Annotated in this window: 53 protein-coding genes (2 of these 53 cut by a window edge); 26 read left to right on the plus strand and 27 right to left on the minus strand. The window is 64.2% G+C overall.

Features of this window, described 5'->3' with window-relative positions:
- The 7 genes in view from CR152_RS28230 to CR152_RS28260 are tightly spaced (at most 20 nt apart) and all read right to left on the minus strand, a layout consistent with a single transcriptional unit that may run on beyond the window.
- Positions 1-313 carry the beginning of a secretin GspD/PilQ domain-containing protein gene (locus CR152_RS28230; protein WP_099880552.1) on the minus strand. It extends 1,559 nt beyond the left edge of the window, so 313 of the gene's 1,872 nt are visible here — the first part of the coding sequence; the start codon lies at positions 311-313; its stop codon lies beyond the left edge, outside the window.
- Positions 310-783, minus strand: coding sequence for a hypothetical protein (locus CR152_RS28235; protein WP_099880554.1), 474 nt, complete (start codon positions 781-783; stop codon positions 310-312). The genes CR152_RS28230 and CR152_RS28235 overlap by 4 nt, the downstream gene beginning before the upstream one ends.
- Entirely contained in the window at positions 783-1,328 is a 546-nt protein-coding gene (locus CR152_RS28240) for a GspMb/PilO family protein (RefSeq protein ID WP_099880556.1), read from the minus strand. The genes CR152_RS28235 and CR152_RS28240 overlap by 1 nt, the downstream gene beginning before the upstream one ends.
- On the minus strand, positions 1,325-1,894 hold the full coding sequence (locus CR152_RS28245; protein WP_099880558.1) for a PilN family protein: 570 nt from the start codon (positions 1,892-1,894) through the stop codon (positions 1,325-1,327). Before CR152_RS28245 ends, CR152_RS28240 begins: the two co-directional genes overlap by 4 nt.
- Positions 1,891-2,547, minus strand: coding sequence for a hypothetical protein (locus tag CR152_RS28250; RefSeq protein WP_099880560.1), 657 nt, complete (start codon positions 2,545-2,547; stop codon positions 1,891-1,893). Before CR152_RS28250 ends, CR152_RS28245 begins: the two co-directional genes overlap by 4 nt.
- The gene (locus tag CR152_RS28255; RefSeq protein WP_370663834.1) at positions 2,528-4,180 is read right to left on the minus strand and encodes a GspE/PulE family protein; all 1,653 of its coding nucleotides are present in this window, start codon (positions 4,178-4,180) and stop codon (positions 2,528-2,530) included. The genes CR152_RS28250 and CR152_RS28255 overlap by 20 nt, the downstream gene beginning before the upstream one ends.
- Before the next feature lie 20 nt (positions 4,181-4,200).
- On the minus strand, positions 4,201-5,382 hold the full coding sequence (locus tag CR152_RS28260; RefSeq protein ID WP_099882869.1) for a type II secretion system F family protein: 1,182 nt from the start codon (positions 5,380-5,382) through the stop codon (positions 4,201-4,203).
- A 391-nt stretch (positions 5,383-5,773) separates the two neighbouring features.
- On the opposite strand from CR152_RS28260, the gene CR152_RS28265 reads away from it, so the two are divergent.
- From CR152_RS28265 to CR152_RS28275, 3 genes are read left to right on the plus strand one after another with little or no spacing between them, the layout of a single operon-like run.
- The gene (locus CR152_RS28265; protein ID WP_099880564.1) at positions 5,774-6,100 is read left to right on the plus strand and encodes an ArsR/SmtB family transcription factor; all 327 of its coding nucleotides are present in this window, start codon (positions 5,774-5,776) and stop codon (positions 6,098-6,100) included.
- Positions 6,097-6,507, plus strand: a complete 411-nt coding sequence (locus CR152_RS28270) for an SRPBCC family protein (RefSeq protein WP_099880566.1) — start codon at positions 6,097-6,099, stop codon at positions 6,505-6,507. The genes CR152_RS28265 and CR152_RS28270 overlap by 4 nt, the downstream gene beginning before the upstream one ends.
- Positions 6,508-6,537: 30 nt before the next feature.
- Complete coding sequence (locus CR152_RS28275) at positions 6,538-7,137, plus strand: YdeI/OmpD-associated family protein (protein WP_099880568.1); 600 nt, start codon at positions 6,538-6,540, stop codon at positions 7,135-7,137.
- On the opposite strand, the gene CR152_RS33385 is transcribed toward CR152_RS28275, so the two are convergent.
- From CR152_RS33385 to alr, 6 genes are all read right to left on the minus strand, one after another.
- Positions 7,041-8,300, minus strand: a complete 1,260-nt coding sequence (locus tag CR152_RS33385) for a hypothetical protein (protein WP_157778794.1) — start codon at positions 8,298-8,300, stop codon at positions 7,041-7,043. The two genes, CR152_RS28275 and CR152_RS33385, sit on opposite strands and share 97 nt — an antisense overlap.
- A 561-nt stretch (positions 8,301-8,861) precedes the next feature.
- Positions 8,862-10,232 carry a glutamine synthetase family protein gene (locus tag CR152_RS28285; RefSeq protein ID WP_099880571.1) on the minus strand — a complete coding sequence of 457 codons (1,371 nt, stop codon included), beginning with the start codon at positions 10,230-10,232 and terminating at the stop codon, positions 8,862-8,864.
- 11 nt (positions 10,233-10,243) lie between these two features.
- A complete protein-coding gene (gene fliD / locus CR152_RS28290) occupies positions 10,244-11,611 on the minus strand; it encodes a flagellar filament capping protein FliD (protein ID WP_099880574.1) in 1,368 nt (455 codons plus the stop codon).
- A gap of 133 nt (positions 11,612-11,744) precedes the next feature.
- A complete protein-coding gene (locus CR152_RS28295) occupies positions 11,745-12,065 on the minus strand; it encodes a PilZ domain-containing protein (RefSeq protein WP_267876253.1) in 321 nt (106 codons plus the stop codon).
- A 60-nt stretch (positions 12,066-12,125) separates the two neighbouring features.
- Positions 12,126-13,502 carry a DNA repair protein RadA gene (radA, locus tag CR152_RS28300; RefSeq protein ID WP_099880577.1) on the minus strand — a complete coding sequence of 459 codons (1,377 nt, stop codon included), beginning with the start codon at positions 13,500-13,502 and terminating at the stop codon, positions 12,126-12,128.
- Entirely contained in the window at positions 13,495-14,601 is a 1,107-nt protein-coding gene (gene alr / locus CR152_RS28305; protein ID WP_099880579.1) for an alanine racemase, read from the minus strand. Before alr ends, radA begins: the two co-directional genes overlap by 8 nt.
- 127 nt (positions 14,602-14,728) lie before the next feature.
- On the opposite strand from alr, the gene lplT reads away from it, so the two are divergent.
- Complete coding sequence (gene lplT, locus CR152_RS28310) at positions 14,729-15,991, plus strand: lysophospholipid transporter LplT (RefSeq protein ID WP_099880581.1); 1,263 nt, start codon at positions 14,729-14,731, stop codon at positions 15,989-15,991.
- On the opposite strand, the gene CR152_RS28315 is transcribed toward lplT, so the two are convergent.
- The 4 genes from CR152_RS28315 to tsaB are packed head-to-tail and all read right to left on the minus strand — an operon-like array spanning position 15,992 to position 19,017.
- Positions 15,992-16,951: a DUF1853 family protein gene (locus tag CR152_RS28315; protein ID WP_099880582.1), complete on the minus strand. Its 960-nt coding sequence runs from the start codon at positions 16,949-16,951 to the stop codon at positions 15,992-15,994.
- A complete protein-coding gene (locus tag CR152_RS28320) occupies positions 16,935-17,837 on the minus strand; it encodes a uracil-DNA glycosylase (protein ID WP_099880584.1) in 903 nt (300 codons plus the stop codon). The genes CR152_RS28315 and CR152_RS28320 overlap by 17 nt, the downstream gene beginning before the upstream one ends.
- Entirely contained in the window at positions 17,834-18,304 is a 471-nt protein-coding gene (rimI, locus tag CR152_RS28325; RefSeq protein WP_099880586.1) for a ribosomal protein S18-alanine N-acetyltransferase, read from the minus strand. The genes CR152_RS28320 and rimI overlap by 4 nt, the downstream gene beginning before the upstream one ends.
- A complete protein-coding gene (tsaB, locus tag CR152_RS28330) occupies positions 18,301-19,017 on the minus strand; it encodes a tRNA (adenosine(37)-N6)-threonylcarbamoyltransferase complex dimerization subunit type 1 TsaB (RefSeq protein WP_099880589.1) in 717 nt (238 codons plus the stop codon). The genes rimI and tsaB overlap by 4 nt, the downstream gene beginning before the upstream one ends.
- A gap of 78 nt (positions 19,018-19,095) precedes the next feature.
- Between tsaB and CR152_RS28335 the strand changes: the two genes are divergently transcribed.
- The 10 genes from CR152_RS28335 to CR152_RS28380 all read left to right on the plus strand — a co-directional run bounded on the left by CR152_RS28335 (position 19,096) and on the right by CR152_RS28380 (position 28,472).
- On the plus strand, positions 19,096-19,518 hold the full coding sequence (locus CR152_RS28335) for a thioredoxin family protein (RefSeq protein ID WP_099882871.1): 423 nt from the start codon (positions 19,096-19,098) through the stop codon (positions 19,516-19,518).
- Between the two features lie 103 nt (positions 19,519-19,621).
- Positions 19,622-19,963 carry a hypothetical protein gene (locus tag CR152_RS28340; RefSeq protein ID WP_157778796.1) on the plus strand — a complete coding sequence of 114 codons (342 nt, stop codon included), beginning with the start codon at positions 19,622-19,624 and terminating at the stop codon, positions 19,961-19,963.
- A gap of 255 nt (positions 19,964-20,218) precedes the next feature.
- Entirely contained in the window at positions 20,219-20,995 is a 777-nt protein-coding gene (locus tag CR152_RS28345; protein ID WP_099880594.1) for a hypothetical protein, read from the plus strand.
- Positions 20,996-21,025: 30 nt separating this feature from the next.
- Positions 21,026-22,090 carry a tetratricopeptide repeat protein gene (locus CR152_RS28350; protein ID WP_099880596.1) on the plus strand — a complete coding sequence of 355 codons (1,065 nt, stop codon included), beginning with the start codon at positions 21,026-21,028 and terminating at the stop codon, positions 22,088-22,090.
- A 40-nt stretch (positions 22,091-22,130) separates the two neighbouring features.
- Complete coding sequence (locus CR152_RS28355) at positions 22,131-23,285, plus strand: tetratricopeptide repeat protein (RefSeq protein ID WP_099880598.1); 1,155 nt, start codon at positions 22,131-22,133, stop codon at positions 23,283-23,285.
- A 168-nt stretch (positions 23,286-23,453) separates the two neighbouring features.
- A complete protein-coding gene (locus CR152_RS28360) occupies positions 23,454-24,515 on the plus strand; it encodes a magnesium transporter CorA family protein (RefSeq protein ID WP_099880600.1) in 1,062 nt (353 codons plus the stop codon).
- A gap of 26 nt (positions 24,516-24,541) precedes the next feature.
- Complete coding sequence (locus tag CR152_RS28365) at positions 24,542-25,399, plus strand: DUF2059 domain-containing protein (protein ID WP_157778797.1); 858 nt, start codon at positions 24,542-24,544, stop codon at positions 25,397-25,399.
- A gap of 79 nt (positions 25,400-25,478) precedes the next feature.
- The gene (locus CR152_RS28370) at positions 25,479-26,426 is read left to right on the plus strand and encodes a DUF2059 domain-containing protein (RefSeq protein ID WP_099880603.1); all 948 of its coding nucleotides are present in this window, start codon (positions 25,479-25,481) and stop codon (positions 26,424-26,426) included.
- A gap of 85 nt (positions 26,427-26,511) precedes the next feature.
- Entirely contained in the window at positions 26,512-27,480 is a 969-nt protein-coding gene (locus CR152_RS28375; RefSeq protein WP_099880605.1) for a DUF2059 domain-containing protein, read from the plus strand.
- An 11-nt stretch (positions 27,481-27,491) separates the two neighbouring features.
- Complete coding sequence (locus CR152_RS28380; protein ID WP_099880607.1) at positions 27,492-28,472, plus strand: DUF2059 domain-containing protein; 981 nt, start codon at positions 27,492-27,494, stop codon at positions 28,470-28,472.
- A gap of 24 nt (positions 28,473-28,496) precedes the next feature.
- Here the strand turns inward: CR152_RS28380 and CR152_RS28385 are convergent, their stop codons facing one another.
- Both CR152_RS28385 and CR152_RS28390 read right to left on the minus strand, forming a co-directional pair.
- On the minus strand, positions 28,497-30,779 hold the full coding sequence (locus CR152_RS28385) for a xanthine dehydrogenase family protein molybdopterin-binding subunit (protein WP_099880609.1): 2,283 nt from the start codon (positions 30,777-30,779) through the stop codon (positions 28,497-28,499).
- A 68-nt stretch (positions 30,780-30,847) separates the two neighbouring features.
- On the minus strand, positions 30,848-33,976 hold the full coding sequence (locus CR152_RS28390; protein ID WP_099880611.1) for a bifunctional diguanylate cyclase/phosphodiesterase: 3,129 nt from the start codon (positions 33,974-33,976) through the stop codon (positions 30,848-30,850).
- A 333-nt stretch (positions 33,977-34,309) separates the two neighbouring features.
- Here CR152_RS28390 and CR152_RS28395 point away from each other — a divergent pair, with 333 nt between their 5' ends.
- Positions 34,310-34,816 carry a DUF1993 domain-containing protein gene (locus tag CR152_RS28395; RefSeq protein ID WP_099880618.1) on the plus strand — a complete coding sequence of 169 codons (507 nt, stop codon included), beginning with the start codon at positions 34,310-34,312 and terminating at the stop codon, positions 34,814-34,816.
- A 72-nt stretch (positions 34,817-34,888) separates the two neighbouring features.
- On the opposite strand, the gene CR152_RS28400 is transcribed toward CR152_RS28395, so the two are convergent.
- The 4 genes from CR152_RS28400 to CR152_RS28415 all read right to left on the minus strand — a co-directional run bounded on the left by CR152_RS28400 (position 34,889) and on the right by CR152_RS28415 (position 37,379).
- Positions 34,889-36,043 carry a sensor histidine kinase gene (locus tag CR152_RS28400; protein WP_099880620.1) on the minus strand — a complete coding sequence of 385 codons (1,155 nt, stop codon included), beginning with the start codon at positions 36,041-36,043 and terminating at the stop codon, positions 34,889-34,891.
- Positions 36,044-36,415, minus strand: coding sequence for a response regulator (locus CR152_RS28405; RefSeq protein ID WP_157778798.1), 372 nt, complete (start codon positions 36,413-36,415; stop codon positions 36,044-36,046).
- Positions 36,416-36,616: 201 nt separating this feature from the next.
- Positions 36,617-36,802, minus strand: coding sequence for a DUF1289 domain-containing protein (locus tag CR152_RS28410; protein ID WP_229413671.1), 186 nt, complete (start codon positions 36,800-36,802; stop codon positions 36,617-36,619).
- 7 nt (positions 36,803-36,809) lie between these two features.
- The gene (locus CR152_RS28415; RefSeq protein ID WP_099880624.1) at positions 36,810-37,379 is read right to left on the minus strand and encodes a DUF1415 domain-containing protein; all 570 of its coding nucleotides are present in this window, start codon (positions 37,377-37,379) and stop codon (positions 36,810-36,812) included.
- A gap of 483 nt (positions 37,380-37,862) precedes the next feature.
- Here CR152_RS28415 and CR152_RS28420 point away from each other — a divergent pair, with 483 nt between their 5' ends.
- The 6 genes from CR152_RS28420 to CR152_RS28445 all read left to right on the plus strand — a co-directional run bounded on the left by CR152_RS28420 (position 37,863) and on the right by CR152_RS28445 (position 48,493).
- The gene (locus tag CR152_RS28420) at positions 37,863-39,230 is read left to right on the plus strand and encodes a transglycosylase SLT domain-containing protein (protein ID WP_099880626.1); all 1,368 of its coding nucleotides are present in this window, start codon (positions 37,863-37,865) and stop codon (positions 39,228-39,230) included.
- Positions 39,231-39,646: 416 nt separating this feature from the next.
- The gene (locus CR152_RS28425) at positions 39,647-41,053 is read left to right on the plus strand and encodes a DEAD/DEAH box helicase (RefSeq protein ID WP_099880628.1); all 1,407 of its coding nucleotides are present in this window, start codon (positions 39,647-39,649) and stop codon (positions 41,051-41,053) included.
- A 448-nt stretch (positions 41,054-41,501) separates the two neighbouring features.
- The gene (locus tag CR152_RS34460) at positions 41,502-44,846 is read left to right on the plus strand and encodes a PAS domain S-box protein (RefSeq protein WP_099880630.1); all 3,345 of its coding nucleotides are present in this window, start codon (positions 41,502-41,504) and stop codon (positions 44,844-44,846) included.
- A 12-nt stretch (positions 44,847-44,858) separates the two neighbouring features.
- A complete protein-coding gene (locus CR152_RS28435) occupies positions 44,859-45,236 on the plus strand; it encodes a response regulator (RefSeq protein WP_099880631.1) in 378 nt (125 codons plus the stop codon).
- Positions 45,233-47,743, plus strand: a complete 2,511-nt coding sequence (locus CR152_RS28440) for an EAL domain-containing protein (RefSeq protein ID WP_099880632.1) — start codon at positions 45,233-45,235, stop codon at positions 47,741-47,743. The genes CR152_RS28435 and CR152_RS28440 overlap by 4 nt, the downstream gene beginning before the upstream one ends.
- Before the next feature lie 201 nt (positions 47,744-47,944).
- Positions 47,945-48,493, plus strand: coding sequence for a DUF2867 domain-containing protein (locus CR152_RS28445; RefSeq protein ID WP_099880633.1), 549 nt, complete (start codon positions 47,945-47,947; stop codon positions 48,491-48,493).
- Here the strand turns inward: CR152_RS28445 and senA are convergent.
- Positions 48,487-49,683, minus strand: a complete 1,197-nt coding sequence (senA, locus tag CR152_RS28450; protein ID WP_208640214.1) for a selenoneine synthase SenA — start codon at positions 49,681-49,683, stop codon at positions 48,487-48,489. The genes CR152_RS28445 and senA overlap by 7 nt on opposite strands.
- Positions 49,684-49,719: 36 nt before the next feature.
- On the opposite strand from senA, the gene senB reads away from it, so the two are divergent.
- A complete protein-coding gene (senB, locus tag CR152_RS28455) occupies positions 49,720-50,682 on the plus strand; it encodes a selenoneine biosynthesis selenosugar synthase SenB (RefSeq protein ID WP_099880635.1) in 963 nt (320 codons plus the stop codon).
- 29 nt (positions 50,683-50,711) lie between these two features.
- On the plus strand, positions 50,712-51,770 hold the full coding sequence (selD, locus tag CR152_RS28460; RefSeq protein ID WP_099880637.1) for a selenide, water dikinase SelD: 1,059 nt from the start codon (positions 50,712-50,714) through the stop codon (positions 51,768-51,770).
- 37 nt (positions 51,771-51,807) lie between these two features.
- Here the strand turns inward: selD and CR152_RS28465 are convergent, their stop codons facing one another.
- On the minus strand, positions 51,808-52,515 hold the full coding sequence (locus CR152_RS28465) for a PEP-CTERM sorting domain-containing protein (RefSeq protein ID WP_229413673.1): 708 nt from the start codon (positions 52,513-52,515) through the stop codon (positions 51,808-51,810).
- 46 nt (positions 52,516-52,561) lie between these two features.
- Here CR152_RS28465 and CR152_RS33390 point away from each other — a divergent pair, with 46 nt between their 5' ends.
- The 3 genes from CR152_RS33390 (at position 52,562) to leuA (ending at position 55,275) form a co-directional block, all read left to right on the plus strand.
- Positions 52,562-52,753, plus strand: coding sequence for a hypothetical protein (locus CR152_RS33390; protein WP_157778799.1), 192 nt, complete (start codon positions 52,562-52,564; stop codon positions 52,751-52,753).
- Between the two features lie 89 nt (positions 52,754-52,842).
- Complete coding sequence (locus CR152_RS28470) at positions 52,843-53,205, plus strand: DUF1428 domain-containing protein (RefSeq protein WP_208640215.1); 363 nt, start codon at positions 52,843-52,845, stop codon at positions 53,203-53,205.
- A gap of 384 nt (positions 53,206-53,589) precedes the next feature.
- Positions 53,590-55,275 (plus strand): 2-isopropylmalate synthase, encoded by a 1,686-nt coding sequence (leuA, locus tag CR152_RS28475; protein ID WP_099880640.1) that lies wholly within the window; start codon positions 53,590-53,592, stop codon positions 55,273-55,275.
- Between the two features lie 70 nt (positions 55,276-55,345).
- On the opposite strand, the gene CR152_RS28480 is transcribed toward leuA, so the two are convergent.
- Positions 55,346-56,578, minus strand: a complete 1,233-nt coding sequence (locus CR152_RS28480; RefSeq protein ID WP_099880641.1) for an ATP-binding protein — start codon at positions 56,576-56,578, stop codon at positions 55,346-55,348.
- Positions 56,578-57,000 carry the end of a tetratricopeptide repeat protein gene (locus tag CR152_RS28485; protein WP_099880642.1) on the minus strand. 471 nt of this gene lie beyond the right edge of the window, so only the last 423 of its 894 coding nucleotides appear in the window; the start codon falls outside the window, past its right edge; it ends in the stop codon at positions 56,578-56,580. The genes CR152_RS28480 and CR152_RS28485 overlap by 1 nt, the downstream gene beginning before the upstream one ends.

Raw genomic sequence — 57,000 nt, forward strand, 5'->3', positions numbered from 1 at the left:
CCACCGCGCCCAGGACGGCGGCGCGGCGGTATCCCTCCTGCGCCGCATCCCACGATCCGCGTGCCACATCCTGCGCCGCCTGCGCCAGCACCTGGTTGGTCAGCTGGATGCGGGTATTGGCCAGCAGGACGCGCGCCTCGATGTGCCCGGGGGCTGCGGCCAGCACCTGCTCCAGCCGCGACATGCCCTCTTCCAGCTTGCCGGCATCGAGCAAGGCGCGCACTTCCGGCGGCATGGGCTGCGGTCCGGCCGCGCACGCGGCCAGGCCGGCCAGGCTGCATACCAATGCCACATTGCGTGCGATTTTTCTCATTCTTCTGTCCCGAAACTGATCCGGTGTTCCTTGCCGGTTTGTTGATCCTGAATGTTCACCGATTCCTGGCGCAAGGCCAGCACGCGATAACGTTTTTCGAATACGGTGCCGGCGCGCGCCAGCAGCACGGCGTCGTTGCGCAGCAAGTAGGCTTCGCGCACGCCGTCTTCCACCTTGAAACCGAGCAGCACGAACGGCGCCACCGGCTTCTCGCTGGCGTCCGCCGCATCGGCCGCCGCGCCCTGCGCCGCAGGCTCCGCGGGGCCGCCCGCAAACAGGTCGGGCACAGGATCGGCCGGATCGGCGATGACGTTCGGCGCGCCCACTGGCATCACCACGGCCAGCGCCGTTTGCGGGCGGCGCGGACGTTCGCTCACACCGACCACCTCGGGTTCGGGCACTCTGTCGAACAGCATCAGCAAGCCGACGCCCAGCATCACCACCAGCATGATCTTCAGGCGGGTTGACATCAGGACGCCCTTTGCGCCGGTGCTTGCGCCGTGAACCAGACCGAAAAGAGCAGGCGCGCCTCGATTCCGGCGCCGACAGGGGCGCGGTGGATGCCCAGTTCGTCGAGCGACAGGCCGGGAATGGCCTGGGCCGCGCGCAGGAAGCGGCGCACCTGCGGATAGGTGCCGGTGGCCGGCATCTGCACCTGCCAGCGGCCGACGCGGCCCGTTTCCTGGCGCCGGTAGTCGGCCTGCGCGATCGTCAGTCCGTGTTCGGCGGCCAGGGCGAACAGGCGCTGCACCGCTGCATCGGCACGCGCCGCCGGTGGCAGTGCACTGTGCGGCGCGCCATGCGGAGCGCTGGCCTGGGCCGCCTGGGTGCGCGTGCTCAGTTGTTCGCTCGCCTGCATTGACAGGGCCTCGCGCAAGGCCGCCTCCTGCGACGGCAGCCACCAGCCCCACGCCAGCAGTGCGCCCAGCAGCAAGACTGCGCCGGGCAGCATCCACAGGCCGTGGCGCACCGCCAGTACCTCAAGGCGCCAGCGCAACGCGTTCAATTGCATCATGGCGCGCTCCGCGGTTCCGCGTCGGGCAGGCGGTATGGCGCCGCCAGCTGCGCTTCGTAGTGGAAGTTAATGCCGCCTTCAGCCGCTGCTTCGTGCCGCATCAGGCTCAGACGGGTAAATACCGGGCTGCCCTGGAGCGAGCGCAGGTAATCCTGAAGCCCCGCGACGTCGGCCATGTTGGCCTGGACCTTCACGACACCGCGCGCCAGATCCGGCTCGAACGATTGCAGGCGCGCCTGCGGCACGCGTTCGAATGCGCGGAAAATCTCTTCCCATGGCTGCGCGCGCTGCAGCATGGATTGGCGCAGCAGCTGCGCTTCCTCGGCCAGCGGCTGCACGCGGCTGCGTTCGGAGCGCGCGCGCTGCTCGCTGGCTTCCACGCGCGCGGCCTGCGCCACCCTCGCCTGCTCCAGGTCGCGCCGCACCTGCAGCACGCGTTCGATGGTCAGAAAACCAAGGACGCCCGCCAGCAGCGTGAAGGCGATGCCCAGCTGGGTGCCGCGCATGCGCCAGTCCCAGCGCCACATGCCGCGCTGGTCGGCAAAGTCGATCATCATCGGCTTCATGCGGCCGCCTCCAGGTGCGTCCAGCCGGCAGGCATGGCGGGACCGGACCAGAAGCACGCAGCCGGCAAGGCGACGCCGAGGCGCGCCAGTTCCAGCGCCAGCAAACCGTCGACGTCCTGGCCCGGCTGCTGGCGCACCAGTTGCAGCCGCGCCTTGTGCCAGATCAGCAGATTGACCACGCCATCGGCCGCGGCGCACCACACGCCGTCGGCGGGCAACACCGCGCAGTGGCGATTCCAGTCCTGCAGCAGCGCCGGCAGCACCCGCGCCAGCGAAAAGCCGGCCAGCGCCTGGCGCAGGCTGCGCGGAATCGCACAGGCGAGCATCGGCGCGTCGGCCTGCCAGTCGGCCTGCAGGAGCCAGTCGGCCGGCGTCTGGCCGTACAGAGTCTCGAAGCGGGCGTCGAGCAGCAGGCGGCAGTCGCGCAGGCCGGAAATGCCGGCCGGCGGTTCCAGCAAAAAGGTACGGCTCCAGCAATCGGCCACGCGCACCGACAGGCGCGCGCGCGCCGGCAGCAGTTGCGCCAGTTCGGCTTTCATCGCGGTCCAGTCGCCCCCATGCGCCTTGAGCGTGGTGCGTTGCGCGCCGCGCCGCAGCGCGATGGTGTGGGCGCCGATGTCGACGCCGATGTTTTCAGCCTGCCAGCGTGACACGTTTTACCTCTTCCAATGTGGTTTCGCCGCTCGCGACCAGCGCCAGTGCATCGTCGAACAGGCTGCGCATGCCGCCGGCGCGGGCCAGTTCCTTGATCTGGCGCAGCGGCCGCCGTTCGATCACCAGTTCGGCCAGCGCATCGTCGAGAATCAGAATTTCAGCCACGGCGCGCCTTCCCTTGTAGCCGGTACCGCGGCACTCGCCGCAGCCAACGCCGCGCCGGAAGTTGTAGTGCGAGACAGCCGCGCGGGTCAGGCCGCTGCGCAGCAGTTCCTCGGCATCCGGCGTGTACGGGGCGCTGCACTGGCGGCACGACAGGCGCACCAGGCGCTGTGCGATCACGCCGTTGAGGGCCGACACGAACGAGTACGGGTCGATCCCCATGTGCGCAAAGCGGCCGAACACGTCGAACACGTTGTTGGCGTGGACGGTGGAGAGCACCAGGTGGCCGGTGAGCGCCGACTGCACGGCGATTTCGCCGGTTTCCTTGTCGCGGATCTCGCCGACCATGATGATGTCCGGGTCGTGCCGCAGGATCGAGCGCAGCCCGCGCGCGAACGACAGCCCTTTCTTGTCGTTCACGGGAATCTGCAAAATACCGGGCAGCTGGTACTCGACCGGGTCTTCGATGGTGATGATTTTTTCGTGGCCGCTGTTGATTTCGGTGATCGCGCCGTACAGTGTCGTGGTCTTGCCCGAGCCGGTCGGCCCGGTCACCAGCACCATGCCATACGGTTCCGATACCAGGCGCCGCATGGTGGCCAGGTGGTCGGCTGCGAAGCCGGACGAATCGAGCGTCAGCGTGCCGTGCGCACTGATCATCGACTGCTTGTCGAGAATGCGGATGACGGCATCTTCGCCATGCACGCTCGGCATGATCGAGACGCGCAGGTCGATTTCGCGGCCCTGCGCCTCGACCCGGAAGCTGCCGTCCTGCGGCACGCGGCGTTCGGCGATATCGAGTTCGGCCAGCACCTTGATGCGCGAGATGGCTTGCTCCGCGAGCGCGCTGCCGGCTACCTGCGCGGCCTGATCGAGCACGCCGTCGATGCGGTATTTGGTCAGCATGCCGCCCGGCGTGCTCTCGAAGTGGATGTCCGATACGCCGGATTTGAGCGCGTCGTACAGTGTGGAGTTGACCAGCTTGACGGCAGGGCTGCCGGCGTCGCCCAGCGAGGCGTAGCTCAGGCTCTCCATCAGGCGCGCGGAATCGCCCTCGCCCGCCTCGCCGGTGACCAGCGAGTCGATCGAGCGCACCGATTCCTCCTGCTTGGACAGATAGGCATGCAGGTCGGCCGGCAGCGCCAGGCGCCAGCGCACCGGCGCGCCGGCCAGCGTTTCGGCCCACACTTGCAGATCCTGCGCGTACGGGTCGCACAGCACCGCGCACAGGCCGTGGGCGTCACGCAGCAGCACGCACTGGCGCTGCTGCGCGCGCGCCAGCGGCAAGCGGTCAAAAGCCGGCGTGCAGGCCAGCATGCCTGCCATGTCGATGGCGGGCAGGCGAAACACATCGGCCGCTTGCGCCAGCAGCAGGCGCGGTTCGGACTGGGTCAGCGCTTCGAGTTCGGCGAAGAAGGCACGGCCCGACTGGCGCGCGTTGTGCTGCGCCGTGCGCAGGGACTCCATCATGGGCGCCATCTCCATAGGGTTCATTGCAGGGTACCTGCCAGGTCGAAGATCGGCATGTACAGCAGCACCACGATGGCGCCGATGACGACGCCAATCGCCGCCATCAGCACCGGCTCGAAGGTCTTGCTGAATTTCTCGATCCACAGCGTGGTCTCGGCGTCGTAAAACAGCGCGGCGCGCGTGAGCATCAGCCCCAGTTGGCCGGAGCGCTCGCCCACCCGCAGCATGCGCAGCGCGATCGGCGTGGTCAGGCCGTTCTGTTCGAGCGACTCGGAAAAGCTGCCACCCTGCGCGATGGCGTGGCGCGCCGCCGCCAGCGCCGCGCGCCGTCCCGGCGATATGGCGCCGCTGACCATGTCCAGCGCCGACACCACGGCGATGCCGCCTTCGAGCAGCATGCCGAGGGTAAGGTACAGGCGCGCCAGTTCCAGGATGTGCATGCGCTGCCTGACGCCCGGCAGTCGGGTGAACAGCTGCATCAGCTGGCCCGAGCGGTGCATGCGGCGCAGCCAGAAGAACAGCGCCGCACCCATGCCGGCCATTGCCAGCATGATCGCCATGCCATGGCCGGCGACGGCGGCACCCCATTTGATCAGCCACTGCGACAGCATCGGCAGTTCGCGCCCGCTGCCCTGGTAGACGGCGGAGAACTTGGGCACCACGTACCCGAGCAGGAACATGCTGACGGCACTGCCGACGCTGAGCAGGATCACCGGATAGATCGAGGCGCTGACCAGGCGGTTACGCACGCCATCGACGCGCACCTGGTATTCGATGTAGCGGGTCAGCGCCTGCGGCAGGTCGCTGGTGCGCTCGGCCGCCTTGACGATGCCGCCGAACAGCGGCGGGAACGATGCCGGTTCGGCCGCAATCGCCACCGAAAAACGCAGGCCGTCGCGCATGCGCGCCAGCAAGCGGGCCAGCAGCGCGCCGGTATCGGTGTGGGATTCTTTTTCGCTGAGCGCTTCCAGGCTTTCGACCAGGCCCAGCCCCGCTTCAAGCAGTGCGAGCAGCTCCTGGGTGAACAGCACGAGGGAAAAGGTTTTGCCGCGGCGCTGGACGCTCACCGCCACTGGCCGCACTTCGAGGACGGTCAGGCGCCGTTCGACGGCGGCGCGCGACGCCGCGGTGGCATCGCTGGCATCGAGTTCCAGCATCTGGACCCGGTTGTCGGGCCCTACAGCACGAATCGCGAAGCGCACGGGCGGATCAGCGCGTGACGCCGGCGACAAGGCCGCGCAACTGCCGGCGTGGAATTGAATTCATGCTGCCCCTGCTCTCAAAAATTCCCGTTCGAACAAGCGGTGGTTTGCCACTCGGCGAAGGTGCTCGCCCACTTGCACATCATCGGTCATACCAGTTAGTTTTCGGCCTGACCAATTCGCATTCTACTACTGTTAATGTCATTTGGATATGTGACTTTAAAGACACGACTTTCGCAGTTCTTCATTGCAAAATCGTCTATATTCGTGCCAGATGAACACTGCCAGAAGGTGAGGCGTCACAGCGTTGCAACGCGGCGCAGATGCGCTTGACTGATTCATAACCGGCTGGCTATAATTAAACCTATAACCAACCAGTTATGGGTTTCACATGCAAAACGACGTTAGTGATGTGCTGTTCAGGACGCTTGCGGATCCGACCCGCAGAGCCCTCTTCGAGAGGCTGTGCCGCGACGGCGAGCTGACCGTGGGTGCACTGACGGAGCAGGCCGGCATATCGCAGCCGGCCGTGTCGAAGCACCTCAAGAATCTGAAAGAAGCGGGCCTGGTCCGCGACCGGCACGAAGGGCGGCAAACGCACTTCAGTGCACAGCCGCGGGCACTTGCTCCCCTGCTGGACTGGACGGCCCAGATGAACGCTTTCTGGGAAAGCCGCTTCGACTCCCTGGAAGACCTCTTGAAAAGGATGGACCAATGAACGACGCCTCGCTTCACACCCGCACCGTTGTCGTTGAACGCGACTTCCCGCATCCCGCCGAGAAGATCTGGCGCGCGCTCACCCAGCCGCACCTGATCGAAGCCTGGCTGATGAAAAGCGATTTCGCACCCGTGCCCGGTCACCGCTTCAGTTTTAACGCGGACTGGGGTTCGGTGGCGTGCGAAGTCGTGGTGATCGAACCAAACAGTTCCCTGTCGTACACCTGGTCCGCCATGGGACTGGAGAGCGTGGTGACCTGGACGCTTTGCCCCACGAGCACCGGAACGCACCTGCGGATGGAACAGACCGGTTTTCGTCCGGAGCAGGAACAGGCCTACCGCGGTGCGCAATATGGCTGGCCGAAGTTCATGGCGGAGCTGGAGAATGTACTGTCCAGGGAAAATTGATTAACCGGAGAGACGAGGAGGAATTCGGCGATGAATCAAGTGACCAGCACCAATCCCAAGGTCGACGCAATGCTGCAACGCACGACGAGCTGGGGCGACGAGTTCGCGCTATTGCGATCGATCGCGCTTAACTGCGGCCTGACGGAAGAATTGAAGTGGGGCCAGCCCTGCTACTCGGACGACGGCAAGAACATCGTCCTCATTCATGGCTTCAAGGAGTACTGTGCCGTTTTGTTCTTCAAGGGCGCCTTGCTCAAGGATCCCAAGGGCATCCTGGTCATGCAAACCGAGAACGTGCAGTCCGCGCGTCAGGTCAGGTTCACCAGTCTTGCGCAGATCAAGCGGCAGCGCGCGGCCTTGAACGCCTACCTGTTGGAGGCAATCGAGGTGGAACGCGCGGGCCTGAAAGTCGCCTTCAGGGAGACGGCCGAGTTTGCATTGCCGGAAGAGTTCCAGGCCAGACTGGCACAGCTGCCCGCGCTCAGGAGTGCCTTCGAAGCGTTGACACCCGGCCGCCAGCGCGCCTACCTGCTTCATTTTGCCGGCGCCAAGCAGTCGACAACCCGAGCGTCAAGAGTGGAAAACTGCATACCCCTCATTCTGGATGGCATTGGACTCAACGACCGGTAAGCGACACGCTCGCCACGGCCGGTATTCCAATAATGGCCATGACGAACGCCGATTACGCTTGTGAGGCATTTATTTCGCCCGCCAACCGCCGGCCAGGGAGCTGGCGGCAGAGTCCCGCGAAGGCGCCGGGACGGTTGGCCCGCAGCCCGTTGCGGCGGCGCCCGGCCTTGCGGGTCTCCCACTGGCCAGGCAGCGGCGCTGTAGCGGAAAGTTCGATTCTGTCCGTCAGCGACCGTTGCAGTTGCTCCGCCATCGATAGCCAGCGTGCCGCCGGACGTGTTCACGGTCGTGGTCACTCCCGCAGTGGACTTGATGTCGTGCGTCTGCCCGTCGGACGGCGCAGCCGGCAAGGTCATCGTCTTGCCAGTCACCGTCACCGTGGTGAAGCGGTCGGCGGGTAGCAGCGACCAGTCGACGTCGTAGCTCGCCGAGGGTGCATGCGCTTCGCCAAACGTCGTGAACGTCGCGTTCTCGAATGCCACCGGGGCGTCCACGACTGTCGCGTCAGCACCAACGCCGATCGTCACGGTCTTTCCGGAGATAGCGGTGATCTGCTTGATCCCGGAGACCCCGGCGATGGTGATGTATTGCCCGACAGCCAGGTCGGCCGAATTGCTGACGACCAGCTGGTCGCTCGCGCTCGCGATGCTCCCCTTCGTCGCGCCACCGTTGAGCGTGCCTTGAGTACCCGGCGTCAGGCACAGGGAGCCAAGCGTGCCTCCGGCAACCGGCCGGCTCTGCCACACCACATCTCCGCGCTGGTATGTAAGCGCGGAGCCCGCATACTCGACACTGGGCGGCGTCGGCGCCGCAATGAAAGACACTTGCGCCTCGCCACCCGCATCCCCGCCGAGAAACACGCCATGAAGGAACCACGGCGCAGCCTGGCGCCAATGGCAATGGGTGGTGGGATAGCGGATGACTTGTCGATTGGGCGACGAGTTCTTGAGTGTCCAGTACTTGGTGGCCTGGTCGTACTGAAGGATGGAATAGTCCGTGTGCGGCGCGTCCGGGGTTGCCCATTCGAACGCGATCATGGCCGCATCCGATGTTCCCAGAAGGGACTGAATGCGGACAGGCGAGCGGGTATTGTTGTACACGAGCGGAGTCCGCGACGCGACGCCGTTCTCCAGCACGAAACAGGTGCTGTCCGAATGAATCATGGAGGCACCAAGCGTCCCCCCGATGACGTTGCACTGCCCCTTCAGGATGCTCTCGCGACCGGGTGCGGCGCCCTCGCTGTAACCGCCATCTTGCCGTTGGGCCGCGAAATCGGATCATGGCATGTGGCCAGTGAGTCCTGGTCCATCGACATCAAACAAGCGCCTATCCAGTCGAATTGTGGCGCTCAGGCAAATCCGGGCAGGAGAATCGGTTTTACCGCTGCCATGGTCCGTTCATGGACGGGGGCGGTTGCCCGGAACTGTGTGCAGACGTTCGCTGTCGGAAGCCAACAATGCAGGCGGCGATAACGCTCCTGGCCTCGGCGTGGTGGACGTACGAGCGCTGATGAACCGCCCTGTGCAGGGCGTCGCAAACCACCTTGGCCGGCATGCTCGGTGCCATCGGCCAGCCCACCGCCTTGCGCCAGAACACATCGCTTACCACCGCCAGATACAGCCAGCCGGGGTCGGTCCGGACGTTGGCGATGGCGCAAACGTGGCCTTGGTTGGCGCTGCCGAATGAACTGGCGGGCCCATACCTTGGGGACGATCGGCAGATTCCTACACGTGCAACAGCAAGTGCTCGCGTTCCCAGGGACTGATCACCGTCATGAATTCGAGGTGCTCCTGGTCCTTGATGGCCGCGTACACGTCGACGAAGCGCTCGCCGAGCACTGCGCGCAGCTTGTCCTCGGCGCGCAGCAGGTGCAGCGCTTGCGGCAAACCCCGCGGCAACTCGAAGTCGAGCGCGTGCGCGCTGCCGACGGTCATCGGACTCGGCTCGGCCTCCTCGATCATGCCGAGGTAGCCGCACGCCAGCGTGACGGCAAACGCCAGGTAAGGATTGGCATCGGCGCCGATCACCCGGTTTTCCACCTTGCGCTCCTGCGGGGTCGACTCCGGCACCCGGAAGCCGACCGTGCGGTTATCCAGCCCCCATTGCACATTGATGGGCGCGGTGGTGTGGCGCACGATGCGCCGGTAGGAATTGACGTAGGGAGCGGCAAGCGCCATCGCCGCCGGCATGTAGCGCTGCAGCCCGCCGATGTAGTGATAAAAGGCGGGCGACGGCGCCCCTTCCGGCGTGCTGAACAGATTCAGGCCGGTGCGGCTGTCGGTCACGCCCTGGTGCAGGTGCATCGCCGAGCCCGGTTCGTCGGCCAGCGGCTTGGCCATGAAGGTGGCATACATATTGTGCTTGAGCGCCGCCTCGCGCAGGGTGCGCTTGAAGAAAAACACATTGTCGGCCATGGTCAAGGGCTCGCATGAGAGCAGGTCGATGCCGAACTGGCCGGCGCCGATCTCGTGGATCAGGGTGTCGACATCGAGCTGCATGCGGTCGCAGAAATCGTAGATATCCTCGAACAGCGGGTCGAATTCGTTAACGGCATCGATGCTGTAGATCTGGCGGCTGGTTTCAGCCCGTCCGCTGCGGCCGATCGGCGAACGCAGCGGCAGATCCGGGTCGTTGTTGCGCGCGGTCAGGTAAAACTCCAGCTCCGGCCCCACGCTGGGCGACCAGCCCTTGTCCGCATACAGCTTGAGCACGCGCCGCAACACGCTGCGCGGCGCGAAATCGACCAGGCTGCCGTCGGAAAAGTAACAGTCGTGGATGACCTGGGCGGTAGGGTCAAGCGCCCACGGCACCACGGTGATGGTGGACGGATCGGGCCGCAGCACCATGTCGCGGTCGGTCTGGGAGATGGCGCGGAAGTACGCTACGTCGTTGGCCGGATAATTGCCGGTGACGGTCATGCCGAGCACGGCTTCGGGCATGCGCATGCCGCGTTCATTGGTAAATTTGGTACGCGGAAGGATCTTGCCGCGCGCAACGCCGGTCAGGTCCGGCACCAGGCACTCGATTTCGGTGACCTGCCGCTGATTGAGCCACAGGTCCATATCGCTAAAAGTAAAGTTCTTGCGAACTACCATTCCACATCTCCTCAAGCCATGAAATCGAACAGCGACTTGGCGCCCCCTCCCGGCAGGCCAGGCAAGCCGCTGTTGGCGCCGCCACCCTGGCTGATGTCGGTGTAACGCGCGACCAGGTTGGTCGCCTGCGCCGCCAGTGCGTTGGTCAGGGTGGTTTTTTGGCTCGCCAGGTTGGCGATGCCGCGGTCGATGGTCAGTTTTTCCTTGCTGATGCTGCTGCCGGCGCCGAGCAACTGGGCAAGTTGCGCGTCAAGCTTGTCGGCAATGCCGTTGCCGCCATCGGTGAATAACTTGCTGACCGCGCCGGGATCGGCCAGCACCGCCGCTTCCAGCGCCTTGGCGTCGACCTTGAGCGACCCGTTTTTATCGAGCGTGATGCCGGCTTTTTCCAGCGCGGCGCTGTTGCTGCGCATCATGCTGGTCAATTGGTCCTGCGCCTGGCGCAATGCCGGGTCGGATTTGAGGCCGCCCTGCTGCAGGGTTTGCAAAGTCGACGACACCTTGTTGAAGCCATCGATGAAATTGCCGATGTTCTTGGTGATCGCGCCATTTTCCTGCGCCACGACCACCTTGGAGCTGCCCTTGCCGGTCAGCGCCAGCGCCGTGCCGCCGATCTGGCCGGTGATGACGTTGCTGGAGCTGGTGACCCGCTTGCCGTCGATGTTGAGCACGGCATCCTGGGCGCTACTACCCGCCGTCAGGTTTTTAAGACCTGCCGGGTTGTATGCGAGCAGTTTTTCGACGGCCGCATCGCCGCCGGCGCTGATGCGCATACTGCCGGCCGCGCCTTCCGGCCCGGTGAGCTTGAGCGCGTAGCCGGCGCTGCTTTTGACGATGGTGGCGTCGATGCCCGCCGCCTTGAAGGCGTCGGCCATGCCCTGCAGGGTATTGTTGCCGCTGTCGATCGTGATCGAACGAACGCTGCCGTTGGGCGTGAACGCGTTGCCGGACTCGCTGCCGAATTCGACCTTGATGGCGGTCGCGGCGCCGCTGCCGATCACCGTGTCTTTTTCTTTTTGCGGGCGCGCCAGCAAGGTTTGCGACTGGGCCAGCTGCTGCACGTCGATGGCGTAGCTGCCTGTCTTGGCGCCGGTCATGGTCAGCGCGGTCAGCACATTGGGGCTGGAGGACGTGGCGCCCGTCTGCAGGCCGGCGCCGGACAGCGACTGGGCGAGCGACTGGAAGCTGGCCAGGGCGCTTTGCAGCTGGCCGAGGCCGGACAGGCGGGTCTGATTGCGCGTGAGCTGGCCGGTCAGTTTCTGGATGCTGGGGTTTTGCGCCAGCAAGGTCTTGCTGACGCGGCCGTACATCTCGGCGGAGGTGGCATTGCCCGCATTAAGCCCGTTCAGGACATTATTGGAAGTGATGGGCAGCGCCATGATGTGTACCTTTTTTTCACGTTTAACGTAAAGGTAACACACTCGCCTTCGGCACCACGTTCAAATTCTTGACGGGAACGTGAGGCAGATCAAGGGCGCTGGGGAGGAAGCTTGTGTCGACTTAATACCGCCCTCAGCGCATGAACTTGGCCAGCTGCGTCATCCCCGACAAGCTCAGATTGAGGAAGTTGAACCCGACCTTGAAGTCGCCATTGCTGAGAATGCAGTACGAGGCCCGCGAACGGACCTCGATCGCGGTCACATTGCCGTCAACCGACAGATCGAAGCGCAACAGCGCATTCGCCCCCACCTGGATCGGATCGGGCGACATCACGCACATCCCGCTCGAACTGATATCCACCGTGCGCACCGCGACCGGCGCGAAGCCGTCCACCACGACGTGGCCTTTGACCTTCAATACTTTTCTTTGCGACTGCCGTTGTTCATTAAACACGTTGTACCCGTTGGCATACCTGATATTTACATTATAGTGTCAAATGGCAACAGATGTTAACTAATCGAGCTCGCGCAGTTTGTTAAATGCCTCATCGATTCGCTCTACAGCAACAATCGTCATGCCTTCGATTTTTTGCTTGGGCACATTGGCCTTCGGGATCATCGCAATCGAGAACCCCAGCTTGGCCGCTTCGCGCAAGCGCTCCTGGCCGCGCGGCGCCGGCCGGATTTCGCCCGCCAGCCCCACTTCCCCGAAAACCACCAGACCGCGCGGCAGCGGCTTGCTGCGCATCGACGAGTTAATCGCCAGCAGCACCGCCAGGTCGGCCGCCGGTTCGGTGATCTTGACCCCGCCCACCGCATTGATAAAGACATCCTGGTCGAACGCCGCGATGCCCGCGTGCCGGTGCAGCACGGCCAGCAGCATCGCCAGCCGGTTCTGTTCCAGCCCCACCGACAGGCGCCGCGCATTGGGCAGGTGGCTGGTATCGACCAGCGCCTGGATTTCCACCAGCAATGGGCGCGTACCTTCCTGCGTCACCATCACGCACGAACCCGGCACCTGGTTATCGTGCTGCGACAAAAACAGCGCCGACGGGTTGGACACCCCTTTCAACCCTTTTTCGGTCATGGCGAACACGCCCAGCTCGTTCACCGCGCCAAACCGGTTCTTGATGGCGCGCACCAGCCGGAAGCTCGACTGGGTATCGCCCTCGAAATACAGCACCGTATCGACAATGTGTTCCAGCACGCGCGGACCGGCCAGCGCGCCCTCTTTCGTCACGTGCCCGACCAGGATGATGGTCACGCCGGTCTGCTTGGCCACGCGCGTGAGCTGCGCGGCGCACTCGCGCACCTGCGCCACCGAACCGGGCGCCGAGGTGAGCGCGTCGGAATACACGGTCTGGATCGAGTCGATCACCGCCACTTCAGGCTTCAGGTCGGCCAGCGTACCGAGAATCTTCTCGAGTTGGATCTCGGCCTGCAGTTTAAGTTCCTTGCCGTCGACGCCGAGCCGGCGCGCGCGCAGGGCGATCTGGGCGCCCGACTCCTCGCCGCTCACATATAAAGTACTCTTTATATGTGAAATATTGGCCAGCGCCTGCAGCAGCAGGGTCGATTTGCCGATGCCGGGGTCGCCGCCGATCAGCACCACCCCGCCCGAAACCAGCCCGCCGCCCAGCACGCGGTCGAATTCCTCGATCCCGGTGCCGAAACGCGGCACGTCGACCGCCTCGATGTCGGCCAGCGACAGCACCGGCGCGGTCTGCGCCAGGCTTTTGTGCTGGGTCTGCGACAGGCGGTTCACGCCGGGCGTGTCGACCACGGTCTCGACCATCGTGTTCCACTGATGGCAGGCCGTGCACTGCCCCGTCCATTTGCTGCTGATCCCGCCGCAGTCGCTGCAGGTATATTGCGTTTTAGCTTTAGCCATTGAAATCCAGATTGCCTTCCACGACGCGCACGCGGGGCGCCAGCGCGCACATTAATTCATAGCCGATGGTGCCGGCGGCGTTGGCCACGGTATCGATCGGCAGCCCGGCGCCCCACAAGACGACCTTGCTGCCGACGCCGGCGTGCGGCACATGGGTCAGGTCGACCGCCATCATGTCCATCGACACCCGGCCCACCAGCTTGGTGAGCACGCCATCGACCAGGACCGGCGTGCCGTGCGGGGCGTGGCGCGGATAGCCATCGGCGTAGCCGCAGGCAACCATGCCGACCGTCATCGGCCATTCGGCCTGGAAGCCGCTGCCGTAGCCGACCGAGTCGCCGGCGACCAGGTCTTGCACGCCGATGATTTCGCTGGCCAGGGTCATGGTCGGATGCAGGTCGAACGCCGCCGCGCTGCGGCCGCCGGGGGTGCCGCCGTACAGCATGATGCCGGGGCGCACCCAGTCGTTCGACAATTCGGCCGACAGGGACGCCTGGTGCAGCACGCCGCCCGAGTTCGACAGGCTGCGCTGGCCCGGCAAACCGTCCGCCCCCAGGCAGAAGCGGCGCACCTGTTCGAGCACGGTCAGGCGCGGGTGTTCGAGCTCGTCGGCATTGGCGAAGTGGGTCATCAGGGTGATCTCGCGCACTTGCGCAATGGCGCGCAGGCGCGCGTGGGCGGCGGCAAAAGCTTCCGGCCGGAAACCGAGCCGGTTCATCCCGGTATTCATCTTCAGATGCACATCGATCGGGCCGCTCAGCGTGGCTTGCTCAAGAATGACAATCTGTTCGACCGTATGCACGGTGCTGTTGAGCTGGTGGCGCACCAGCAAGTCCACGTCGCTGGCATCGAAAATTCCCTCTAGCAAGAGGATCGGGCGGGTCCAGCCCAGGTCGCGCAGGCGCACCGCGTTCTCGGTTTCGATCAGGGCCAGGCCGTCGGCGTCGGCGAAGCCGCGCATGCCGCGCTCGAGTCCATGGCCGTAGGCGTTGGCCTTGACGACCGCCCAGACTTTGGCGTGCGGTGCGCAGTCGCGCGCCCGCATCAGGTTATGCTGCATGGAATCAAGGTGAATCGTGGCGATAAGCGGGCGCGGCATGGTGCGAAAAGGAGTGATTGGCAAGCTGCTATTTTACCGGACGCAGCCCGTCACGACATGCCGATTTCTTTGGCTTCCCAGCCATTCATGGTATAAAGCAACCCACACTAGCTTTTAGACTTCTCGAATGAATCGTGGTTTTTACACCATCATGGCGGCGCAGTTTTTCTCGTCGCTGGCGGACAACGCCCTGCTCTTCGTGGCGATTGACCTGCTGATCTCCATGAAGGCGCCAGCTTCCCTGACGCCTTTGCTGAAGCTGTCCTTCGTCCTTTTTTACGTGCTCCTTGCGCCATTTGTGGGTGCTTTCGCCGACTCCATGCCCAAGGGCAAGGTCATGTTCATCGCGAACCTGGTCAAGGTATTCGGCTGCGCCCTGATCTTCTTCCATGTCCATCCGCTGCTCGCTTACGCGGTGGTCGGCTTCGGCGCGGCAGTGTATTCGCCGGCCAAATACGGCATCCTGACTGAATTGCTGCCGCCAGAGAAACTGGTCGAGGCGAATGGCTGGATCGAGGGCCTGACCGTCATGTCGATCATCCTCGGCACCGTCATGGGCGGCGCGCTGGTCAGCGCCAAGGCGTCGGCCTTCATGCTCGGCTTCGACGTGCCGCTGATCGAGACCGGCATCACCACCACCACCGAAGCGGCGCTGTGCGTGGTGGTGGCCGTGTATATCCTGGCCACCCTGTTCAATCTGCGCATTCCCGATACCCTTGCCAAATACGCCCACCAGGAACGCAACCCGGCCCGGCTCATCGCCGACTTCGCCAACTGCTCTTCACTGCTGTGGAAAGACAAGCTGGGCCAGATTTCATTGGCGGTGACGACCCTGTTCTGGGGCGCCGGCGCGACCTTGCAGTTCATCGTGCTCAAGTGGGCCGAGAAATCTCTGCACATGCCGCTCGACAAAGCCACCACCCTGATCGGCATCGTCGCGCTCGGCGTGGCCGTGGGCGCCGCCGCGTCGGCCAAGATGATTCCGCTGAAAAAGTCGCTGACCGTGATCCCGCTCGGCATCGCCATGGGCATCGTCGTGATGTGCATGACCATGGTCCATTCGGTCATGATCGCCTACCCGCTGCTGTTGCTGATCGGCGTGCTGTCGGGCTTCTTCGTGGTGCCGATGAATGCGCTGCTGCAACACCGCGGCCACGTGCTGATGAGCGCCGGCCACTCGATCGCCGTGCAGAATTTCAATGAGAACCTGTCGATCCTGACCATGCTGGCCATCTACGCCATGCTGATCACGCTCAATGTGGACTTGAACTTCGTGATCGTCGGCTTCGGCCTGTCGGTAGCCGGCATCATGTTCCTGATCATGAAAAAACATAAGATGAATCAGGCCGAGCACGATTCGCTCGCCCTGATCGGCGAGCACAAGCACTGATCAGGCAGGCTGCCTGATCATTTGCTGGCGGAAGGCGGCGCGCACGCGCCAGTCGTTGGGGACGATGAAACCGCGTCCCGTTTCCACCAGCCCGCCCGCGGCCGCGCGCACGCTGGCCACCAGCACCGGCATTGGCACCGTGCCGAATTTGTCGGCCAAAGTGGCTTGCAATTGTTCGCGGCTGAGCAAACCGGCATCGTCCAGGGAACGGAACGGCGCCAGCCATTGCAGTCGCGGCAAGATCACGAACGCATCCGGTTCCAAGGCGGCCACGTCGTCGAGCGCGCACCAGAAGCCTCGGCAGTGCTGGCCGGAGATGCCCTCCATCGCCTGCCCCGCGCCGCCCGGATAGAACAGCCATCCCTTCACCAACGCCCGCGCCCGCGTCACGGGACGCGGCAGCACGGCCTGGGCCGCCGGATGGGTGCCCAGCGCCAGTTGCCTCTCAAAAATCTTGCGCATCTTGGCGCCCAGGCTGTCGGCCAGGTTGGGGCCGACAAAGGTGTCGAAGCGCGACGCCGCCTCCCCTTCGAGCAGATAGAATTTGGTGGCGAACTCGATATGTTCGAGGCCGCCGTCGCCATGATCAAGCAGGAAGTCGAACTCGCCCACGGTATCGTTGCGGCTGGCGCGCACCTGCAGGCCGTGCGCCACCAGCAAGCCATGCTCCTGGAAATAGAAAGCCATCAGCTTTTCGGCGTACAGGCCCAGGCGCGTGTAATTGCGCGTGCCGAGCGCCTCCAGCAGGGGCGCGGGATTGCTGTCCAGGCGCAGCAGCCACTCGTCGACCGCCGCCGGCAACTCGCCGAGAGTGGCGATCTTGCCTTCCCAGTGCGGGTCGGCCGGATCGAGCAGGTCGGGCGCATGCAGCAGCCAGGCCAGCGCGCGCACCTGCGGCTGCGCCAGCTGTCCCCAGCGGCGCTCGAAGCCGGCCTGGTAGTTCTCAGCCGGGCCGGCCATCGTGCGCGCGCGCGAGACACAGATCGGCCCAGGCCAGCGCCTTGTCGGCGCCGCGCCGCAGCAGCTCGCCCGGATGCAGGGTGGCCACCAGCTTGACGCCGCCCACCTCGTGCACCTGTCCGCGCGAGCCGGCCAGCGTTTCCTGCAGCGGTTTACCCTGCAAGGCGTTGGCGGCGATCTGGCCGAGCGTGAGGACCAGCGGGGCGCCGGACAGCGCCAGTTCGCGGTCCAGGTAGGGACGGCAGGCGAGCGCTTCCTCGGCGCTCGGGGCGCGGTCGCCGCCGTTGGCGCTGGTGGGCCGGCATTTGATCAGGTTGGTTACATACACATTGCTGTCGCGCGAGAGCTCGACGGCGGCCAGCATGTTGGCCAGCAGCTTGCCCGGCTCGCCCGAGACCGGCTGGCGTTCTTTTTCGTCGGAGGCGGTCGAGGCGCCGGCGGCCACGAACCAGCTCGCCTGCTTCGCGCCGTTGCCGTAGACCGGCTTGCGCCCGCCTTTGCACAGGCCGCAGCGGGTGCAGTTGGCGATGGCGTTCTTGAGCTGGGCCCAGTCCATGGCGGCGATCTCTTCCTCGGTCGGCGGCGGGCCGGGCGGCTCCTCGCCCCAGGCCGAATCGGTGGCCGGACTCGCTGCCGGCGTGGCGGCGGGCGGCACGGCCCTGGCCACCACCGCAGGCGGCGCGGGCATGGTCACGGCGGTAGGCACCGCGGTAGGCACGTTGGCGGACACCGCGGCAGGCACGGGAGCAGCCTCGTAAGCGGCTTCCTGCGCGGGTGCCGCCAGCTCGTCGGACAGTGCCTCGTCCGGCATGGCATCGCGCAAGGTCCACAGCGGGCCGATGCCCATTTCCTGCAAAAACGCGTTATCGCGCGCGCTGGTACTCATAAGACGAACCTCATCACGATGGCATCCTCGCGCCTGCCGTCATGGGCGGGATAGTAGCCGCGGCGACGGCCGATTTCGGTGTAGCCATATTTTTCATACACAGCCAGCGCGCGCAGGTTGGACGGGCGCACTTCGAGCAGGATCGAGTCCATCGACAGGCCGCGCGCGCAGGCGGCGACCTTGTCGAGCAGGTAGCGTCCCAAGCCTTCTCCCTGGCGCCCGGCGGCCACGGCCACGTTGAGCAGATGCGCTTCGTCCACCACCGCCATCAGCAGATAGTAGCCGAGCAGCGCGCCGTCGCGGTCGCGCAGCACCCACGCGTTGTAACCGCTCCCGAGCGAATCGGCGAAATTACCGCGCGTCCAGGGATGCGGGTAGACCTGCTTTTCCAGCGCGAACACGTCGTCGATGTCGGCCACCACCATCGGCGCGTAGTGCAAGTGGTCGTCGTCGCGCACCGCACTCATGCGGCAGCCTTGGCGGCGTTGATCACGCTGCGTTCCGCGCTGGTGTAGGCGATCTTGTTGCGCAGGTACAGCGGCTGGGCCTCGGCCGCTCCGACCGCCGCGCCCGCAGCCAGCGCGCTGCGTCCGAGCAGCGCCATCTGGGCGGCGTGCGGCATGATCTCCGGATAGGCCTGGGCAAACGCCTGCGTTCCGAAGGCGTCCGGATAGGCTGCCAGGCCGTTGCCGCAGGCTGCCAGCGGACCGGCCACCGGCAGCGGCGCCACGGCGTCTGGCGCGCACAGCGTTGGCGCTGCGAGCACGTCCCAGCGCGCTGCGCCATCGTCGTAATGGTACTGGGCCCAGTAAACTTCGCCCATGCGGGCGTCGAGCACGGCCACGACATCGGTGGCGCCATGCTGCTGGCGGCACGCCACGGCCATCGCTTCCAGCGACATCAGGGGCAGCACCGGCAAGCCCGCGCCATAGGCCAGGCCCTGGGCGATGCCGCAGGCGGTGCGCACGCCGGTAAACGAACCGGGACCGGCGCCGAAGGCGATGGCGTTGCACTCCTTAAGCACGATGCCGGCTTCGGCCAGCAGTTCCTGCACCATCGGCAGGATCGATTGCGAGTGGGTGCGCACGCCGGACGATTCACGGAACAGGACGGTATCACCGCGCAGCAAGGCGCAGGACGCCATCTCGGAGGAGGTTTCAATAGCGAGAATAATAGACATGCAGTATTTTAACCTGACCGAGCCCCGCCAAGGCGACGCGCCAAGCAGGCCATCGTCGGGCGAGGTAGAATGCCGCTCATGCACAGCCACACACTCAACTCCGACAACCGCGACACCATCGCGCAAGCGCTGGGTGGCGACCGTTGGATCGTCGCCTGCCTGTGCGCCGCGTGGTGCGGCACCTGCGCGTCCTACCGCGCCGCCTTCGACGGCCTGGCCGCGCGCCACCCGGACAAGCATTTCGTCTGGATCGATATCGAAGACCAGGCCGAGGTGGTGGGCGACCTCGATGTCGACAACTTCCCTACCCTGCTGATCCAGCGCCATGACATGGTGACCTTCTTCGGCACCATGCTGCCCGATCCGGCCCTGGCCGAACGGCTGATCCAGGCCCAGGTGTCCCAGTCAGACGATGAACTGGCTGCCCAGGCGCGCAGCAGCGACGAGCGCCGCCTGTGGCAGCAGCACTGCAACTTGCGCGCGCTGCTGCGGCGCGCCTGAAACACAAGGAACAGAATGCGTTCATTTGAGTCAAGTCAACAGCGCCGGAACAGGGATAGTCGACCATAGCATAGCTTGGTTGACAACTTTTTCGAAAGTGCAGATGATGGACCACATGGAAGCTCGCATTGTCAAACTTGAGTCGGTGACAGAAAAAATTCTCGACCGTCTTGAGGCCGTCGAGCGCGATGTTGCCGTCATCCGCGCCAATTACGTCACCAAGGCAGACCTGGCGATGGTGGAATCCTCGCTGAAAGTATCGATAGCGGCGGTGGAATCCTCGCTGAAAGTATCGATAGCGGCGGTGGAATCCTCACTGAAAGTATCGATAGCGGCACTTGAGGCAACCATGCTCAAATGGTTCGTCAGGACTGGCATCGCGCTGGCAGGACTCTCCATCGCACTGTCAGGCCTCGCCTTCGCCGCTGCGAAATATATCAACTAGCCTTTCCGCCAGTCGAACCGCCTGCCGCCTCCCCGCAAGCCGGGAATTTTTTACGCCCACAGGCCCGCATTCGACCTCATCCCCGCCCCGCCTCACATTGTACTTGCGCGAATATTGTCCTTAGAGCACCATTTGCTGGTATTCTGTCGACCTCGTGTAATTATTGAAACTCTTCCAAAACGACATCGGGAACGACGCCGGCCTCAGCCCGCTGGCGCGCAACACCGCTGCCGGATTGGATCAATCCGCGCCCGAATGCATACTAAACGACTTCTCAGCCTGATCTTCCTCGCCGCCCTGGCCAGCCCCGCACTGGCGGCCGGCGCACCCGCGGCCGCCAAGCCGGACGCCAAGGCCGAAGCCGACTTCGACGCCTACTTCGACACCCGCATGAAGGCGGCCCAGAAAGCCATGAGCGAGAAGCGCTACGCCAGCGTCAGGGAACAGGTGCTGGAGCTCGAAAAAGCCCTGAAACGGGTCGACCCGGACTACGGCGAAAAGTCGCAGTGGGCCTATGTGCTCGACTTCAAGCGCTTCGCCCTGTACGAAATGGGCGAGCAGGAAGCGGCGGTGGCCAGCTGCCGCCAGACCGTCAAGGTGCTCGCGCCCAACGACTGGCCCTACCTGGCCGAGTTCAACGTGGTGCGCGCTGCGCGCCGCGCCTGCCACAACATGCTGGCCTACGAGCAAAGCGCGGTCGCCACCACGGTCGCGCAGCACGAAGAAGCCATCGCCCAGATCGAACGGTGCTTCGATACCGTTTCGCCGATCGAAGACGCCTCGGTGCTCGACAATTTTTACGAAACACGCGCCACCGTGTATCTCAAGGCCAACGCTGTGACCAAAAACAAATACCAGGAGCAATTGTTCGATACGCTGGTACGCGCCGACGCACGCAAGCTGGCGCTCGACGAAGATCCGCAGTTCGCCAGCATCATGAAGACCCCCGCTTACCTGAGTTTTAAGAAGGAATTCAAGAACGATCGCAAAAACGGTTCCAGGAAGACTACGGACAACCAAGAATCGACCTGAGCTTCATCCACCTGACTGCCCGCTGACACCATGCTCCTTTCCGCCCGCACCGCCCTGATGAAAACCTCGATCGCCGCCGCCTGCCTGGCCTTGTCGCTGGCCGCCCACGGCGCGGCGCCCCAGCCGCCCGCCGACGACACCGTACGCGCCCAGATCGACAGCCTGGGCGACAGCACCATCGCCGCCCTGGTCCTCGAGCAGCGCTGGACCGAGGTGCTGCCGCTGGCGCGCGCCTGGACCCGCAGCAATCCGGGCTCGGCGCGCGCCTGGTACTACCTCGGCAAGGCCCTGCACCACCTCGACAAGACGGCCGAGGCCGAAACCGCGCTCAAGCGCGCCCTGACCCTGGCGCCGGACGATGCCCAAACCCTCAACGAGCTGGGCATCATCGCCAACAGCCGCGACAGGCGCGAAGCGGCCATCGGCTACTACGAGCGCGCCCACAAGGCCGACCCGACCCTGCCGGCCGTGGCCGAGAACCTGGGCGCGGTGCTGGCCGCGTCCGGCAAATACCAGCAGGCCCGCACCGCCCTGCTGGGTGCCATCGAACTCGATCCGTCCAGCAGCTTCGCCTGGCACACGCTCGGCACGGTGCACGAAAAACTCGGCCTGATGCCTGAAGCCGAACAGGATTACCGCAAGGCGCTCGAACTGGCCCCGGCGCGCGACAACACCGCCGTCGCGCTCGCCTCGCTGCTGCATGCGCAAGGCAAGTACGCGTACGCGCTGCAGGTCTACCGCAACGCGGTGCGGCAGCGCGCCGACGACCCGGCCGTGTGGCACGGCATGAGCAACTCGATGGCCTCGATCGGACGCATCGACGACGCCGTCAACGCCAGCCGGCGCGCGATCCGGCTCGACCCGGCCTACGCCGCCGCCTGGCACGGGCTGGGCGTGCGCTATCTGCAAAAACGCAATTTCGCCAAGGCGCTGATCGCCTTGAACAAGTCGGTCGCCCTCGATCCGGGTTCGGTCAACGCCTGGACCAGCCTGGTGGTGCTGCACAGCCTGCGCCAGGACCAGCCGGCACGGCGCAAGGCGCTCGACCGCCTGCGCAAGCTCGACCGCGCCGCCGCCGATAGCCTCAGCAAGTAAGCAAGTTACTCACTCTCATTCATCAGCAGACGCCCAATCCATGAACATCGCCCTCCGCCCCCTCCTCGCCAGCGTGGCTGTCGCCTTCTTTTTGTCCGGCTGCGTGAGCACGCCGGGCACGGATGCCTCCAAGGCCACGCCCCAGTACGGCGTGCTGGTCCAGAACGGCAAGCTGACCGAAGAAGGCGAACTGCGGCGCGACCTGGGGCTCGAACATTCGACCGCCGGGCGCCACGCCGCCGCCTACGCCCAATGGCTGCCGCTGGCCGAGCAGGGCCACAGCGCATCCCAGTTCAACCTGGGCCTGATGCTGCGCGACGGCCTCGGCGTGCCGGCCGATGCCGCCAAGTCGCTCGAATGGACGCGCAAGGCGGCCGCCGCCAACTATCCCGACGCCTACCTCGCCTTGGGCGTGCGCCATGCCAACGGCACCGGCGTGACCAAGGACCCGGCCGAAGCGCTGCGCCTGTGGCGCCAGGGCGCCGCGCTGGGCGACGCCAACAGCGCGTTCTATGCCGGCCAGGCCCTGTTCTTCGGCCTTGACGTGCCGCGCGACGGCCCCGGCGGCCTCAAGCTGCTGCTGCAGGCGGCCCAGGCCGACACGCCCAGCGTGCGCGCCCAGTCGATCCTCGGCATGATCTACCTGACCGGCGAAGATGGCGTGGCGCGCGACTACGCCAAGGCGCGCCAGTGGCTGTCGCTGGCCGCGGCCGGCGAAGAAAGCCAGGCCCAGCACCACCTGGGCGTGATGTACCAGTTCGGGCGCGGCGGCCCGGCCGACGTGCGTAAAGCGGTGGCCTGGTACGAACGCGCCGCGCGCCAGGGCAATCCGGCCTCGCTCAACAACCTGGCCACCTTCTACAAGAACGGCAAGGTCTTGCCGAAAGACGTGAAAAAGGCGCGCGAGTATTTCGAACGCGCCCACGAAGGCGGCAACCTGGACGCCACGGTGAACCTGGCGGACATGCTGTTCCTGGGCCGCGCCGCCGAGGCCGAGCGCGACAAGGCGGTAGCGCTGTACAAGCAGGCCGCCGAAGCGGCGCACCCACCGGGCCAGTGCCGCTATGCGCGCGCGCTGCGCCATGGCGAAGGCGTCACCGCCAGCGCGGCCGACGCGGCGCTGTGGGCCGGCAAGGCCAAGGCCGCGAAACAGGCGTGCGACACCAGGCTGCCGCTTGCGACGTTCCTGAAATAATCTTCCGCGCATCCGCAACCCGGCGCACGCGTGCGCCGATGGACCTGGCGCGCGGATGTGTGTACATTTTCATCATGGCCCGCCTTGCACCGTCACTGTGCGGGCAGCACCCCCGCGCGCACCACCGGTTTCGATGCCGGCGCCCCCCAACCTCTCGACGAGAACGCCATGAACCCACAGTCTTCCCCAGACGCCGTACCCGCCGGCGGCTTCTTCACTGCCGCGGCCAACTATGGCGTCGCCGCGCCGCGCCCGCGCCTTCTGCTGGTGACGCTGATGCTCATCGCGCTGTGCATCTTGCTGATCACCGCGATCGACTTCGCCTTTCTGTCGGAGCGGGTGAACTTCACGCTCAGCATGACCGAGGTAAAGGCGACCACCTACGAAGCGCTGCGCGCCAACGAAATGAACACCATCCTGTTCGTCACGGCGGTGATGGGCGGCGTGCTGGCGCTGATCGCGTTCGGGCGCGGCTGGGCGCGCTGGGTCTGGCTGCTGGTATGCATGCTGGCCGGCAGCGCGCTGGCGCTGATCTGGGTTGCCCTGATGTTCCAGTATGCACCGGGCGCCGCCATGATCAAGTGCGCCGTGTACGTGATGCTTGTCGTGCTCAGCTGCCTGCTGTTCGCGCCGTCGAGCAATGCATGGTTCCGCCAGCTCAAGGAGCTGCGCAACAATCCGCGCCGGCAGGCGGCAACGCCGGCGGCCTGGCAGAGCGCCGCCCCGGCCGATGGTAAGGCATACGATCCGTACGCGCCCCCGGGCGGCTTGTCCGGCGTGTCCGGCGCGGCCCTCGCTCCAGTGGTACTCCCGCCGCGTCCCCTCACCGCGACGGCGGGCCTGGGGCTGTGCGTGCTGGCCTCGCTGGCCGGCATGGTCATCTCGCTGATCTACATGCCCGACGTGCTGGCCGCCCAGAGCGTGGCGCTCGGCACCGGCATGATGAAAAACCTCGTGTACGGCAGCCTGATCGTCGGCACCGTCATCGTGATGTTGCTGATGTACTTTATCGCGCGCGCTTCGAACGTGGCACGCTGGATCTGGCTGGTGCTGGCCATCATCGGCTTCTTCAATTCCATCAATGCCTTCAAGACGGCGTTCGTGGTGTCGACCCTGTACGGCTCGCTGGCGGTCATTACCCAGCTCATCGTGCTGGCCGGGACCATCCTGCTGTTCGTTCCCGCCTCCAACCAGTGGGTGCGCGATACGGCGCAGGCGCGCCGGCCGTAACTCCCCTAACCATCACTAAAAAAACCATGCACACTCCCCTATCGTCAGCAGTCCGCTTCGTCACGCAGCTTGCCCTCGCCAGCCTGGTGCTGTGCCAGGCCGCCCAGGCCGCCCCCGCCACCGACGCGCGCATGCGCGAGTATTTCCAGGCCGTCGGCACCGAGCGTCACTTGAGCATTTCGAGCGAGGCATTCAAGAAAGGCTACGAGGAAGACTGGAGCAAGGAACGCGATCCGGTACAAAAGGCAAGCAAGAAAATCGTCATGGACCACTTCAACGAGGTGGTCAGCACCAAACTGGTGTGGGAAAAGCTCGAGCCGCTCGCCATCGAGAGCTATCAGCAAGAGCTGAGCGACAGCGATGTGCAGGAAATGATCGCGCACGCCAACAGCCCGGCCGGGAAAGTTGGCAATCAGAAATTGATCCCGGCGCTGCTCGGGCAGCTGCCGATGATCCAGCAATACCTGATGGCGGCGCTGTCCGAGCTTACCAACAGAAAAGGGCCGCCCAAGCCGCTCCCTGCGATGCCGCCGCCAGGACCGAACGACGCGCTGCTGCAAAGCTTCCTGCGCGATATCCCTGGCGAAAGGGAAGAGTTCGAAGGGCGCATCGCGCCGACGGTGGACATGATGGCCAGCGCCCTCACCAGGAACGAAAGCGTCAAATCGCGGGCGCGGATCGCGCGCGCAGTCGCCAGCGTGAAGAAGCGCCTCTCGTTCGACAACGTCACGGCCCTCAAGGCACGCATGCTCGCCAATGCGCTGAGCGCCGACGAGATCAACATGCTGATGGAAGACAACCGCCGCCCGGAACGCCAGGCGCAGATACGCAAGGTGCGCAAGGCCGAGCAGGAATTCCAGGGGCGCATGATGGGAATCATGTAAGCGCCAACCCGTCACGGCGGCAGCATCGCCGCATGTTTCACATTTCCTCAACCTCTAACGAAAGCCTATCTTGCAACCAATGTTCACCAAAGTCGCGCGTTCGCTCGCGCAAGCATTCATCGTCACCCTGGCCCTGTCGCAAGCAGCCCACGCCGAACCAGCCACCAGGGAGAGCCTGCAGCGCTACTTCGACGCCGCCAAGTCCGAGCGCATCGCCGACACGGCGGCCAAAGCCATGCTCAGGAACGAAGGGGGCGCATTGCAAGCGGAGAACGACCCCAAGGCAAAGGCAAAACTGGCCACCCGCTATGAGCGCCTGTACGGTATCGTGCGCAAGCATGTCGTCTCGACCGTGTTCGGACCGAAGGCCATCGCCGACTACCAGCAATACTTGCAGGAAGCGGATGTCAAGGACATGATCGTCATGGCGCAAAGCCCGTTCGGCCAGAACTTCCTCGACAAGATCAACCCGGTGCTGCAGATGCAACCGGCGGTGGTCGATGGCTATGTGTCCAAGCGCATCCAGGAAATGAAGGCGCGCACGGACGACAGCGTGCCGCCGCCTGTTGCGCTGCCAAAGCCGGCGGCCGGCTCGAAGGAAGCACTGGCGCAGGCCATGATGCTGGAATGGCCCGACGCGCGCGAGCAGTTCACCAAGGGCATGGCGCAGGTGGCGGACAAGTCGCTGGAACAGGCGGCCTCGTTCGAGAGCCAGGGCAATACCGACCTGGCCAAGCGCGTGCGGCGCTTCGCCACGGCGGTCCGGACCGAATTCAAGTTTGAAGAGGTGGCGGCAGCCCAGGCGCGCATGATCGCCGAGGAAATGAGCGAGGCGGACATCGCTACGCTCACGGCGGAAAACAAGAATCCCGCGCGCTTCGCGCAACGCCGCAATATCGAGCAGATCGAAGCGGAACTGATGGGCCGCGCAGGCGCCTCCCTGAAGTCGGCAGAGATGCAGAAACTGCTCGCAGGCGAGCAAGCCGCTGCCAAACCGGCCAAGGCTGGCAAGGCCACCAGCAAATAACAGGCATCCTCGTAACAGCGGCCTCGCTGGCAGCAGCGGGCCGCCATTCAACAATACCAACCAGTACCGCCCCATGAAGAACGTCTTGCATACACCGCTCATCAACGCCGCGCGCGCGCTCGCGCAGGCATGCATTGTCACGCTGGCTTTGGTACACGGCGCCCACGCCGCACCGGCCACCGAGGAAAGCCTGCGCCGCTACTTCGAGATTGCCAAATCGGAGCGCATGATCGATACCGCCATCGAGGCGATGCTGGAGATCGAGGCTCGGGAATGGCAGGACGAGAGCGATCCGAAGAAAAAGGCAAACCTGAAGGCCCGCTTCGAGCGCACCAGCGCCATTATTCGCAAGCAGATCGCCTGGAACAAGGTCGAACCGGCCGCCATCGAGAGCTACCAGAAGCACTTGCAGGAGTCCGATGTGCAGGACCTGCTCGTGCAGGCCCAAAGCCCGCTCGGCCAGATGATCATCAACAAGGTCACGCCGGCGCTGCTGAAACAGCCGCCCGTGGTGGCGGTCCATCTGGCCAAGCGCATTGAAGAACTCAGGGAACGCAAGGAGGGCAGCGTGCCGCCCCCTGTCGTGCTGCCGCAGCCGCCGGCCGGCTCGAAAGAAGCGCTGGCCCTGGCCCTGATGCTCGACTGGCCGGGCGCGCGCGATGACTTCAACAAGAACATGGCCGACATCGAAACGCGCGGACTGGAAATGGCGGCCGCGTTCGACGGCGAAGCGACCGCCGGTATCGGCGAGGAAGTGCGGCGCTTCTCCAAGGCGATCCGCAACGAGATCAAGTTCGAAGAGATGGCCGCCATCGAGGCGCGCATGATCGCCGGCGAATTGAACGAAACGGAAATGGCCGCGCTGATCGAGGAGCACAAGAATCCCGCGCGCGCCGCCCAACGGATCAAGATCGCGCAGGCCGACGCGGAACTGATGACGCGCATGAGCGCCGCGATGCAGTCGGGCGACGTGCTCAAACAGCTCGCCGACGCCGGCAGCGAGGAAGCGCCGGCCACGCCGGCCAAGGCCGCCAGGGCGCCCGCAAAGAAATGAGACCGCCGCGCATGCCTGCCACCAGCGCCGTGCGTTCGCTCGCGCGGGCCTGCCTGGTCGCCCTGGCCCTGTCTCAGCCGGCTTGGGCCGAACCGGCCACCAGGGAAAGCCTGGGCCGCTATTTTTCGCTCTCGAAGACCGAGCGCCTGAGCGAGAGCATGGCCGCGGCGATCCTGGAGACCGCGGCGCCGCCATGGCCGGACGAAACCGATACCGGCAAACAGGCGGAAAGGAAAGCGACGCATGAACTCATGAGCGCCATCCTGCGCGAACGCGCCGGCTGGAGCGTGATCGAACCGGGGGCCGTCGCGATCTACCAGCAGCACTTTCAGGAGTCCGAGGTGCAGGCGCTGATCGTTCAGGCGCAAAGTCCGTTCGGCCAGACCTTCATCGACAAGATCGCGCCGGCCATGCAGAAGCGGGCACCGGCCGTCCAGGCGCACATTGCCGAACGCACGGCGCAATTCATGACGCTCAACCCCGACAGCACCTTCACTGCCGTCCGGCTCCCGCTGCCGCGCGCCGGCTCGAAGGAAGCACTGGCCCTGGCCATGATGCTGGAGTGGCCCGGTGCGCGCGGGCGCTTCGACGCCAACATGGCCAGGCTGGAGACGATGGCGGTGGAAGTGACCGGCGCCGACGGCGTCGTGCAAAGCACCGGGCAAAGCGAGCAATCGAGGCGCTTTGCCCGCATGCTCAGGGAGCAGTTCAAGTTTGAAGAGATTGCCGCCGTCGAAGCGCGCGTGATGGCATCGGAACTGGACGAGCCGGACATCGCCGCGCTCATCGACAACAACCGGAACCCGGAGCGCGCCGCGCAACGCATCAAGATCGAACTGGCCGAGACCGAGCTGGCGACCCACGTGCACGCGTACCTGCAATCGATCGATCTGCGCGGCCTGGCCACGATGGCGCAACGAAAAGAGCAAACGATCGAGCCCGCCACGCCGGAGATAGCGATCAAGGCGCACAAACCGGCGCGGACCAACTAAGGCCCGCGGCCCGAGGAGCGCCCGTCAGGCCAGGCGCAGCGGCAGGCTGCGCAAGCGCTGCCCGGTCAGTTTGAACACCGCGTTGGCCACGGCCGGCGCGATCGGCGGCGTGCCCGGCTCGCCCACTCCCTCGGGCGGCTGGGCACTCTTGATGATCACCGTCTCCACCTCGGGCGTGCTGTCGATGCGCAGCACCGGATAGTCGCCGAAATTGCCTTGCTCGACGCGCCCGTTCTTGAGCGTGATCTCCCCCGCCAGCGCGGCCGACAGGCCGAACACCACGGCCGACTCCATCTGCTGCGCGATGATATTCGGATTGACCGCCAGGCCGCAATCGATCGCGCACACGACGCGGTGCACGCGGATCTGCTTGTCCGTCACCGACACCTCGGCCACCTGCGCCACGATGCTGCCGAACGACTGGTGCAGCGCTACGCCATGCGCGCGGCCGGCCGGCGCGGCGCCGGCCTTGGCCAGCGCCGCGTCGAGCACCGCCAGATGACGCGGATGGCGCGCCAGCAGCGCGCGCCGGAACGGCGCCCCATCCTGGCCGGCGGCATGCGCCAGTTCGTCGATGAAGCTCTCCTTGAAAAACGCATTGTGCGAGTGGCCCACCGAGCGCCAGTAACCGAGCGGCACCTGGCTGTCGACGATGACGTGCACCACGCGCTGGTTATCGATCTCGTACTGCATGTCGTACTCGCCTTCGGCCGTGGTCTTGTCCGGACCGACGCCGGGCAGGCCCAGGTTGCGCGGAAAGTACTGGTGCCCGATCGAGCCGCTGACCGACTTGTTGTCGTAGCTGACGATGCCGCCCTTGGCGTCCACGCTGCCGGTAAAGCGCGCCAGCGCGGCCGGGCGGTACACATCGTGCGTCATGTCGTCCTCGCGCGACCAGACCAGCTGCACCGGCTTGCCGCCGGCCGCCATGGCCACGGCAACCGCCTGCGCCACCACGTCCACCTCCAGGCGGCGCCCGAAGCCGCCGCCCAGCAGCAGCACGTCGACCGACACGTCGGCGCGGTTTACGCCCGCCACCTTTGCCGCCACGTCGACGCACATGCTGGGCACCTGGGTCGAGGCCCACAGCATCACCTTGCCGCCCGCCACCTGCGCGGTGCAGTTCATCGGCTCCATGGTGGCGTGCGCGAGGAAAGGCGCGCGGTATTCGGCGCGGATGGTCTTGACCGCGCCCGTGGCCAGGGCCACATCGCCATTGTCGTAATAGGTAAAGCCCGATTCGGTATCGAGCGCACTGGCGAACTGCTTGAAAATATCGGCGCTCGATAACCCGGCATTGGCGCCCTCGTTCCATTTGACGGCCAGCGCACCCAGCGCCTGGCGTGCGCGCCAGTACGAGTCGGCGATCACCGCCACGCCCGCGCCGGCGCCGGTTTTGCCGGACAACGAGGCCGACACGTCGACCACGCCCACCACGCCCGGCATCGCCTTGGCCTTGGCGGCATCGAACGACGCGACCGTGCCGCCCACCACCGGCGACATCGCCACCGCCGCATACAGCATGCCGGGCGGGCGCGCGTCGATCCCGAACATGGCGCTGCCATTGACCTTGGCCGGCGAATCGCGGCGCGCCTGGGGCGTGCCGATCAGGGTGAATTCGCCGGGCTGCTTGAGGCGCACGTCGGACGGGGAAATATCGAGGCCTGCCGCTGCCGCCCTGGCGGCCAGGCTGCCGTACGAGGCGCGCTTGCCGCCCGGGTGGACCACGAAGCCGCCCACGCCCTTGCACTGCGCCGCCGGCACGCCCCATTCCTTGGCCGCGGCGGCGATCAGCATGGCGCGCGCCACCGCGCCCGCTTCACGCATCGGCAGCCAGGCATCCTTGATGCTGCTCGACCCGCCGGTCATCATGATGCCCAGTTCGCGCGCAACTTTAGCGAGCATCCACTGCGCGCCTTCCTTGAGGCTGCCGCGATCGTCGGGATGGAACGGCAGGTTCTCGCGCAGCACTTCGAGATTGCTGAAGATCTTGTCGATCGGCGCCTGGGTGATGCGCACCTGCGACAGTGGCACGTCGAGCTCCTCGGCCAGCAGCATCGGCAGCGCGGTGTTCACGCCCTGCCCCATTTCGCAGCGCGGCACCACCACCGACACCGTGCCGTCGGGCGCGATCGCCACCCAGCCGTTCAGGGCCACGGCGCCGCCGGTCACCGGCAAGGGCTGCGCGGTGTACAGGCGCTGGCGCGGCGGCTGGATGCCCCAGCCGACGACCAGGGCGCCGCCGGCAGCGAGGCCGCCGAGCAAAAAACGGCGGCGGGTCTTGTTCTTCGGTGTGGACTGGCTCATTGCATTCTCATGGCGTGCGCGGGGATTCGCACTGTAGCACGCCATCCGTCCGGCACGACAGTCAGTGTTTACGCCGGCAAGCGCGCCGGCCAGCGCGCCAGGATCGTCTCGGGCAGCTCGGGGCGGCTGTACAGGTAGCCCTGCGCCTGGTTGCAGCCGTGGCGCAGCAAAAAGGCGGCCTGCTCCTCGGTTTCGACACCCTCGGCGATTACCGACAGGTTCATGCTCTTGCCAAGCTGGATGATGGCGATCGCGATCGCCTCGTCGTTCACGTCGGTCGAGATGTCCTTGATGAAGCTGCGGTCGATCTTCAGCGTCTGCACCGGCAACTGCTTGAGGTAGGCCAGCGACGAATAGCCGGTGCCGAAATCGTCGATCGCCAGTCCCACGCCGATCGAATGCAGGTCGTTGATGAAGACCAGCGCGTCGCCCGTATTCATGATCACCGACTCGGTCACTTCCAGCTGCAGGCGCTGGGGCGCCAGCCCCGTCTCCTTGAGGATATCGGCCACCATGTTGACGATGCTGCCGCGCTCGAACTGCTTGACCGACAGGTTGACCGCGATTTTCGGCACGTGCAGGCCGGCCGCCTCCCAGCGGATCATCTGGCGGCAGGCTTCGTCCAGCACCCACTTGCCGAGCTGGTTGATGAAACCGGTGTCCTCGGCCAGCGGAATGAAGCGCACCGGCGGCACATTGCCCAGTTCCGGATTAGTCCAGCGCACCAGCGCCTCGACCCCGATCAGGCGGCCCGTATCGATTTCGACCTGCGGCTGGTAATTGAGGAAGATTTCGTTCTTGTCGATCGAGCGGCGCAGCATCGCTTCGAGGCGCAGGCGCTCGACGCCTTCACCCGTCATCGACGGCGCGTAGAACTGGTAGCCGTTGCGGCCGCGCGCCTTGGCCTGGTACATCGCCACGTCGGCATTGCGGATCAACATATTCAGGTCGGCCGCGTCGTCCGGGAACATGCTGATGCCGACGCTGCCGGTGACGAACAACTCGTAGTCGGACACGATGAAGGGCTGCTCGAACATGGCCATCAGTTTTTCGGCCACCTGGCCGGCGCCAGACTGGCCGCTGACGTTTTCGAGCAGGACGATGAATTCGTCGCCGCCCAGGCGCGCCAAGGTGTCGCCTTCGCGCAGCTTGCCCTGCAGGGCCGACGCAACCTGCTTGAGCAGCTCGTCGCCGACGTGGTGGCCGAGCGTGTCGTTGACGTTCTTGAAGCGATCCAGGTCGATGAACAGCACCGCCAGCTGCTGGCCGTCGCGCGCGGCGCGCTTGAGCGCGTGCAGCAGGCGGTCGTGGAACAGCAGGCGGTTGGGCAGCGCCGTGAGCGAATCGTGGTGCGCCATGTGATCGAGCTGCTCCTGCGATTCCTTGACCTTGGTGATGTCGCTGAACACGGCCACGTACTGGGTGGTGACGCCATGATTGTCGCGCACCGCCGACACGGTGAGCCACTGCAGGTAGGTTTCGCCGCTCTTGCGCGTGTCCCAGCGCTCGCCGCGCCAGAAACCGACTTCGCCCAGTTCGGCCCACATCTGCTGGTACATGGCCGGGTTTTCGGTGTGCGAGCGGGTCAGGCGCACATCCTTGCCGACCGCCTCGCTCTCGCTGAAGCCCGTGATCCTGGTGAAGGCCGGATTGACGGCAACGATACCCAGGTCGACGTCGATGACCATGACGGCGTCGGCGATATGTTCGAGCACCGTGGCCGACAGGCGCAGCTTTTCCTCGGCCTCGCGCCGCTCGGTGACGTCGGCATAGACCCAGATGCTGCCGCCGTTGGGGCGTGCCGGGTCGAGCGCGCAGCCGCTCACGCGGCACCAGAAGACGGTGCCGTCCTCTTTCATGTACTGGCGCTCTTCGTTGTAATCCTTGCCCTCGGCCAGGGCCGCGTACTGCTGCTCGCCGGCGCGCACGAATTCGTCGTGATTCGGATACATGATGTCGGCCAGCTTGCCGGTCATCTCGCCGCTGGCGTAGCCGAACAGGTCTTCGCAGCGGCGGTTGACCGACACGATGCGCCGTTCGCGCACGAACATCACGCCGAACATGACGTTGTCGAGGATTGCGCTTTGCTCGGTCAGCAGCGCCGCGATGCGCATCTCGTTGTGTTTGCGTTCGCTGATGTCGGAAATGATCCCGTCGACCCACGATTTTTCAGGCACGGCGGCCGTCTGCGGCTGGCCGTTCTCGGAGACCCACCGCTCGATGCCGCCGGCGTCGATGATGCGGTATTCGATTTCGTACGGGCGTCCGCTGGCCATCGCTTCGCGCACGGTGCGGCTTTGCATGCGCCGGTCTTCGGGGCAGATCAGGTCCGACCAGGCATCGGTGGTGCTGCGCATGAGCAGCGCGGCCGGGTAGCCGGAAATGTCTTCGATGGCGTCGCTGACGAAATCGATCGAGCCGCCCGGGCGCACCCGAAACACCGCGCCGGGAACCTGGGTGACGATGGTGCGAAAGCGCTCCTCGCGCCGGCCGATATCTTCGAACAGGTGCTTGATGGCGACCCGCATCTGCTCCATCTGCTTGGCCAGGCGGCCCAGTTCATCGCTGCCTTCGAGGTCGAGGCGCGTCTCGAAGTCGCCGTGCGAGAGACGGTCGGAAAATTTCATCAGCTGGCGCAGCGGCACCAGCAGGCGCTTGTTGAGGAACAGGACGATCAGGACCAGCGACACGGTCAGCTGGAACGCCAGCACGAAGGCGTAGCTGGACTGCTTGCCGCGCAATTCCTGCTGGCTGCGGGCGTCGTCCATCTCGACCACCACCACCCCGATGCGTTCGCCGCGCACCAGGATGTCGCGCTGGGCGCGGTAGATATGGCCGGCCCGGCGCTGGGCCGAGTGGATGTTGATGAACGGGGCGTCGGACTGGCCGATCACCTGGATGCGCAGCACCGACGGATCGCGCATCACCGATTCGACCAGCGACTGGGCCGACTCGGCGTTCATGTTCCAGAGCGACTCCTGCATGCCGAGGGCGAGAATGTCGACATTGCGGCGCAGCGACTCGTTCAGTACCGCCTTGGCCGCCGTCTGCTCCTGCACCCCGATCAGCACATAGCTGCCAATCATCGCAGGAATGACCAGCCCGCCGAAAACGACCAGCATCAGCGCGCCGTAAATCGACAACCCGTACAGCCTGCTCAGCTTGGTACGGAAACGTTGGTAGGCCGTGCTAAGCATGCAGCAAGTCTGAAAGCATGGGGAAGATGCCTGAATGATAAGTTAGGCAAGAAAAGTTTTCTATACGGAATTATGCACGGAAGCTCTCGTCAAGTCACCAACGGCACGGGCCGATGAGGCGTTTTACAGACGGGGAGATGAAAACAGTTGACCTTATTGCTGACGCCAAGGCGGCCATGCAGCTGATCCTGGTATGTCGGTCAATGCCTCGGTCGCTCGGTAGTTGTCAACAAAGATGTCGTCTCATCCGTTGGCAAATGCAAATGAACAGCCGCTCAGCGCGAATCCCGCCGACTTGCTATCATCGCAGCACTTTTCTAAAAGGGATTCCCAATGACTTTTTCCATGTACGACGCCTCGGTACCCGTTTTCAAGCAGATCCTGACCAGCCTGTCGGCCGTCATCGACAAGGCCGAAGCCCACGCCACCGAAAAGAAGATCGAACCGGCCGCCCTGCTGCAGGCGCGCCTGTATCCGGACATGTTTCCCTTGCTGCGCCAGGTCCAGGTCGCGGCCGACTTCGCCAAGGGCTGCTGCGCCCGCCTGGCAGGCGTGGACGTGCCGCGCTATGAAGATACCGAGCAGACGTTCGCCGACCTGAAAGAGCGCATCGCCAAGACGCTGGAATTCATCAACGGCCTGCCGCAGGACGGCATCGAAGCGAGCGCCCAGCGCGACATCAGCACCAGCAGCGGCGCCAACGCCAAGCACTTCAAGGGCCAGGTCTATCTGGTGCATTACGCGCTGCCGCACTTCTATTTCCACGCCACGACCGCGTACGCGATCCTGCGCCATAACGGCGTGGAAGTGGGCAAGAAGGATTTCATCGGCTCGTTTTAAGCCGTATATATATAGTTAGTCTGGGGAGCCGCGCGGCTCCCCTGCCGGCCATCCTGCGCATGCGCAACCGCGCTAGCCGTCGCCATTCCTGCGGTGCGGCGTGAGGCGGGGAAGACTGACCGTGAATGTCACCCCGGTTTCCCTCGTGGAAGTGACCGAAATCTGGCCTTCATGCGCCCTTACAATCTCTTTCACGACGTACAAGCCCAACCCCAGGTTTTGCACCCTGGACATGCTGCGCTCGCTGGGCGGGCGGATGGCAAAGCTTTTTACCGGATCGAATAGCGTTCTCAATTTGGCCGGGGGAATCGCATCGGCGTCGTTTTTCACTTCGAACACAACCTCCGGCCGGCATCCGTTAATCGCGATGCGGATGGCACCTTCCTCCTTGCCATGCTGGATGGCATTCGAGATCAGGTTGGCAAATGCCTGGGCCAGGCGCGGCCCATCCCAGCTGCCAGTCAGATTGCCCTCGGAAACGAACTCGATCCGACGGTCGGGATGAAATGTCCGCGCTTCCTCAACCACATTGAGGCATATGTGATCGAGATCGACGGTGTAGGGATCGATGGGAATCCCACCGCCAAGGTGGGACGTGGAAAAGTCCAGCAGATCGCGCACGATCTCGTCCACCCGTTTCGCACTGTTGAAAATCCTCAGGCCCACCTTGAGCACCTTCGACGGCAAGGTTTGGTCATGCAGCAGGACTTGGGCGCCCATGCTCACCGCGCCGAGCGGCGAGCGCACATCGTGGCCGAGAATGGCCAGGAACAGGCTTTGGGCATCGCGCAGCAGCTTGGAATATCGGGCCATCGATTCGCTTTGCGCCTGGTCTACCGCTTCATTGAAACGCACCATGTCCTGGATTTCGTCCGCAGTCGTGATGGTCACGCTGCGCGCCCACAAGCGCAGCACGCTCGACCTGAGCGCCCTGAATTCGGCCATCACCTGATCGCTGTTCAAACCGGACGACATGCGCGCGGCCGCGTGAATTTCGGCGGCGGTGTCGATTCCGGCGACTGGAGCGAGGCCCTGCGACTTGGCAATGCTTTGACTTTCGGCTTGCGGGGTATCCAAATCGGTGGCGATGACTTTTAATACCTCGGTGGCGTGATCGCGCAGTTCGATGCGGTCGGCATCTTCGAGCGGCGCCAGCGTGGCCGCAAACGCTTCCCACTCCGCCAGGATGGGGTCAAGATTACCGAGGATAAATTCTGATAAGCGCATTCAAACCTCGCTGAAATCGTTGCGCACCGGGTTGACGCCCTTGAGCAGCTTGCGCACTTCGATCAGCAGGTTTTCCGCCAGGAACGGTTTGCGCAGGAAGGCATCGTAGGCCGTGCTTTTGGCGATATCGCACCGCAACGAGGCGCTCATCAGCAAGATGGGAAGGCGTGCCGTCGCTGGATCGGCTTTCAGATTCTCGCTTAACTCCACGCCGCTCATTTCAGGCATGGCACAGTCTGAAATGAGCAGCGTGTGCGGCGCGCCGCCGAGCCTGGAAAGCGCTTCAGCGCCGCTGGCTGCGATACTGACGTCGAACCCATGCGCCTCCAGGAACATCGAGCAGGTCTCTGCCATGCCCACATCGTCGTCCACTATTAGTATCATGCTTAATTCCCCTCGCGCCTTGGGTCTCCGCCGAGGCGTCGGCAATGAGCCAGAATTGACCCGCCTCAATTTTCACTTCCTATTGGAAATATATCCGTTCGGTACCGAACATTGGGATGCCTGAGACATGCGACAAGGATGAAAAGAGGAAGGGACAGCGCCGCGCGCCGTCGCTGGCCCGATTGCACATCAGGTATTGCGGCGCGGGTAGCCTTGGGCAAGGATACGGACCCACACCACTTCCTTGTCGGCCTCGCTCATCGACACCCAGTGCGCCACTTCCACCACGCTGCGCCCGCAGCCGCGGCAGATCTCGTCGAAGGTGGTCGAGCAGACGGCGACACAGGGCGTGTCCGGCCGTTCAGGCGGCTTCATGGCGCCCTCACTTGGCGGGGCCGACATCGAGCGCATCCCAGCCTTCGTGACCGAGCTTTTCCATGGTTTCAATATTCTTGTCGAAAATCTCGGACGCTTCCGGGAATGCCTCGACCGCCCGCTCGATGCTGTCTTCGCGCAGCAGGTGCAGGATGGGGTATGGCGCGCGGTTGGTGAAGTTGCCGATATCGTTGATATCGGTGTCGGCGAACTGGTATTGGGGATGGAAACTGGCCACCTGCAGTTCGCCGTCGAGCTGCATGTCTTCCAGCGCGGCATCGGCCACGTCGAGAAATTCGTTGTAGTCGAGGAAGTCGCCCAGCACGAAGGGGTGAATCAGCAGGGTGGTGTCGATCGCTTCCGGGTCGGTATCGGACAGCAGTTGCAGTTCATTCATCAGGGTTTCGAGCAAGACTTCCGGCGTGGTGGCGCTGGAAACGACGTAGCGCACCTGCTTTTTCACATGAACAGCCTTGGCGAACGGACACAGATTGAGTCCGATGACGGCTTTTTCCAGCCATTGTTGGGTAGCGGCAATGATCTGGTCATCATCGGCGTTCAGATTGGGGGTGCTCATGCGGATGCTTTCAGTAATAGACAATGCGCGAGACGCAAGCGCCCGCGCAAAAACCAAATTGTACGCACTCTTTGCGCCACCTCATAGGTGCGCCCACGCGTGCGAGTAGTTTAGAGGCCGACGCCCGGTTCGCGGCCAGCACCGGCGACGCCCCGGTTTTGGTATTGTTCGCGGGCCTGCCGCATCCGCCCTCGCCGGCCCCGCGCAGCGCTCTCCCGCGCATCCTTGCCATAGGAGAACATCATGCATACCCCCTGGGTGTATCTCAAGCGACCCCGTCCATACACTGATAGTATCCTGGAACTTTTAAGGCATACTCCCGGCAATTGGTCTTTTCCGATGCAACAATATTGGTCGAAAGTGTTATCAAAATATTTGCCGCGCACACATACATTTGACTTGACTCAAACGATAAGTGGTACGTACACTCCGACCTTATCTATTCGTCTGTCCAGCAGTTTTCGGACCCAACAATGGAACGCTATGCAAAAAACGACACGCAATACCACTTCACTTGCAGTCCTCGTTCTGATGCTCGCGCCTGCGCTCAGCCACGCGGTCGACTCCGTCTCAACCAACGTTGCGCCGCTCGCCCCGACGGTCAAGCCTGCACCAGCCCCACTGCATCCCTTCCCCGCCGTCAAGGCAGATGAATACAAGGAAGCCGATGTCTGGGGCCGTATCCGCACCGGCTACGCCATTCCCGACATCGACAACGAGCTCGTTACCAAGCACGTCAAGTGGTATAGCACCCGTCCCGACTATATCGCCCGCACCTCGGCGCGCGCCTCGCGTTACCTGTTCCACGTGGTCCAGGAACTCGAGAAGCGCAACATGCCGACCGAGCTGGCATTGCTGCCGATTATCGAATCGGCCTTCAATCCGCAAGCCTATTCCAAGGCCAACGCCGCCGGCATGTGGCAGTTCGTGCCCGGCACCGGCAAGGATTTCAATCTCAAGCAAGACATGTTCAAGGACGAGCGCCGCGGCGTGCTGGCCTCGACCGATGCCGCGCTGAGCTACCTGCAGCGCCTGTATGGCATGTTCGGCGACTGGCCGCTGGCCCTGGCCGCCTATAACTGGGGCGAAGGCAATGTCCAGCGCGCCATCAAGAAGAACCAGGCGCTCGGCAAGCCGACCGACTACGAAAGCCTGTACGAGCACATGCCGGCAGAAACGCGCGAATACGTGCCGAAACTGCAGGCGGTCAAGAACATCATCGCCAACCCGGCCCAGTACCACGTATCGCTGCCGGTGATCGACAATACGCCCTACTTCACCACGGTCGACAAGACCAGCGACATCGACCTGACCATCGCCGCCCAGCTGGCCGAACTGTCGGTCGAGGAATTCAAGGCGCTCAATCCGCAGTTCAACCGCCCGGTCATCACCGGCGGCGAGCAGACCAAGATTCTGTTGCCACAGGAAAATGCGGAGAAGTTCCACCTGAATCTGTCGCAATGGGGCCGTGCCCTGTCGACCTGGACCACGCACAAGATCACCGGCGCCAAGGACAGCATCGCGTCGCTGGCGTCGCGCTTCGGCACCACGCCGGAAGTGATCCGCCAGGCCAACAATATTCCGGCGGCAACCCGCCTGAAGGCCGGCTCCACCATCCTGGTGCCGAAAATCTCGACCTCGGTGCACAACGATATCGCCGAGCACGTCGTCGACAACGCGGTCATGGCGTTCGAAGCCGAACGCGCCGGCCGCCGCGGTGGGCGCGCCGAAAAGCAGACCAACGCCCAACGCATCAAGGGCAAGGTCGCCGAGCTGAAAACGCGCGTGTCCGGGCGCAACGCCAAGACGGCAGCCAACGAAACGTCGCGCTACAAACGGCGCGGCGGCTGATCGCCGCTGGCGGGCGCATCCCGGTGCGCCCGCCACGCCGCTTTATCTACCAAGACTTCCCCGGTAAATCCAGCTTTTTGATACACACTATTCGGATTTACCTATACAACTACAGTGAAACTACTGTATAGTGTTGTTTGTGCGCTGCAATACGTTTCTCGCAATCAGACTGAAGCGATGGCCCTTAGCAGTAACAAAGAAGTAAAACTAGCAGCTTCGCAAGCCTAGGCGTATCCCACGGATACCCTCAATAAAGCCCTCCCGCCTTGTGTGTCGCACCTGACACCGTCCCGGCGCAAAGCTTTTGTGCCGAAATTTCTTTCATCCTGAGTCATTTCGTTGTGTTGGTTGGCGTTGCTATTTTGCGCTCGGAGCATGTGCTCGGGCGCTGATCTATACCGAAAGAAAAGAACATAATGAGTTTTGAAGCATTAGGCCTCCACGCGTCTATCGTAAAAGCAGTAACCGATGCCGGTTACACCGTGCCGACCCCAGTTCAGGAGCAAGCTGTTCCTGCCGCCATCAGCGGCCGCGACCTGCTGGTATCGTCGCAGACCGGTTCCGGCAAGACCGCAGCATTCATGCTGCCAGCACTTCACAAATTTGCCGTTGCCGAGCAATCGCAGGCATCCAAGAACGCAGCCCAGGAAGCGCAGAATGCGCGTGCCCGCGGCGAGCGTCCACGTTTCAAAGCTGCACAGCCTAAAATGCTGGTGCTGACCCCGACCCGCGAACTGGCACTGCAAGTGACCAGCGCGACCGAAAAATACGGCACCCAGATCCGCCGTATCAAGGCCGTGTCGATCCTGGGCGGCATGCCTTATCCTAAGCAGATGCAACTGCTGGCACGCAACCCGGAAATTCTGGTCGCTACCCCTGGCCGTCTGATCGACCATATGGAATCGGGCAAGATCGATTTCTCGGAACTCGAAATCCTGGTGCTGGACGAAGCTGACCGCATGCTGGACATGGGTTTCATCGACGACATCGAAAAAATTATCGCCGCCACGCCGGCGAACCGCCAGACCATGCTGTTCTCGGCCACGCTCGACGGCATGGTCGGCAACATGGCCCGCCGCATCACCACCGACCCGATGATCATCCAGATCGCCGGTTCGGCATCGAAGCACGAAAACATCGTGCAGCGCGTGCACTTCGTCGACGACCTGTCGCACAAGAACCGCCTGCTCGACCATCTGCTGCGCGACGAAACGCTGGACCAGGCTGTTGTGTTCACCGCCACCAAGCGTGACGCCGACACCATCGCCGACCGCCTGAACATCGCCGGTTTCTCGGCAGCGGCACTGCATGGCGACATGCACCAGGGCGCCCGTAACCGTACCCTGGACGGCCTGCGCCGCGGCCAGGTCCGCGTGCTGGTCGCGACCGACGTTGCCGCCCGTGGTATCGATGTCCCGAACATCACCCACGTGTTCAACTACGACCTGCCGAAGTTCCCTGAAGACTATGTGCACCGTATCGGCCGTACCGGCCGTGCCGGCCGCAATGGCCTGGCGATCTCGCTGGTGAACCATGCTGAAGGCATGAACGTCAAGCGCATCGAGCGCTTCACCAAGCAGCTCATCCCGGTCAACGTGATCGAAGGCTTCGAGCCGAAGAAAACCGCGTCGGCGCCACGTTCGGCTGCCCGTCCAGGCACCTGGAAACCAGGCGACAACCGCGGCGGCGCCAAGCCAGGCCAGCGTACGTTCAGCAAACCGGGCGCAGCCCCACGCAAGGAAGGCGCCACCGGCGGCGGCTACAAGGGTTCGAACCCGCGTCCGGCTTCCGAGCGTACCCGCAGCTCGTACGGCGACCGTTAATCGTCGACCCGGTCGGCGTGCCGCGCAAGCGGCGCTTGCCGGACAGTAACAAACGGAAGCCTCCCCTCGCGGAGGCTTCCGTGTTTTCAACGCCGTTGTTTGCGTCTCGACTATCGATCCGGCGGCAGGGGCGCCCAGGGCGTCGCCGCCGCCCGCCTGCCGGTGCATCTGCCGGCGCGCCCCGGCGTCAGCCCCGAACGCCGTCTCCAACCGCGATCGCGCCCGGATCGCAATGCGGCACGTAGCGCGCGGTCCGGCCTCTTGTTGTCGTACAACTGCGTTTTTCCCGGCTGCATAGCTTAGTAACTGCTATACTTTATTTGTATTGACATTCCTCGCCGCGTCGGCAACGTACCTTTTCCAGCCTCTCGGCCAGCCTGTTCTGCAGTTGCGAGTGCGCCAATTTCGTGCCACAGACTGATCATAAGTCGTTCACGCGAAAGCGCACATGCATACGCCCGGGTTTGACATCGGCACGATCGAGCATAAATTAATTACTGACGGAAATATTGAATTCAAGCGCCAGGAAAGCTTGCTCAAGACAGGTGCTTTACAGGACGCCATTTTCAATAGCGCCTATTTCTCCAGCATCGCCACCGACGAAAAGGGAGTCATCCAGATTTTCAACGTCGGCGCCGAGCGCATGCTCGGCTATACCGCGCTCGACGTCGTCAACCGCATCACGCCTGCCGACATTTCGGATCCGCAGGAAATGATCGCACGGGCAGCGGAACTGAGCCTGGAACTGGACACCATCATCACGCCCGGTTTCGAAGCCCTGGTCTTCAAGGCCTCGCGCGGCATCGAAGATATTTACGAGCTGAGCTATATCCGCAAGGATGGCAGCCGCTTCCCGGCGCTCGTGTCGGTCACCGCCTTGCGCGACGATCACAATGCGATCATCGGCTACCTGCTGATCGGCACCGACAATACGGCGCGCAAGCGGGCCGAAGAGGCCTTGCTCAAGGCCGGCGCGCTGCAAAGCGCCATTTTCAACAGCGCCAATTTCTCCAGCATCGCCACCGACGCCAAGGGCGTCATCCAGATCTTCAACGTCGGGGCCGAACGCATGCTGGGCTACACCGCACTCGACGTGGTGAACAAGATCACGCCGGCCGACATTTCCGATCCGCTGGAAGTGATCGTGCGCGCCAAGGCCCTCAGCGTGGAACTCGACACGCCCATCACGCCGGGCTTCGAGGCGCTGGTGTTCAAGGCCTCGCGCGGCATCGAAGACATTTACGAGCTGACCTATTTCCGCAAGGATGGCAGCCGCTTTCCGGCGGTGGTCTCGGTGACCGCATTACGCGACGCGCAAAACGCCATCATCGGCTACCTGCTCATCGGCACCGACAATACCGCGCGCAAACAGGCCGAAGAGGCGCTGCTCAAGGCCGGCGCGCTGCAGAGCGCCATTTTCAACAGCGCCAATTTTTCCAGTATCGCCACCGACGCCAAGGGCGTCATCCAGATTTTCAACGTCGGGGCCGAACGCATGCTGGGCTACACGGCGCTCGAAGTGATGAACACGATCACTCCGGCCGATATCTCCGATCCCCAGGAAGTGATCGCGCGCGCCAAGGCCCTCAGCCTGGAGCTGGAAACGCCGATCACGCCCGGCTTCGAAGCGCTGGTGTTCAAGGCATCGCGCGGCATTGAAGATATTTACGAGCTGACCTACGTGCGCAAGGATGGCAGCCGCTTTCCGGCCATCGTCTCGGTCACCGCCCTGCGCGACGCCCACGACGACATCATCGGCTACCTGCTGATCGGCACCGACAATACCGCCCGCAAGCAAGTCGAGGCGGCGCAGGCGCTGCTGGACCAGCGCCTGCGCGACCAGCAGTTCTACACCCGTTCGCTGATCGAGTCCAATCTCGACGCCTTGATGATGACCGACCCGCAAGGCATCATCTCGGACGTGAACCAGCAAATGGTCGCCCTCACCGGGCGCACCCGCGATGAACTGATCGGCGCCCCAAGCAAGAAGTTCTTTACCGACCAGAGCCAGGCCGACGCGGCCATCAAGCGCGTGCTCCAGGAAAACAAGGTGACCGATTACGAACTGACGGTGCGCGCCCTCAACGGGGCCGAAACCGTGGTCTCGTACAACGCCGCCACCTTCCACGACCGCGACCGCAAGCTGCAGGGCGTGTTCGCCGCCGCGCGCGACGTCACCGAGCGCAAGCGTTTCGAGCACACGCTGGAAGTGAAAAATATTGAGCTGGAACGCGCCAGCCGCATGAAGTCCGAATTCCTGGCCACCATGTCGCACGAGTTGCGTACGCCCCTCAACGCCATCATCGGCTTTTCCGAGGCGCTCAAGGACGGTTTTCTGGGCCAGACCAGCGCCCTGCAACACGAATGCGCCGGTGACATTTTCAACAGCGGCCTGCACTTGCTCTCGCTGATCAACGACATCCTGGACCTGTCGAAAGTCGAAGCCGGCATGATGGCGCTCGAACTCGATGCCGTCGACCTGCACAGCCTTCTGCCGAACAGCCTGACCATCGTGCGCGAAAAGGCGGCGGCCCAGAACATCGCGCTGAGCCTGGAGATTGGCGACGACCTGGGCATGCCGCAACTGGACATCCGCAAGACCAAGCAAATTGTCTACAACCTGCTCTCGAATGCCGTCAAATTCAGCGCCAATGGCGGCGCCGTCACCTTGCACGCGCGGCGCGTGCCGCGCCGCGCCGTCGGCCATCTTGCCGGACACTGGCCGGTGCATGGCTTCCCCCTTGCCGACAACGAGTACAAGGATTTTCTGGAACTGTGCGTCAGCGACAGCGGCATCGGGATCTCGGAGCCGGACATGGCGACCCTGTTCCAGGCCTTCAGCCAGATCGACAGCAGCCTGGCGCGGAAATTCGAAGGCACCGGCCTCGGCCTGGCGATGGTCAGGCAGTTGGCCGAGCTGCAGGGCGGCACGGTAGCGGTCGCCAGCCGCGCGGGAGAGGGATCGCGCTTCGCCGTCTGGCTGCCGCTGCGCACGCTGGTGCCGGGGGCGCGCCCCGCGCTCCACGGCGCCGCAGCGCCGCCCGCGCCCGATACCATAGCCCCCGCGCGCCCCGGCCCGGCCGAGCGCATCGCACTCGTGGTGGAAGATAACGACCAGGCCGCGGCACTGGCCCGCCTGCTGCTCGAAGCCGAAGGCTTTACCGTGCTGCGCGCGGCGAGCGGCGAGCAGACGCTGGCGATGGCGCCACGGCAGGCGCTGAGCCTGATCACGCTCGACATCCGCTTGCCGGGCATGGATGGCTGGCAGTTGCTCCAGCGCCTGCGCGAGAACCCGGCGCTGGCGCGGGTGCCGGTGGTGGTCGTTTCGGGCATCGCCGACGCCAACCTGGCCCTGTCCGGGGGCGCCGCCGCCATGCTGCAAAAGCCGATCAGCCACGCCCAGTTGCAAGCCTCGCTGAGCGGCCTGGGCTTGCAGCCATCGCTGGAACGGACCCGTACGGTGCTGGTGGTCGAGCACGACCCCAAGGCGGTCGAAGCCATCGCCGGCTTGCTGCCCAGTCCCGCGTATGCGGTGGTGCGCGCCTACACGGGAAGCGACGCCATTTTCCTGGCCCAGCACATGCGCCCGGACCTGATCCTGCTGGACCTGATGCTGCCGGACCTGAGCGGTATCGACGTGGCCGAGGCGCTGCAGCGCAACCCGGCCACGGCGCGCATCCCGATCCTGGTCGGCGCGGCGGCCCAGGCGGGCGGGCCGCAGAACGCCGACAAGCGCGGCCTGGACCAGGCCCGCTTCGTCGCCGAAGTGCGGCGCGCCCTGCTCGCGCATTAGGGACGACCGGCCATGGCAAGGATCCTCATCATTGAAGACAACGCGGCCAACATGAAGCTGGCCTCGCTGCTGCTGCGCCATGCCGGGCATGCGGTATTGTGCGCCCCCGACGCCGAAAGCGGCTTGACCATGGCGCGTACCGATAATCCCGACCTGATCCTGATGGATATTCAATTGCCCGGCATGGACGGGCTGGCGGCGACCGCGCTGCTGAAACAGGATGCCGGCACCGGCACCATCCCCGTGATCGCCCTGACCGCGATGGCGATGAAGGAAGACCGCGCGAAAAGCGAGAGCGCCGGCTGCGACGCCTATATCGCCAAGCCGCTGCGCCATCAGGAATTGTACGCGGCGATCGACGCCTTGCTGCCCCCGGGAGAAATACCATGACGCTGCGCGCACCCACGATCCTGATCGTCGACGACGAAGCACAAAACCGGCGCCTGCTGGCGGTACTGTTGCAGCCCGAGGGCTACAGCACCTGCGGCGCGGCCAGCGGCGAGGAGGCGCTGGCCTCCGTCGGCGAGTCGGCCCCGGACCTGATCCTGCTCGACATTACCATGCCGGGCATGGATGGCTACCGGGTCGCCAGCATCCTGAAGGCCGATCCGGCCACCGCCAACATTCCCATCATCATGGTCACAGCGCACATGGAGCGCACCGCGCGCCTGGCCGGCCTGGACGCCGGGGCCGAAGACTTCCTGACCAAACCCGTCGACCGGGCGGAACTATGGTTAAGGGTGCGCAACCTGCTGCGCCTGAAAGCGTACGGCGACCTGCAGGACCACACCGCCAGGCTGGAGAGCCAGGTGCTGGCGCGCTCGGTCGACCTGCAGCGCTTTCGCACCGCGATGGACGCCACCGCCGATGCCATCATGCTGATCAGCCGCGAGAGCATGCGCTTTAGCGAGGTCAACGAGACAGCATGCCATTTGCTCGGCTACTCGCGCGCGGACATGCTGAGCATGGGGCCAACCGAACTGGTCAAGACGAGCCGCGCTGCGCTGGAGTGCCAGTATGACGCACTCATTGTCGACGGCGCCAACCGCGACCAGCGGGAAATGATGATGACGTGCAAGGATGGCTCGAGCGTGCAGGTGGAAGTGAACAGCCAGGCGCTGCGCTCCGGTAACGACTGGACCATTGTGGTGGTAATGCGCGACATTACCGAGCGCAAGCAAGCGGAAATGCGCCTGACCCACCTGGCCCATCACGACCCCCTGACAGGTTTGCCCAACCGCACGCTATTTTATGACACCTTGCAGCGCACCCTGGCGCTGGCGCGCAGCAGCGGCGCGCTGGTCGCGGTCATGTTCCTCGACCTCGACAATTTCAAGAATATCAACGACACCCTGGGCCATGCGATTGGCGACGAGCTGCTGTTACAGTTCAGCAACCGCCTGATGCAGTGCGTGCGCGTGCGCGACACGGTCGGCCGCCTGGGGGGAGACGAATTTGCGCTGATCCTGATCATGCAGGATGGCCAGCAGGGCGCGGTGGTGATGGCCCAAAAGATCCGCGACGTCTTGCGCGCGCCATTCATCCTGTGCGGGCACGAAGTCACCATCACCGCCAGCATCGGCATCACCGTCCATCCGGACGACGCATCCGATCCGGATACGCTGATCAAGTACGCCGATACGGCGATGTACCAGGCCAAGCACGCCGGGCGCGACACCTACCGCTTCTTCACCGCGCAAATGAACGCCGACGTGCTGGCCCGCCTGACGCTCGAAACGGCCTTGCGCAAGGCCATCGAAAACGAGGAATTCGTGCTGCATTATCAGCCCAAGGTGCACCTCAACAGCGGGCGCGTCGCCGGTCTGGAAGCGCTGCTGCGCTGGGACCGCCCCGGCCATGGCATGGTCCCGCCGAATGCATTCATTTCGGTGCTGGAAGAGACGGGCATGATCGTGCAAGTCGGCAGCTGGGTCGTGGCCCAGGCGTGCCGCCAGATCGGCTTGTGGCTGCGTTCGCCGGTTGCTCCGATCCAGGTGGCCGTCAACGTCTCCGGGAGACAATTTGCGGAGGGCGACCTGGATGGAGACATCATCAAGGGATTGGCGCGGCACGGCATTCCGGCCGAGCTGCTCGATCTGGAGCTGACCGAGACGTCCTTAATGGCCAATACCGAGCGCACCACCGAGATCTTGCACAGGCTCAAGCAGCACGGGGTGCGGATTTCCATCGACGATTTCGGCACCGGCTACTCCAGCCTGGCTTACCTGCGCCGTTTTCCCATCGATAAACTGAAGATCGACATCGCCTTCATCCGCGACGTCACCACCAGTCCCGATGATGCGGCCATCGTGCTGGCCATCATCAGCATGGCCCACAGTCTCAAGCTCGACGTCGTTGCCGAAGGCGTCGAAACCGCCGCCCAGCTCAACTACCTGCGGCGCCACCATTGCGACCAGATCCAGGGCTATTACTTCAGCCGCCCCCTGCCCGCCGATCAGGTCACCGACATGCTGCTGCAGGACCAGAGCCTGGCGCCGCCGGACGGCGCCGACCAGCCCCGCAAGACCTTGTTGATCATCGATGACGACCCCTTCATGCTCGACATCCTGGCCACTTTGTTCGACCGCGACGGCTACCACATCCTGTGCGCGCGCTCGGCGGCGGAAGGCTTCGACATGCTGGCCTTGAACGAGGTGCAGGTCATCCTGTGCGACGAGTGCATGCCGGCCATGAGCGGAACGGAGTTCCTGGACAAGGTCAAGGAACTGTATCCGAAGACATTTCGTATCGTCCTATCGGGAAACACCGATCTGGAATCGATCATGAAGGCGGTCAACTGCGGGGCGATTTTTCGTTTTTATACCAAGCCGTGGGACAACAACCTGCTGCGCGATCACGTGCGCGATGCCTTCCGCCAGTTCATGGCGATCGCATGACAGCGCACAGCCCAGTCGACTCACGCCGTTGCTGGCCGTGGATCGATGGTGCGCACGCCGCGGCAGCTTGGGCGAACGAGGCGCTGCGTGCGAGGAGCGCGTGGCGGCATATTGCTCGAATGACGTTAACGAGGCATACTCGCATGGATAAAACGTTAATCTTAATACCTGGTTAACTCGTTCAACCACGGGAGTACCCGCATGCCGAATGAATTCACGCTCGCAACCGCCGTTGCGCTCCCCGCGCACTCCAGCGTCAACAACGCCTTTGCATCGGTGAACCTGGCTGATGCATTTGCGATCCGGCTGCCGTCGGGCGCATCAAACGACCCGGATGTGCTGGCCCGTTTCATCTTCGCGCACCAGCCCGCGTGGATCGGACACCTCCTGCGTGTGCGCGACATGATCGTCGTCGGCCTGGGTCTGAAAACGGCCGCGCAGCTGGCGAAAATCGCCAGTGAAACGGAGCCTTCCCGCGTTGGCATCTTCAAAGTCTACAGCACCAACGCGACCGAGATCGTGGTCGGGGAAGACGACAAGCACCTCAATTTCCGGATCTCGATTCTGTGCGCGGGCGGATCAGCGCCGGACAACAGGCGCGATCTGACCATGACAACGGTGGTTCACTGCCACAACCTGCTGGGACGAACCTACCTGCGCGTCATTGCACCCTTTCACCGCGCCGTCGTCAAAGCCAGTCTGCGCAGCGCGGCGCGCGTCGGATGGCCCGAGGCTGGCGCGCATCAATAGGCGCAGGTGCGAAATCCGCAGAAAATATCATCGCGCTCGGGCATGAAGAAATTGCGGAAGCGCGCCGAGCCAAAGCGTGACGGCGTGGCAAACGACGCGCCGCGCAGCACTTGATGGGTCATGAACCACGGCTGCGAATACTCGCGGTAGCGGTCCGGCGCAAATCCCGGATACGGCTCGAACGGCGTGCCGGTCCACTCCCACAACTGGCCCCAGCGGAACCCCGCCTGCCCTGACAGCGCCGCGTACTCCCATTCCGCTTCGCTGGGCAAGCGCCGCTGCGCCCATGCGCAATACGCCTGGACCTCGAACAGGCACACATGGCGCACCGGTTCGGCCGCCGACAGCGTCGACAAGCGCCCGAAGCGCATGGTGCGCCACTGGTCGCCGTCGCGCTGCCAGTAGCGCGGCGAGGAGCGCTCCTGGCGCATCAGCCACGCGCTGCCGGCCGCGCTCCAGTACTGGCGGTTCTGGTAACCGCCGTCGGCCACGAATTCGGCAAACTGCGCATTGGTCACCAGAGCCGCATCGATGCGAAACGGCGCCACGTAGACCGGGTGCGCCTGCTTCTCGTTGTCGAACACGAAGCCGCCCTCCTGGCCTGCGCCCAGCACGATGGTCCCGCCGGGATAGGCGATTTCCGCGCCCTGCGAATGGACCGCTTCATCGCGCGTGAGCTGCGCCGGCGCCGCCACGCCCAGGGTCTGCATCGAATACAGATAGGCTTCGCCATGCATGTCCTCGTGCGCCAGCGCCAGGCGGTACGGGTACAGGGCTTGGTCCGTGCCCGCCTCGCGCGAGAGCTTGTCGAGGGTACGATCGAGCACTTCATGGCAGTAGGTCTTCAGCGCCCCGGGGCTGGGCAGGTCGAGCGTCCAGCGCGAGCGGTGCGGCACAAGGTTCGAATCGAACCAGTCGTCGCCCTGCGTGAGCAGCGAGGCGCGCTGGGCATCGGCCGGATGGCTCGACGTCGCCTCGCGCAGGATGAACCATTCGGCGAACCACGCGGTGTGGCCCAGTTCCCACAGCGGCGGATTGATCGTGGCAATATGCGGCACGCGCGACAGGCTGTCGAAACCCGCGCCGGCGAAGCAGTCGAAGAGGCTGAGCGTATAATTGCGCGCACTCTGCAGCGCCTCGGCCAATTGCTGCGGCTTGGCGTGCCGGAAGGATGCGGTGATTGAACTCATAGCAGCCAATTGTAACGACTTTTTCAAGGAGCCGCGGTGCAGCGACCACGCGTGCTGATCGTCAGTCCCGCATCGAAGCGGGAGAACAACGGCAACTGGCAGACCGCCAGCCGCTGGGCGCATTTCCTGCGCGCGCGCTGCCGCGTGACGATCGCCCCCGGCTGGGACGAAGGCGCGCCCCCGCCCGACCTGATGATCGCGCTGCATGCGCGCCGCTCGGCGGCCCCGCTGGCCGCTTTTGCCGCCGCTTTCCCCGACCGTGCGCGCGTGCTGGTACTGACCGGCACCGATCTGTATCGCGACATCGCCACCGACGCCGCGGCCCAGGCATCGCTGGCCCACGCCGACAGGCTGGTACTGCTGCAGGCCGACGGCCTGGCCCTGCTGGCACCCGAACTGCGCCCCAGGGCCTGCGTGATCCACCAGTCCGCGCCGTCGCTGGCGCCCTTGCCCCATGGCGCGGCGCGCCGCTTCATCGACATCGTCATGATCGGCCATCTGCGCGAAGAAAAAGACCCGCGCACCTTCATGGCCGCGGCCGCGCTGGTATTGGTGCCCAAGGCGCGCCTGCTGCATATCGGCGGCGCGCTCGATCCGGCCTTGGGCGCGCTCGCCGAGGCCACGCAGGCGGCCACGCCGCGTTACCGCTGGCTGGGCGCGATGGCGCACGCCGCCACGCGCCAGCGGCTGCGGCGCAGCCACGCCATGGTGATCGCCTCGCACATGGAAGGCGGCGCCAACGTCATCATCGAAGCGGTCACCTGCGGCGTGCCGGTGCTGGCCAGCGATATCAGCGGCAACCGCGGCATGCTGGGCGAGGATTACGCGGGCTACTTCGCGCCGGGCGACGCGCCCGGGCTGGCGCGCCTGATCGAACGCTGCATCGGCGACCAGGCCTTCCACGCGCTGCTGCGGCGCCAGTGCGACGCGCGCGCGCCCTTGTTCGCGCCGGAGCACGAGCGGGCCTGTGTGCTCGACTTGGTGGATAATCTGGTCTGACCTGCCTTTTACCGAAACGGACACCGACCATGAGCAATGCCCCAGAAACGCCCATCAAACTCACCTCGTTTTCGCATGGCGGCGGCTGCGGCTGCAAAATCGCGCCCGGGGTGCTGTCCGAGATCCTGAAAAACTCGACCGGCTTCCCGGTCCCCAAGGAGCTGATGGTCGGTATCGAGACCGCCGACGATGCTGCCGTCTACAAGCTCAATGACGAGCAGGCGCTGATCGCCACCACCGATTTCTTCATGCCGATCGTCGACGACCCGTTCGATTTCGGCCGCATCGCCGCCACCAACGCCATCTCCGACGTGTACGCGATGGGCGGCACGCCGATCATGGCGCTCGCGCTGGTGGGCATGCCGATCAATAAACTGCCGCTCGAGACCATCGGCCAGATCATCCGCGGCGGCGAAACCATGTGCGCCGAAGCGGGCATCCCCATCGCCGGCGGCCACACCATCGATTCGGTCGAGCCGATCTACGGGCTGGTGGTGCTGGGCCTCGTGCATCCGTCCAAGGTCAAGCGCAACGCGGACGCGCGTGCGGGCGACGTGCTCATTCTCGGCAAACCGCTGGGCGTGGGCGTGCTCTCGGCGGCGCTCAAAAAAGACGTGCTGGGGCCAGAAGGCTACGCCGCCATGATCGCCAATACGACCAAGCTGAATAAGCCGGGCAAGGCGCTGTCGGAAATGGAAGGAGTGCATGCGCTGACCGACGTTACCGGCTTCGGCCTGTTGGGCCACCTGCTGGAACTGGCGCGCGGCTCGCAATTGACGGCGCAGCTGACAATGTCGCAGATTCCGCTGCTGCCCGGCGTGGAACAGCTCGCGCACGATGGCTACTTCACCGGCGCGTCGGGACGCAACTGGGATGCCTACGGCAAGGATGTGACGCTGTCGCCGAGCATCAGCAGCGCGCAGCACATGCTGCTGACCGACCCGCAAACCTCGGGCGGGCTGCTGGTATCGTGCGACCCGGGCAGCGTGGACGAGATCCTGGCGCTGTTCGCGCGCGAAGGCTTCGAGAGCGCCGCCGTCATCGGCGAGATGACAGCGGGCGCGCCGCGCGTGCAAGTGGCGGCATAAGGGCATAAGGCTGGCCCTGGCCAGCCTCGGTGTTACATCAAGCGGCCGAGGTGCCCGATGCCGACTTGCGGCGCTTGCGTGCGACGAAGCCCAGCATGGCCAGGCCGGCGCCCAGCATGGCCCAGCTGCTTGGTTCCGGCACGGCGGCAACCGAGAACGACAGGTTGTCGGCATAGCCATCGTTGTAGCTGCCTTCGACACGGCGCATGTCGAGGACGATGTCGACCAGCGCGGTACCGACTGGAATCAGGCCGAGGCTGTCGCGATACGCCATGCCGGTACGGCCGCCGCGCTCACCCGGGGTAACCGGTGCCAGGCTGGTGCTGAACAGGGCTTGGCCGGTGCTATCGCGGAACACGGCGCTCAGGGTTGCATTGTCGCCCTGGGTAGCGTAGCCACCCAGCCAGCCGGACAGGTTGAATTGCGACTGTCCGGCGTTGATGGCGCCGCTGAAAGCGCTCAGGTCGATGACCTGGATCGCGCGCGAAGCCGCCGTGTTGACGCCACCACCAAAGAAATTCTTGCCGCGGTTCTGAGGGCCGGCATCGCCTGGCGACGGGAAGCCGCCGCCTGCGCCGTATACGACCGAGGTCAGGCCGCCCGTGACGTTCCAGCCGGGAACCGGCACCGTGCCGCCGTCGGTCGAGCCCGCGCCCGCTTCAGCATCGCCATTGACGATCAGATTCTGGCCCACGACGGCCGTGCCAGCGCTCGCCGGGGCGGCGCAAGCGAGCGCACTCGCCATCGATAAAGCCATTGCAACAGTTACAAAACGCATAAACATCCCTTGAATGATTGAAGTGCCGCCTGTGCCAGCCCGCGGCTCCGCGGCAGACAAACGGGACGCTGGTAAATATAATGCCATTTTACAAGGTTTCCACACGTATTTATTCAAACAACAAGATATTTACTGCACTGGTGTCGGCAAAAAGGCAATGCGATTTGCGGGAATGCCGCCGGCCGAGGGCAAAATGCAACGTTGATAATTTTATTCAGGGTACCGTGCGGGCAGGCGAATACGGGACGGGTATGATCGGTTGTGCGGTTCCACCTTGTGCATCTCCAGGAGAACATGATGGCGTATGTCGACGGTTTCGTACTTCCCCTCCCCACCAGCAACATCGAAAGTTATCGCACCATGGCGGCGACCTGCGGCGCCATCTGGCGCGAACACGGCGCGCTGCAGTACCGCGAATGCATTGCCGATGACGTCAAGCCGGGCAAACTCACGTCGTTTCCCCAGAGCGTCAACCTGCAGCCCGGCGAGACCGTGGTCTTTTCCTGGATCGTGTATGAATCGCGCGCTCACCGCGATGAAGTCAACGACAAGGTCATGAAAGACCCGCGCATGGCCGACTTCATGAAAGGGACCGACATGCCCTTCGACGGCAAGCGCATGATTTACGGCGGCTTCGACATGTTTCTCGATTTGTAGTTCGCCACGGTATGGCGAGGGCGGTTTGTCGGCGTGCAACTGAGCGCTTGACAAGCCGGCGCGCCCTGACGTACAGTGAACTCATGTCTTCCTCCCTGCATCTGTCGTCTTTCCCCCTGCTCGCTGGCGCGCTATCGCTAGCGACGCTACTAGCTGCACGCGCGTAATCCACCCGCAGTGCGCCGCCCGGCTCCCCCGCCGGCGAGTTGTAAGCCAGTAAAATCCCAGGAAAGTCCGACCCGATGTTTGCACCTGTCTCCATCACCTTGTTTCTACTGCTAAAGCTACCGATCGGTTGCCTGGCCTAGCGACTCCGTGGCCGCCCGGCAGCCCGTCGCCACACCGCCGCCCGGCCCTTATCCGCTTTAGTCTCAGGAGAACACCATGATGTTGCAGAACCCGTCGTCGAAATACCGCGCCTTCCCTCCAGTCAATTTGTCCGGCCGCCAGTGGCCCGACCGCGCCATTACCCATCCGCCGATCTGGATGAGTACCGACCTGCGCGACGGCAACCAAGCCCTGATCGAGCCGATGAGCCCGGAGAAGAAGCTGCGCTTTTTCGAGATGCTGGTCCAGATCGGCCTCAAGGAAATCGAAGTCGGCTTTCCGTCCGCCTCGCAGACCGACTTCGCTTTCGTGCGCAAGCTGATCGACGAAGACCGCATCCCCGAGGACGTCACCATCATCGTGCTGACCCAGTCGCGCGAGGAATTGATCCGCCGTACGGTCGACTCTTGCGTGGGTGCGCGGCGCGCCATCGTGCACCTGTACAACTCGGTCGCTCCCGTATTCCGCAAGGTGGTGTTCGGCATGACGCGCGAGCAGATCACCGAGATCGCGGTCAGCGGCACCAAACTGGTCAAGCAACTGGTCAAGCAGCATCCGCAAACCGAATGGGCGTTCGAGTACACGCCGGAATCGTTCTCGACGACGGAGCTCGATTTCTCCAAGCATATCTGCGACGCCGTCAGCGAGGTGTGGCAGCCGACGCCGCACAACAAGATGATCATCAACCTGCCATCCACCGTCGAATGCAGCACGCCGAATGTGTATGCCGACCAGATCGAGTGGATGTCGCGCAAGCTGGCACGGCGCGATTCGCTGATTATCAGCGTGCACCCGCACAATGACCGCGGCACGGCGGTGGCCTCGGCCGAGCTGGCCATCATGGCGGGCGCCGACCGGGTTGAAGGCTGCCTGTTCGGCAACGGCGAGCGCACCGGCAATGTCGACCTCGTGACCCTGGCGATGAACCTGTACACCCAGGGCGTGCATCCGGGGCTCGATTTCTCGGACATCGATGCCGTGCGCCAGGTGGTGGAGGAATGCAACCAGTTGCCGGTGCATCCGCGTCATCCGTATGCGGGCGATTTGGTGTTTACGGCGTTTTCCGGTTCGCACCAGGATGCGATCAAAAAAGGATTTGCCCAGCAAAAGCCGAATGCCTTGTGGGAAGTGCCGTATTTGCCGATCGACCCGGCCGACCTGGGGCGCAGCTACGATGCGGTGATCCGCGTCAACAGCCAGTCCGGCAAGGGCGGGATGGCGTATCTGCTGGAACAGGAATTCGGCCTGAGTTTGCCGCGCCGCTTGCAGATCGAGTTCAGCCGCGCCGTGCAGGCGGTGGCCGACGCCAGCGGGCGCGAAATCGCCGCGAAGGAGATTCACGCAATTTTCTGCAGCGAATATTTCGATCAGACCAGCCCGTATGCGTATAGCGCGCACAAGATGGTGGAGGACAGCAGCAGCGATGAGCCGGTGCAGATCGACATCACTTTGGCGCACCGTCAGGCGAGTTTGAGCTTGCAAGGTGGCGGGAATGGGCCGATCGATGCATTTGTGAATGCGCTGGGGCTCGATATCAAGCTGATGGATTACCACGAGCACGCGATCGGCTCGGGCGCGAATGCAAAGGCGGCGTGTTATGTGGAGTTGCGGCTGGCCAATGGCCCGACCATGTTTGGGGCGGGGATTGACAGCAATATTGTGACGGCGTCGTTCAAGGCGGTGCTCAGTGCGGTAAACCGGCAACTGGTGAGGGCGGAGCAGGAAGTGGCGGTGGCTGGCTAAGCCCAGTTCTTTTCGCACACGCCCCAAGTCTCGTCGGTTCCACCATTGGCGGAACCGACGAGAGGTGGGATCAAATAAACTTGGTCTTCTTCAAATACTTCTCCACATCGCGATAACTGTCGTCGCTGCCGGCATAGCGCACCAGATTGCGCGCCGTTTTCAGCCACTCCACCGTCGATGGCTGCATCGTATCGAGCGCATACGCAATATCGCCCGGCCCGATCGGCCGCTCCGGATTCCCGGCCAGAATGTCATGAATCGCACTCTCCTTGGCCAGGTCGATCACGCCATCGATATCGGCCCCGGAAAAATGCGGCGTCGCCGCCACCAGCGCATCCACATCCACGCCTTCCACCGGCACATCGCGCAGCTTGATGTTGATGATGTGCTTGCGCGCTTCGGCATCCGGCGGTGGCACGAACAGTTGGCGCGCAAAGCGCCCGGTGCGCTTCATGGCCTGGTCCACATCCCACGGCATATTGGTTGCCGCCAGAAACAGCACGTCGCGGTTGTCGCGCTCGAAGCCGTCGAGCTGCGACAGGAATTCGTTGACGATGGTGCGGCTGTGCTCGCTCTGCGCCTTGGAACGCGAGAACGCCAGTGCATCGAGCTCGTCGAAAAACAGCACGCAGGGCTTTTGCGCCCTCGCCTTCTCGAACAATTGCGCCAGGTTGCGCTCGCTTTCGCCCATCCACATATTCAACACTTCGCTGATGCCGACCGACACAAACGAGGCATTGCACTCGTTCGCAATGGCACGCGCGATCATGGTCTTGCCGCAGCCTGGCGGGCCGTACAGCAAAATCCCGCCGCCGCCCTGCTTCTTGAATTTGGCAAACAGCGAAGGCCGCAGGAAAGGCTCGATGATATGCAGGCGCAGCATCTTTTTCAGCTCTTCCATGCCGCCCACATCGGAAAAACGCACCAGGTCGGGCGCCTGCGGCTTGAGCGGCACCACGTTGGCGCTCTGCCCCACCAGCGAGAGCGCCGGACCGGATGCCGGACGCGCACTCTGCTGCAACTGCTCCAGCGCCGGCACCGGCGCAAAGCCATCCTGCTGGCGCGCGCGGCCGTACGCGGCCAGCGCATCGCTGTTGCGCTCCAGCGCCAGCAAGGCTTGCGCCTTGCCGCTCAGCGCCGCCGCACCGGGCGACTGACGCTCCGCCAGCTCGAACTGCACCAGCGCGGCGGCCGCATCGTTTTCATCGAGCAGCAGCCGGGCATAGGCGAGCCGGGTGGCGGAGTTGAACGGATCGCTCACCAGCGACGCTTCATATTGTTCACGCGACATAGTCATGGTCATCAAATTCCTGCGCGGCGTTTCAGCCAGCGCTTGAGCAAAGGAGGGAAAATCCAGGAGTACGCACAATAACCGATCAGGAAGATATTGAGCGGTCCGAGAATGTGCGGGGCAATCTTGCCGGCGCCACTGAACACGGCCACCGTCACCACCCACAAGACGACCGACGCCGCCCAGCCCCAGCGGTTGAACGGCCACAGCAGCAGCATGCTCCAGTGGCTCAGGGCGTCGAGTTCGACCACCAGTTCGAGGATCTCGCGCGAGCCTGGATTGAGTTTCAGCAGTTCGATGGCAATCCGCTTGGCGGCCCGGTATTTGCCACGGTGCACCAGATGGGTGATCAGCATGTGCGCCGTGCCCGCGCTTTCGGGATGGCGGCCCATCAAGGCGGCCAGGCGTTCCTGCTCGGCACCCTTGCGGCCGTC

Origin of the sequence: Massilia violaceinigra (assembly GCF_002752675.1) — a bacterium.
GTDB classification, from domain to species: domain Bacteria; phylum Pseudomonadota; class Gammaproteobacteria; order Burkholderiales; family Burkholderiaceae_D; genus Telluria_A; species Telluria_A violaceinigra.

Excerpts from the sequence above, each read along its gene's own strand:
- CR152_RS28235 (WP_099880554.1), bottom strand. The coding sequence starts at position 783 with ATGTCAACCCGCCTGAAGATCATGCTGGTGGTGATGCTGGGCGTCGGC.
- CR152_RS28240 (WP_099880556.1), bottom strand. The coding sequence starts at position 1,328 with ATGATGCAATTGAACGCGTTGCGCTGGCGCCTTGAGGTACTGGCGGTG.
- CR152_RS28245 (WP_099880558.1), bottom strand. The coding sequence starts at position 1,894 with ATGAAGCCGATGATGATCGACTTTGCCGACCAGCGCGGCATGTGGCGC.
- CR152_RS28255 (WP_370663834.1), bottom strand. The coding sequence starts at position 4,180 with ATGATGGAGTCCCTGCGCACGGCGCAGCACAACGCGCGCCAGTCGGGC.
- CR152_RS28265 (WP_099880564.1), top strand. The coding sequence starts at position 5,774 with ATGCAAAACGACGTTAGTGATGTGCTGTTCAGGACGCTTGCGGATCCG.
- CR152_RS28270 (WP_099880566.1), top strand. The coding sequence starts at position 6,097 with ATGAACGACGCCTCGCTTCACACCCGCACCGTTGTCGTTGAACGCGAC.
- CR152_RS28275 (WP_099880568.1), top strand. The coding sequence starts at position 6,538 with ATGAATCAAGTGACCAGCACCAATCCCAAGGTCGACGCAATGCTGCAA.
- CR152_RS33385 (WP_157778794.1), bottom strand. The coding sequence starts at position 8,300 with ATGATTCATTCGGACAGCACCTGTTTCGTGCTGGAGAACGGCGTCGCG.
- CR152_RS28285 (WP_099880571.1), bottom strand. The coding sequence starts at position 10,232 with ATGGTAGTTCGCAAGAACTTTACTTTTAGCGATATGGACCTGTGGCTC.
- fliD (WP_099880574.1), bottom strand. The coding sequence starts at position 11,611 with ATGGCGCTGCCCATCACTTCCAATAATGTCCTGAACGGGCTTAATGCG.
- radA (WP_099880577.1), bottom strand. The coding sequence starts at position 13,502 with ATGGCTAAAGCTAAAACGCAATATACCTGCAGCGACTGCGGCGGGATC.
- alr (WP_099880579.1), bottom strand. The coding sequence starts at position 14,601 with ATGCCGCGCCCGCTTATCGCCACGATTCACCTTGATTCCATGCAGCAT.
- lplT (WP_099880581.1), top strand. The coding sequence starts at position 14,729 with ATGAATCGTGGTTTTTACACCATCATGGCGGCGCAGTTTTTCTCGTCG.
- CR152_RS28315 (WP_099880582.1), bottom strand. The coding sequence starts at position 16,951 with ATGGCCGGCCCGGCTGAGAACTACCAGGCCGGCTTCGAGCGCCGCTGG.
- CR152_RS28320 (WP_099880584.1), bottom strand. The coding sequence starts at position 17,837 with ATGAGTACCAGCGCGCGCGATAACGCGTTTTTGCAGGAAATGGGCATC.
- rimI (WP_099880586.1), bottom strand. The coding sequence starts at position 18,304 with ATGAGTGCGGTGCGCGACGACGACCACTTGCACTACGCGCCGATGGTG.
- tsaB (WP_099880589.1), bottom strand. The coding sequence starts at position 19,017 with ATGTCTATTATTCTCGCTATTGAAACCTCCTCCGAGATGGCGTCCTGC.
- CR152_RS28335 (WP_099882871.1), top strand. The coding sequence starts at position 19,096 with ATGCACAGCCACACACTCAACTCCGACAACCGCGACACCATCGCGCAA.
- CR152_RS28340 (WP_157778796.1), top strand. The coding sequence starts at position 19,622 with ATGATGGACCACATGGAAGCTCGCATTGTCAAACTTGAGTCGGTGACA.
- CR152_RS28345 (WP_099880594.1), top strand. The coding sequence starts at position 20,219 with ATGCATACTAAACGACTTCTCAGCCTGATCTTCCTCGCCGCCCTGGCC.
- CR152_RS28350 (WP_099880596.1), top strand. The coding sequence starts at position 21,026 with ATGCTCCTTTCCGCCCGCACCGCCCTGATGAAAACCTCGATCGCCGCC.
- CR152_RS28355 (WP_099880598.1), top strand. The coding sequence starts at position 22,131 with ATGAACATCGCCCTCCGCCCCCTCCTCGCCAGCGTGGCTGTCGCCTTC.
- CR152_RS28360 (WP_099880600.1), top strand. The coding sequence starts at position 23,454 with ATGAACCCACAGTCTTCCCCAGACGCCGTACCCGCCGGCGGCTTCTTC.
- CR152_RS28365 (WP_157778797.1), top strand. The coding sequence starts at position 24,542 with ATGCACACTCCCCTATCGTCAGCAGTCCGCTTCGTCACGCAGCTTGCC.
- CR152_RS28370 (WP_099880603.1), top strand. The coding sequence starts at position 25,479 with ATGTTCACCAAAGTCGCGCGTTCGCTCGCGCAAGCATTCATCGTCACC.
- CR152_RS28380 (WP_099880607.1), top strand. The coding sequence starts at position 27,492 with ATGCCTGCCACCAGCGCCGTGCGTTCGCTCGCGCGGGCCTGCCTGGTC.
- CR152_RS28385 (WP_099880609.1), bottom strand. The coding sequence starts at position 30,779 with ATGAGCCAGTCCACACCGAAGAACAAGACCCGCCGCCGTTTTTTGCTC.
- CR152_RS28390 (WP_099880611.1), bottom strand. The coding sequence starts at position 33,976 with ATGCTTAGCACGGCCTACCAACGTTTCCGTACCAAGCTGAGCAGGCTG.
- CR152_RS28395 (WP_099880618.1), top strand. The coding sequence starts at position 34,310 with ATGACTTTTTCCATGTACGACGCCTCGGTACCCGTTTTCAAGCAGATC.
- CR152_RS28400 (WP_099880620.1), bottom strand. The coding sequence starts at position 36,043 with ATGCGCTTATCAGAATTTATCCTCGGTAATCTTGACCCCATCCTGGCG.
- CR152_RS28410 (WP_229413671.1), bottom strand. The coding sequence starts at position 36,802 with ATGAAGCCGCCTGAACGGCCGGACACGCCCTGTGTCGCCGTCTGCTCG.
- CR152_RS28415 (WP_099880624.1), bottom strand. The coding sequence starts at position 37,379 with ATGAGCACCCCCAATCTGAACGCCGATGATGACCAGATCATTGCCGCT.
- CR152_RS28420 (WP_099880626.1), top strand. The coding sequence starts at position 37,863 with ATGCAAAAAACGACACGCAATACCACTTCACTTGCAGTCCTCGTTCTG.
- CR152_RS28425 (WP_099880628.1), top strand. The coding sequence starts at position 39,647 with ATGAGTTTTGAAGCATTAGGCCTCCACGCGTCTATCGTAAAAGCAGTA.
- CR152_RS34460 (WP_099880630.1), top strand. The coding sequence starts at position 41,502 with ATGCATACGCCCGGGTTTGACATCGGCACGATCGAGCATAAATTAATT.
- CR152_RS28435 (WP_099880631.1), top strand. The coding sequence starts at position 44,859 with ATGGCAAGGATCCTCATCATTGAAGACAACGCGGCCAACATGAAGCTG.
- CR152_RS28440 (WP_099880632.1), top strand. The coding sequence starts at position 45,233 with ATGACGCTGCGCGCACCCACGATCCTGATCGTCGACGACGAAGCACAA.
- CR152_RS28445 (WP_099880633.1), top strand. The coding sequence starts at position 47,945 with ATGCCGAATGAATTCACGCTCGCAACCGCCGTTGCGCTCCCCGCGCAC.
- senA (WP_208640214.1), bottom strand. The coding sequence starts at position 49,683 with ATGAGTTCAATCACCGCATCCTTCCGGCACGCCAAGCCGCAGCAATTG.
- selD (WP_099880637.1), top strand. The coding sequence starts at position 50,712 with ATGAGCAATGCCCCAGAAACGCCCATCAAACTCACCTCGTTTTCGCAT.
- CR152_RS28465 (WP_229413673.1), bottom strand. The coding sequence starts at position 52,515 with ATGGCGAGTGCGCTCGCTTGCGCCGCCCCGGCGAGCGCTGGCACGGCC.
- CR152_RS33390 (WP_157778799.1), top strand. The coding sequence starts at position 52,562 with ATGATTGAAGTGCCGCCTGTGCCAGCCCGCGGCTCCGCGGCAGACAAA.
- CR152_RS28470 (WP_208640215.1), top strand. The coding sequence starts at position 52,843 with ATGATGGCGTATGTCGACGGTTTCGTACTTCCCCTCCCCACCAGCAAC.
- leuA (WP_099880640.1), top strand. The coding sequence starts at position 53,590 with ATGATGTTGCAGAACCCGTCGTCGAAATACCGCGCCTTCCCTCCAGTC.
- CR152_RS28480 (WP_099880641.1), bottom strand. The coding sequence starts at position 56,578 with ATGACCATGACTATGTCGCGTGAACAATATGAAGCGTCGCTGGTGAGC.